This window comes from Flavihumibacter sp., assembly GCF_036676075.1.
GTDB lineage: Bacteria > Bacteroidota > Bacteroidia > Chitinophagales > Chitinophagaceae > Flavihumibacter.
The window spans coordinates 1,267,868-1,325,538 of record NZ_JAKFDQ010000007.1 but is presented as its reverse complement, the minus strand read 5'-3'; the positions used below and the strand labels follow the sequence as shown (position 1 = coordinate 1,325,538).

Sequence of the window (57,671 nt, the reverse complement as noted above, 5' to 3'; positions counted from 1 at the left end):
TTTCTCTTTGTACAATACAAGTGCCGTTCATGTGTGAACCATGCTAAAACAGCCCGTTTTACACAGGAACCACACATACTTCACACATGGTTTAGACTTAGGCCGGGCACCCCCCACCTTAATTTTTCCAACTTATCTTTAAGTTATGGAAAGTCAGAACTTACCCGAACGCTGGCTACGCGGACCGGTTGAAAATATCATCCCATTACTTCAACCTGTAGCCCATGCACTTCTTCAGGCGCAGGATGAGATCAATGCCATGACCGCCGGCCTGCCGGATGATATACTTTGGAAAACGCCGGGAGGAAAAGCTTCAATAGCTTTTCACCTGAAACATATAGCAGGTGTGCATGACCGTTTGCTTACCTATGCAGGAGGAAACCAGCTCTCAGACCAACAGATGCAGTTCCTGAAATCAGAAGGAAAGTCTGACCCCTCCATCACCTTGTCAACGCTACTTTCAGATTTGAACAAACAGTTTGACACAACCCTCAAAGCCCTTGCAAACTTCAGCACCGAGTCGCTCACCGAACCAAGGGGCGTAGGCAGAAAACAATCCCCCTCCACGGTAATAGGACTTCTCTTTCATATTGCCGAACACACCATGCGCCACACCGGCCAGCTCCTCGTAACCATCGCCGTTTTAAAGTAGTTCCCTTCCATCCCTCCATCCCTCCATCTCTCCATTTTCTTTTGTACCTTAATTCCCCGTAACCCAATCTATTCACTATTGCCCATTGCCTATCACCTTCCCCATTGAACCAACTCTCACTATACCCCCTTTCCGAATCTGCCATCACCCTGCAGTATGGTGAAGAAATTGCCATTAACCGGCACCGTGAGTTGCTGCAACTTATGCAACATATCAAGGACGATCCATTCCCCGGATTCAGGGAAGTTTCTATAGCCTTTCACACGCTTACCATTTTCTTTGATCCCTATACTGTTTTTGAAAATGTAAAGCAGTCACCTATAAATTATATCAGTGAGTGGCTTCATAAAAAAGCCTCCTGGCTGGGAAATGATATACCTGATGCTAAAACATCTGCCACCATCACTGTCGCCAGTCGGGAGCAGCTAATTCCGGTTTGCTATGAAATGCCCTTTGCCTTTGATCTCGACACGCTTGCTGCCTATCATGGCATCGATCCCGAAACGGTAATCAGCATGCATACCAACCAGACCTTCTATGTTTTCATGGTAGGTTTCACCCCCGGATTTCCTTATATGGGCATCCTGCCTCCCGCGCTCGATACCCCAAGGAAAGCAACACCATCGCTAATGGTGCCGGCCGGATCTGTAGGTATCGCCGGGCAACAAACCGGTATTTATCCATTCACTTCCCCCGGTGGCTGGAATATCATCGGAAGAACACCTATCAAACTTTTTGATATCAATGATAATGATCCCTGTCTGCTGAAAGCAGGCGACCGCGTTCGTTTCAGCAGGATCGACAGGAGCACTTTCAACTACCTGAACCAATATGAGGATAGTTAAGTCTGGCATTGCCACCTTGCAGGACCTGGGCCGATTCGGCTACCGGAATTTCGGCGTCAGCCATGGCGGAGTCATGGACAGTAGCGCTGCAAGGCTTACCAATATGTTGGTTGCCAATCCTGTTGACGCAACCCTGGTGGAGGTTCTGGCAGGCGCCTTCAGCATGAGTAGTACCAAAAGCCAGCTCATTGCCCTGGGGGGAAGGGGTTTCAACGCCTTCGCAGGTGAGCAGCCTCTCCCTTTCTGGCAGCCACTTATGCTGCCCGCGGGTGAAACGCTCCGGCTTATTCCTGCTGGCGGCGGCATCGCTTATATAGCCATCCATGGGGGCATCAGGACAATCCCGGTTCTTGGAAGCAGGAATACCAACCTCGTTGCCGGCTTTGGTGGAATAGAAGGCCGCCCACTCCGCCCGGGTGATATGTTGCCGGTTGCTGTGATGAAAACAGAAGTAGGCGAAAAGATCATCCGCCAGCTTTCTGAACCCGCACAGCATTCACATCTTCGCTTATCGGGTAACGTTATACCTGATTATTCCATCAATACCATCCGTTTCTTTACCGGGCACCATTATTCCTCTTTCACCCCTGCTGCCCGTATACTGTTGGAGTCTGATAGTTTTGAATTAACGGGGATGAGTAACCGCATGGGTTACCGGTTCAACGGGGCCGCTCTTCAGAATATGTTCCACACAGAACTGATCTCTGCCGCGGTGGTTCCGGGAACCATGCAGGTGAGTCCCGACGGACAATTACTGATCCTCATGGCCGACGCTCAAACCACTGGTGGCTATCCCTGCATCGTTCAGGTTATCGGTGCTGATATACCACTCCTTGCTCAGCATGGAGCAGGGAGCCGCCTGCAGTTCAAATGCATCTCCCTCAACGAAGCTGAACGAATTCTTCTTGAAAGGGAAGCAAATTTTCGCACCCTTCAGAAAGACTATGAAATGCATTTCGCATGAGTAACACTTCTATTGATATCAATTGCGACCTCGGCGAGGGAACAGGTAATGAGGCCGCCATCCTTCCCTTTATCAGTTCCGTCAATATTGCCTGTGGTTTCCATGCCGGCAATGCCATAACGATGCTGGAAGTTGTGAGGCTGGCAAAAAAACACGGCGTTGCCATCGGCGCCCATCCCTCCTGGGATGATCGTGAACATTTTGGTCGCCGCAATATGCAGCTCCCGGCAAGAGAGCTCTATGCCATACTGCTTTACCAGCTTGGTGCACTCGCCGCTATCTGCCATTCAGAATCTATTCCGCTTCACCACGTAAAACCACATGGCGCTCTTTATAACCAGGCTGCAACAGACGCGGAGCTCTCAAAAGTAATAACAACCGCCATCCGTGATTTCAATCCCTCCCTTATTCTTTATGGCCTCTCGGGAAGCGTACTGAATGCTACCGCCGAAAAAGCCGGGCTTCGGGTTGCTGCAGAAGTTTTTGCCGACCGCACTTATACTAAGGAAGGATTGCTAACGCCGCGTACCATGCACAATGCCATGATCACAGAAACCGCCAAAGCCACTGCCCAGGCACTCCAGCTAGTGACACAACAGGAAGTGACAACAATCGACCATACCCTCATCCACCTCAAAGCCGATACCATCTGCATTCACGGTGACGGCGCCCATGCGCCCGAATTCGCACGTGCTCTCCACCAGGCGATGGAATCAGCATCAATAAGCATCCAACCGCCCGCATGATGAACAGCCGGAAAAGATCAGGCGTCTTCTGGGGCGCGGCAATGCTGATGGCTACTTCGGCTATTGGTCCGGGTTTCCTCACACAAACAACTGTTTTTACCCAACAGCTTCTCAGCAGTTTCGGATTCGTGATACTGGTATCGATAGTTCTTGATATTGGCGTACAACTCAATGTTTGGCGCATCATCACTATGGCCAATAAACCCGCACAGGAAATTGCTGAGTCGGTTATTCCCGGCATGGGAAAGCTTTTGACAGCTTTGATTATTTTCGGTGGCCTCGCATTCAATGTTGGTAATATCGCCGGTACAGGACTGGGGCTTGAGGTAATAACAGGAATGGATACCCGCATTGGAGCTGTACTCAGTGCTGTCATTTCTATTCTTCTGCTCACCAGTACCAATGCATCCCGCATCATGGACCGCTTTGTGCAGGTGATCGGATTCCTTATGATAGCCCTCACGCTTTATGTTGCCCTTGTTGCTGCACCTCCCTATGCCCAGGCGCTTCACCATAGCTTTCTACCAGAAACTACCAGCTTCACCGCTATCATCACTATAGTGGGTGGAACCGTAGGTGGATATATCTGCTTTGCCGGCGCTCACCGTCTACTGGAAGAAAATATCCCCGAAGAGAATAAAGTAGCAGCAGTAAGCAGCGCCGCAACAAGAGGTATACTTGCAGCATCTGCCATGCGGATCATCCTCTTCCTGGCTGCTTTAGGCGTAGTGTCAAAAGGAATTATCCTTGACGCCTCCAACCCCGCAGCAGATGTTTTCAGGCAGGCTGCTGGTAATACGGGATATCGGCTATTCGGTATCGTTATGTGGAGTGCTGCAATAACTTCCGTGATCGGCTCTGCCTATACTTCCATCTCCTTCCTTAAAACATGGAGCCCTTGGCTACAAAAAAATCATCGTACCCTGGTAGCCATTTTTATCACCGCCAGTACAATCATCTTCCTGCTGGCAGGAAAGCCCGTTAAGGTGCTGGTGATAGCAGGTACCATCAACGGATTCATTCTCCCCGTTTCATTACTCATACTGCTCATAGCAGCCCATAAATATAAAAATGCCAACGGCTACCAACACCCGAAATGGCTTACCATCATTGGAGTGCTGATTGCGTTGGCATTATCGGCCATGGCCCTCAGGGTTATCTTTGAATGAAGACCGGCACAAAAATTATTACAACAGTGTTGCTTCCGAACTGATAGCTGTATTCAACAGCTTGGAAATGGGACAGTTCTCTTCAGCATTCTTCACCGCCGCATCAAACTGCTCTTTGCTCATTCCAGGTACTTTACCCTGAACTGTCAGATGTGATTTTGTTACTGCGCCATTCTCAAAAGTGATCTCACATTTTGTTTCAAGCTTCTGCGGCGTAAATCCCGCTTCGCCAATTACAAAGCTGAGCTTCATGGTAAAACAGCCCGAGTGTGCTGCTGCTACCAACTCTTCCGGATTAGTGCCTATTCCACTTTCAAAACGTGAACTGAATGAATATTGTGTTTCACTCAAAACACCACTTTGCGTTGTGAGATGACCATCACCTTCTTTTCCTGTGCCGTTCCAAACGGCAGTTGCATTACGAATCATAGTATTGATTTAATTGATAAAAATTTTTCGGGCGGGGCATTAAAGATAATCCATCCTCACGACTTAGTCCACATCACACCCCGCTGCTTCAGGTAGTCAAGCACAAAATCAAAACAGGTCTCCTGCTTACCCACCAGCTCGGGCGGAAATACGCCCTTCTCAACAAATAATCCTCCGGCTACCAGCTCCACCGCCGCTGTACAGGTATATCCCGTGGTTCTGCTCATAGAAGAGGTTTTGGTAGCAGCATCATAACGGTCCAGCATATTATACTCAACCCTTTCCAGCTTACCGCCTTTCATTCCCTCAACAATCACCCGCATAATGGTGAACTCTTCTTCTTCCTCGCCAAGTTTCCACTCCCTGAAAAGGATCTTCGACGAAAAATCTATCGGTCGCAAACTCACACCGTTGATATCAATGGGCGATTCATCAAAGAATCCGCCCTGTTGCAGTGCAATAATAAGCTCTACATGGCCGGGATAGCGAAGCGTCTGTTCTTTCAGGTTGGGAATATGCGGCATCGTGAACAGCAGGCTTCTCAAACCATCTGTATTGAATGCTTCCAGTGTTCCTATCTCTCCGAAATCCATATAGCTCCTTTCCGACAGCGCCGGTCTCACCACTATATGGCCGTTCTCTTTTAACCTCGCAGGCCTTGTATACTCTTCAATAACATCAATTGGCGAAAAGGGTGCCTTGTACTCAAATGGCTTACGCCTGGTTTTTGGCAGTCCGCCCACATAACACTCAAACCGATCTATCTCTATCATTTCATTGTACCTGCCAATGATAAAATTACTCATGCCGGGTGCCACGCCACAATCGGTGATGGCTGTTACACCCCTTTTCTTTGCAAGAAGGTCGAGCTGCAAGGCATCCTCGGGGAAAAAGGAAATATCTACAACATTCTTACCACACTCTATCACCGCCTCCAGCGCCCGGTAGCCCATGAACCCCGGCACTGCCAGCACTACCAGTTCAAAAGGTGAAAGCCAATCGCTATAACCGCTAAATGCAGAGAGATCAGCAATAGCTGTTTTGATATCCTTGTTCCTTTCCTGCAACCGGTGCAGATTTACAGGAGAGAGGTCAAAAGAGGTCACATCGTGACGGGCAGAAAGGTCGAGGGCAATGGTCCTTCCAACCATCCCGGCCCCAAGTACAGCGATCTTCATGGAAACAATTTCCGGCAATCTAAATTTTCTGTTGCATTTTTAAGAATGATCCTTTCCATTTGGCAACAATTTATTGACGGACTCCAGCAAACAGGCTGGCTCGAATTCATCGCAGTGATCGCCGGCATCGCCAGTGTTTGGTTCAGCAGGAAGGAAAACATCCTTGTTTACCCGGTTGGCCTCATCAACACCATCATCTATATATATCTGAGCATCAAAGGCCAGCTTTATGGGGAAGCCAGCGTGAATCTCTATTACACAATCATGAGCTTCTATGGCTGGGTCCTCTGGGCCAAAAGAAATGAACAGAAGGAACATGTTTTACATATAACCTTCTCTTCAAAAAAAGAACTGCTTCAACAAGGCCTCTTCTTCGCAGTTTTCTATGCCGGCATATTCCTGGCACTGAGCTGGCTCAAGAAAGCATTTGCACCTGAAGCCATTCCATGGGCCGATGCACTTGCCAGCGCAAGCGCCTATACAGGCATGTGGCTTATGGCACGCAAAAAAGTGGAGAGCTGGCATTGGTGGATCGTTACCAATATCGCCTCTATCCCACTTTACTTTGTCAAAGGATATGTTTTCACCAGCTTCCAGTTTTTGGTATTGCTGATTCTCGCAGTAGCGGGATTGATCTCATGGCGAAAGAAAGCACAACAGGTGGCATGATCATTTATGATCAATCATCATCCGTTTAAAATTGAATTTCTATGACAATAGTTCTTAGAGATTTTCTCAATTTTACCCAACACGTCTATCTCATGTTCATTTTTCCGAAATGATTAAAAAAATCGTGATCATAGGGCCGGAGTCAACCGGTAAAAGCTCACTCTGCAAAGCCCTTGCGGACCATTTTGCGGAAAGCTACCTTACGGACTGGTGCCCTGAATATGCCCGTGAATATCTGATGGAGAATGGCATGGACTATTCCTATGATGATTTGCTCACCATCGCCAAAGGCCAGCTGGCACTGGAAGACGAGCATACCCGGGCGTTACAGACTGCATTGGATGATTCTGGTGATACCAGCAAAGAGGCGATTCTTTTTGTTGATACAGACATGATGGTGATGAAGGTTTGGTCCGAATTTGTTTTTGGGAAATGTCACTCCTTTATCCTCGACCAGATCGCGGAACGTCAGTATGATGGTTATCTGCTCGCGAATACTGACCTGCCCTGGACCCGCGATGCACTTCGTGAATACCCTAGTGAGGAAACGCGTCAGAAGCTTTTTTACATGTACCTCGATATGATGGTGAACCAAAACACTCCCTGGGATATAGTTGGCGGAATCAACCACGATCGTATCGCCAATGGTATTGCTGCAGTGAATCGCATTCTTATTTGAGTTTGCACCCTACTTTTGCTGCACATCATCTTCAACATGCTACAAGATATACGGCATTCCATCAGGCAGCATCCAAAAACATGGTTCTATACTTCATGGATCCTGCTCAACCTGCTTCAATCCTATGGCACCGAACTGCTGGATGATGAGGCCTATTACTGGGTTTTCTCCCGTTATCCTGATTGGGGATATTTTGATCACCCTCCCATGATCGCCATCCTTATCAGGGCCGGTTATGCGCTTTTCCCTAACGAGCTGGGGGTTCGTTTATTCATGGCACTCATGAATACCGCCACCCTTTTCCTCATACAACAAATGCTGCTGAAGAACCAGCAGAAACTTTTCTATACCATCGCCTTCTCAATGGGCGTGCTCCAAATTGGCGGAATACTCGCCGTTCCGGATATACCCCTCACTTTTTTCACGGCGCTGTTCTTCTGGCAGTACCGGCGCTTTCTATCAGTGGCATCACTTATCAATGCACTGCTTCTTGGATTGATCATGGCGCTGATGCTTTATAGCAAATACCATGGCGTCCTTATTATATTCTTTACTTTCCTGAGTAACCCAAAACTCTTTCTGCAGTGGAAGGCCTGGGTGGCTGCCGCGGTTGGGGCACTGCTTTTCTCCCCTCACCTGTGGTGGCAATACCTGCATGATTTCCCCTCGGTGATGTACCACCTCAAAGAAAGAAATGCACCCGAATACAGGTTCGCCTTCAGCCTCGATTATCTGACCGGACAAGTTCTTCTTGCTGGGCCCCTTATCGGATGGCTTCTGCTTTATGCAGCCGGGCAATTTCGTTCTAAAGACCTGTTCGCAAGGGCACTACAATTCAGTCTCTGGGGTATCTATGGATTTTTTCTGCTCAGTACTTTAAAAGGCCGCGTGGAAGCTAACTGGACCGTTCCGGCACTTGTTCCACTCCTCATCATCTCCCATGCCTGGCTTACTGATTCGGCTAAACATGCACGTTGGGTTTATAAACTTATGCCTCCGGCTCTTGCCCTGGTTATATTGGTAAGGCTCTATATGATTACAGATATAGAACCACTTACGACTGTATTCAAAGATGAGATGCATGGTAATCCTTCCTGGGCCACCACCATAAAAGAAAAATCAGGTGAACTCCCCGTGGTATTTCTGAACAGCTACCAGCGACCCAGCAAATACTGGTTCTACACAGGCGATACCAGCTTCGGATTAAATACAACGCGCTACAGGCGTAACAATTATAATTTCTGGCCTATCGAAAAAGAATGGCAGGGAAAAACTGTCTATACTGTGGACCGGCTGCTGGAAAGACTTCCTGATGCTACTCCTATTGAAACAAGAAAGGGTCTCACTTACGGAAAAGCCATCCCCTCCTTTCAAAGCAATTCCTGGTTACGCTTCCAGGCTATTTCAGATGATCTAAGTATAACAGATGGCAAACTCACCCCATTCAATTTTTCTATATTCCCCACCAGTAGTGCCGATTCACTGCTTACCGGAACAAGGCCTCTGGAAGTTGTGCTTGACATATTTGGAAAGGATAGTATGATTGCCCGTCTCCCGCTCCGGTTCACCCATAAGGAAGGAAAATGGTCAGGCAATAGCAATGATTCCGTTTCACTTGCACCGGGTTTTTATCGCGCCAAGATCGGCGTTGGCACCGTGCTGCCGCTATTGTATAGCCAGAACAGCGCTTCGGTTAAGCTCAAAGTTGAATGATCAGTCTATTACTGATTTAATGCCGGGGTCAGTAGACAAATTGCTCATATTGCGCATGATTGCCAATCCGCGCGCAGTAACATAAGGAGTAGCGGGCTTCACACAAAATTTCTTGGGATTAGGAAGACAGGCTGCTATCCTCGAAGCCTCTGAGCGATTTAATGATTCCGCTGATTTCTTATAATAGGATTGCGCTGCTGCTTCAATGCCAAACACACCGGGACCCATCTCGATCACATTGAGATACACTTCCAGGATTCTTCGCTTGCCCCATATTTTTTCTATCATGAAAGTAAAATAGGTTTCCATTGCCTTCCTTATCCAGCTTCTTCCCTGCCAGAGAAAAACATTCTTGGCAGTCTGCTGGCTGATGGTGCTGCCGCCGCGGATCTTGTTGGGACGGCGTTCATTATGGTCGAGGGCCTTTTCGATCTGCTTCCAGTCGAACCCCGCGTGCACCGGGAACTTCTGATCTTCAGAAGCGATCACTGCCAGCTTTGCATGTCTCGATATTTCATTGTAATCAACATAATCACGCTTCAATCCATACCCGCCAAACCAGTTGCCGATCTGGGTGATCGTCAGTGGCGGGTCGATCCATTTGAGCACGATGATATAGAAGAATTGCCAGATGAAGAGGAAGAGCAATAATCTTTTTATAAATCGCCAGCTGCGTGGTATTAAGCCTTTTGTTTTCACGTAGGATCCTGATGTTTAGAAGTGCGCAAGATAAAAAAACCAGCAGTAAATGAAAGCGCCTATTTGTCGGTCATTTTTACATACACGATCTTATACTGTTTGCCCTTTCTCTGTTTGCTTTTATAAAGCCGGTTAAGTATGAACCCTCCGGCAAAAACACCTACTGCGGTTCCGAGTGAACGCAGGTTGGCAGGGTCATCAATAGGTTCATCCAGATAGGCTCCATTAATTATATTCAACAAAGCATAACCTCCTGCCCCGATCATAAAGATGCTGCCATTACGAACATAGCGGAAGCTTTCTTTCTTCATGGGAAATATGCTGAAGATCTCCTGGTAATGTAATTTATGGATATAATAACCCGCAGTATCAACACGGGTTGTTCCCAATGAGGTCATATAGGTTTGCACCTGCCACTGCCTTACAAATACAGAATCATTTCTCACGCTCTCAATGAAGCCGCTGATACGCTGTCCGTTCACATGTTGAAAATCTATCTTGCTTCCCTTGAAATATGATCCCACATGACGGCCATTGGGTCTTTTCAGTGATATAAAATCTTCCATCTTTCCCAGGCTTCCCTCCTTAACCGGTTCCTGTGAAAACAACACGAGGGTGCAGCTCATCATCACCCATGCAATCAATAATTTTCTGTTCATTGTTTTGTTTTAACCGATCTGTTTATCCTACTTTGTCAGAAAGAAAAGCTACGCCCCAGAGAAGTGCTACACCAAAGCCAACCAGTATCAGTCCCGATATTTTATTCACCAGCGAAAGATTGTGCAGGGTGAGCTTTTTGCGAAGCTTTCCCGCCATCAGTACTTTAAATATATCAGCCACTATATTAACACCCATGCAGGTAAAAAATATCACCAGCCTTTGCGCCCAGGTATGCGTCACCGCAAAAGCAGTGGCATTGATCAGCCAGAACAATATCACACTGGGGTTGAGGGTATTGATCAGGAACCCCGAGGTAAATATCCTGGCAATATCGCGCTTGCGGAATCGTTGTTCTATGCCCGCTGCCTCCGTGGCCAACTTCACACGCTTGAGAAAAACATAAAATAATCCCATCCCTATCAGGAAGAAGCTACCGATATAACCTATCATCTGTTTATACTCGAGCAGCGCCTTTACCCACTCAGAAAATGCATTGCTGATAAATACCAGTAATATATCACTCACCCATACGCCCGCAACAAAACTGATGCCCCCCTCTTTCCCATTATTAAGGCTTTGTTTTATAATGGTAAAAATGACGGGGCCCACAGACAAGGCAAGTATACAGCCCAGTGCAAGTCCTTTGATAAATGCTTCTGTCATATCCCTTCGTAGCCGTAAAAATAAACCATACCAACCAACCACCGAACTTTATGCTGATACAGCAACAGCATAATTTGTAAATTCATCCCATGATCAGGGAAACTATAGAAGAAGTTATTACCAAACCAACTAAACGGTATCTGCGAAGGCTCGGCCTCAATACCTTATTTGGAACCACCCGAACCAAAGAGATCCTGCATGTTAATCCCACCATCATCCCCCACCGCGAAGAAGCCCGCGAAGTAAGGGCCTATGTGTATGATTTTGACGCCACGCATTTTGAAGAACACGAGTTCAATGCTGTTGAACCCTGTTATCGTTTTCGTCACAGTAATAGAATCAGTTGGATCAATGTTGACGGGCTTCGCAAAGCAGACGTTGAATCGGTTTGTCTCCATTATGAAATTCACCCGCTTCTCATTGAAGATATTCTAAGCATCAACCAGCGTCCCAAAATGGATGAGGTGGAAGGTGTTCTGTTCTGCCTTTTGAATATGCTTTATTTTAATGATAAGGCTGGCACAGTGGAACAGGAGCAGATCAGTATTGTACTGGGAAAGGATTTTGTTATCTCTTTCCAGGAAGATGCCTCACGCGATGTATTCAATCCGCTTCGTGAAAAATTAAAACTTGCCAGCTCAAAAATCCGCCAGCGTTCTGCCGATTACCTCTGTTACAGTATGCTCGACCTGATCGTGGATAATTATTTCTCGGTGATGGAAAAACTGGGCGACCGCATTGAAGAGCTCGAAGAGCAGGTGATCCATAATAGCAATAGCAGATCATTGGCAAGGATCAGTTCACTCCGCAAGGAACTGATTGTTCTCAGGCGTAATATCATTCCGGTACGCGATCTCGTAAGTGGTATCATCCGCAGTGAAAGCGATCTGCTTGATGATCGTACTACTAAATACTTCAAAGATGTTTACGATCATATCATGCAGGCCCAGGACCTTGTTGATAACTATCGTGATATCATGGTCACCATGCAGGACCTTCACATTAACAATGTAAACCTGCGCATGAATGAAGTGATGAAAGTAATGGCGATTGTAACCTGTGTGCTGGCGCCAGCCACTGTTATCGGGGGAATTTTCGGAATGAACTTCGACAAGATACCATACCTCCATAACGACTATGGATTCTATATCGCGGTATTGCTCATGCTGCTTATTCCTGTTTACATGCTATGGCTGTTCCGGAAAAGGGGATGGTTCTAAAATAGATTATTTAGATTATTGCGGTTTCTGAGGCAGGTCAAACCGATAAAAAAAATCAGACTCCCTAACCCATCCATTATTTTCATACAGCGCCTGGGCTTCACTGTTCCAGTCACTTGTTTGCAGCATCAGCCATTTTGATTCTGTATTGATACCAACATTCTTTGCTGCCTCCAGCAGTTTTGTAGCAACACCCTTTCCCCGCTGTGATTCAATCACGAACAGATCGTTCAGCAACCATGCCTTACTCATGGATACAGAAGAAAATATAGGATAGAGCTGTGTGAACCCTATCTGCTCGCCCTCTTCCATCGCAACCAGAATTACGGACTCGCCATTTTCAGTACGCGATTGTAAAAAATCAATTGCACCCTCCAGGTTTGCTTCCTGTTTATACCACTGACGGTATTTATCAAACAGGTGCGCAACTGTTGGAATATCATCAATTGTTGCCTGGCGTATAGTGATCATGATATGGTGGTTTTGGAGAGAAAAGCTTTCCAGTCCTGCAGCATATTTCCTTTCAGCACCCGTGGAAATTTATGCTGACCGCCTATCTTTCCCTTTGACTCTAAAAAATCCATGAAGGTCTGCTCGGGCAGCACATCGAGGTATACTTCTTTTAATGCACTGGCGCGCTCCACTGCATAATCATCATTGAGTTCTTTGAGGTGCTGGTCGATCTTATTACGCAATAATGCTGCATCAACATGGTCATCAGAAGCAACATACCAGTGATGGGCGAAAAAACTTCCATGGGGAACGCCTGCCACTGTGAACTCAGGGATAGAAACATTAAGCTCCTCAGTTGCGAGTTGCAATGCCTTACTCATATTGTCAACACTTAGATGTTCGCCAACAAGGCTGAGGAAATGTTTTGTTCTTCCTGTTATCACGATCTCACATCTTTCAACATCCACAAAGCGAACAGTATCACCAATCAGGTAACGCCATGCTCCGGCCGAAGTGCTGAGTAATATCGCATAATCACGACCCTCTTCCACTTCATGGATCATATAAGTTGTTGGATTCTCTACCAGGTTTCCATCAGAATCAAAATTCTTGTCATCAAAAGGAACGAATTCAAAAAAAATATGATCATTGATGGAAAGTTTCATACCCTTTGCATTCTGCCTTTCCTGGTAAGCAATGAATCCTTCAGAAGCCAGATAGGTCTCAATATAAGTGAGTGGCTTTGCAAGCAATTTCTCAAATCCCTTCTTATAGGGTTCAAAAGAAACACCACCATGTACAAAAAAAGAAAGATTGGGCCATATATCATGGATTGTGGCCAGCTTATAACGCTCAACGATCTTCTCCATGCACATCTGGATCCATGCCGGTACACCCACAACAAAACTTATGTCCCAGTTAGGTGCCTGTTCCACGATCTCTTCTATCTTATCATTCCAGTCGCTCATCTTGGCGATCTTCTTTCCCGGCTTATAAAACGGGGTGAACCAGAAGGGCACTTTCTTGGCGGTGATACCACTGAGGTCGCCCGCATAATAACCCTTACCCTGCTGTAGCTCGGTGCTACCTCCCAGCATCAGCCAGCCCTTCCTTAAATTGGCAAAAGGGATATCATCATAATGACGAAGAGAAAATAACTGCTTGATCATAACCATACGGTTACCGCTCAGGAGGTCTTCTGTAACCGGAATATATTTACTCGCACTTTCCGAAGTGCCTGAAGAAAGCGCATAGTATTTGATCTTACCTGGCCAGCAAACATCGCGCTTACCTTCCAGGGTCTTGTTCCACCATTGCTTGTAAATGGCGTTATAATCATGTGTGGGAACGAGCTGCTGGAATCTTTTCCCGATATGCTTACTCATGAGGATCTCGTCAAACCGGTAGTGCTGACCGAATTCGGTTAATTTGGCCTTCTTCAACAATTTCTTCAGCACCTTCAACTGCTGGCGCCTTGGTGAACTGGCCGGAAGATGAAGTGCCTTCGCAATCGTTTTAGGCAGGGTAATCTCAATCAGCGTCATTACTCGTTTTTCGCTCTTTTTGGGTGAATGACAAAAGTACTTAAACCGATGCCAATATTCTCAAATTGGTTATACGGCCGGTTCCATTTTTAATCCAATGGCATGGCCGCTGCTGTTCCTGTCATCACTTCCCACCATACTGCCAGTGCCCAAACAATGAAACCGAACAGGCATCCCTCCTGATAAGCGACGGAGATAATCTAACGCTGCCGACATTGGAAAGCGCATACCCACGCATAGCACCAATCCATAGGCGCCTTGTTGCTGAAGCCCATCCACGGAAGGCCGCTGATCACCGGGAACAGGCAATGCTGCTTTCACAGTACCCTCAGGTAAGCCATCCAACACTTCTTTAATACTGTCCGCATCTCCCACCAGCGTCCACTGCATAGCTTCCTCTCTGATCTTTCTTCCCGCCCCTTTTTTCCAAAGCCCCTTATGAATTCCGGCGCGGGCCATCAGCATCCGCATATTTATCGCCTGCTGCAACATCAGTTGCCATAAGCGTGAATGCCTGCCATAATGCTTCTCAACAAATAGTTGCATCGCACGATAAAAATGCCGGATATAAGAAGGGTCCTTACTACTGCTTTCTCCCTTGAAATGAATAATGCCCGGGTTGGGAAGGTAATAATTTATATATCCACCTTTCAGGATGCGGTAGCTCCAGTCAATGTCTTCTCCATACATGAAGAAGCGCTCATCAAGCGGACCGACCTTTTCAAATACCTCGCGCCGCAACATCATATAAGCCCCGGCAAGCACTTCCACCTCCTGTACTGTTTCAGGAGAAAGATGCCCCTGGTAATAACCCGAAAAAATACTGCTCTGCGGGAAGATAGTTGATAGTCCGCTTAGCCTGAAAAAAGCATTCATGCTGGTGGGAAATCCCCGCTTTGACTCAGGAAGAAAATGACCCCTGCCATCAAACATCCGCATACCGATACACCCCGCATCGGGGTGACTCTCAAAAAAAGCAATACTCGTTCTGAAGGCCTTCTCTGTAACCAGCGTGTCCGGATTCAGGAGCAGCAGGTATTGTCCACGCGCTATCTGCAAGGCCTGGTTATTGGCTTTCGCAAAGCCCTGGTTATTGGCATTACTAATGAAATGGACGTGGGGAAATTTTGCAGGCAGGTATTCCATACTACCATCGGTAGAGGCATTGTCAACCACAATCACTTCCATCTCCACCGCCTCACCTGCAGCTTCTACCGTAGCGAGGCACTGCTCCAGGAAAAAGCAGACATTATAATTAACAATGATGACGGAAAGCTGCATATACGAAATTATTGGAAATTTTATTTCGCCTGAGCTACTTAGCTTTGCCCGATGTTACAGGAAACTCTTATTAAAGCCACCAGGGCTGGCGCGGCTGTTCTGGAAAAATTCTTCAGCAATAAAGATCTTATTATTTCCAATAAAGAGGGCATCAATAACCTCGTAACGGAAGCCGACCATGCTGCCGAAAAAACAATCATTGAAACTATCCGCGAAGCCTTCCCCGATCATTATCTCCTCACAGAAGAGAGTGGTGAACTGCCCAGCGGTTCCAACTATAAATGGATCATCGATCCTATTGACGGTACTGTGAATTTTGCCCATGGCATTCCCATTTGCTGTGTAAGTATAGGGCTGGAAAAAGATGGACAGATGATCATGGGTGCAGTATACAACCCACTGTTCAATGAGTTTTACCTCGCCGAACGCGGTAAAGGCGCCACCCTAAATGGGAAACCTATTCATGTTAGCAGCATGGATGAAGTGATTAAAAGCTGCCTCGTCACCGGCTTTCCTTATACCTATCTCGATTTGCCTAATGGCCCGCTCCAGTGCTTTGAGCGATTCATACGCAAGGGTGTGCCGGTACGCCGACTGGGCTCTGCAGCCATTGACCTCTGCTGGGTGGCAGCCGGAAGATTTGATGGATTCTATGAACATAAACTGCAGGCCTGGGATAGCGCCGCAGGATTCCTGATGGTGGAAGAAGCTGGTGGTAAAGTGACCGATTTTACGGGCAAACACTATTCTCCATATCAGCCTCATCTCCTGGCTACCAATGGAAAGATCCACGACGAAATGCTCGACTGGATAAACGACCGCCTCTAAAAAACAAAACCATGGAACAACGCACAGAAATATCCTCTCTCGGTGAATTCGGACTCATCGATCATCTCACAAAGAATATTGAATTCCAGAATGCCAGCTCCATCCTCGGCGTGGGTGATGACGCCGCCGTGATCGACCACTATGGCAAGCAAACCGTCATAACCACCGATATGCTGGTGGAAGGGGTGCATTTCGATCTCATGTACACACCCCTCAAACACCTCGGCTATAAAAGTATCGTGGTGAACCTGAGTGATATCTACGCCATGAACGCCCATCCCACACAGGTGACCATGAGTATCGCCGTTAGCAATAAGTTCAGCGTGGAGGCACTCGACGAATTCTATGATGGAGTTTATGCAGCCTGTGAAAAATATGGGGTAGACCTTGTTGGTGGTGATACCTGCACATCAAGAGGCGGATTTGTTATCAGCGTTACCGCCCTTGGTGAAGTTGTTCCAGAACAGTTTGTGAAGAGATCCACCGCTCAGAAAGGCGACCTGATCTGCGTTTCAGGCTTCCTGGGAGGTTCCTTCCTGGGGCTCACCTTGCTGGAACGCGAAAAAAAGATCTGGCTCGAAAACCCACAGATCCAACCCGACCTCGAAAATGAAGATTATATCGTGGGGCGCCTCCTGAAACCCGAGGCTCGTCGTGATATCATTGCCTTCTTCACCGACAAAGAGATCAAACCAACTGCCATGATGGATATCAGCGATGGGCTGAGCTCCGACATTCTCCATATCTGCACACAAAGCGGACTCGGTTGTATGCTCTATGAAGAAAAGATCCCCATCCATGAAGACGCGCGGCAGGCGGCTTTTAAATTTGGCCTTGATCCCACGGCCTGTGCACTCAGTGGTGGTGAAGACTATGAACTGCTATTCACCCTCCCGCAATCTGAATATGATAAGTTGGTGCTGAATGAACAGATCAGCGTTATCGGATACATGACCGAAGCAGAAGCCGGCTCGCATATTTTAACAAAAGGCGGTAACAAGTTTAAGATAACAGCGCAGGGATGGAATGCATTTAAAGAACAGTAGCTATTATCTTTATAACATGTTGATGAGAAGGATCGGCCTGGCGGAAGTTTTTTCCTGCTTGATTTTATTGACCTTATGTTGCGCCGGATGCGGAACCTTGCGACCTGCGTTTTCACCAGAACAGAAGTACCCGGTGGAAGCGCTTGAACGCGATTATACCCTCTTCCGAAACATCCTCAATGAATCTCATCCCAGTGTGAGCTGGCATACGCCCGCCGACAGTATGGAATATTATTTCAACTGGGGGAAAAGCCAGCTGAAAGACTCAATGACGGAACCACAATTCAGAGCAGTGCTCACTTATGTGATCGCAAAAATTCGCTGCGGACATACAAGCACCCGTTACTCCCGTCAATACCTTAAATGGCTCGATACCGCACGCCTTCCCCTTTTTCCTATTTCCATCAAAATTCTCGACGATACGGTATTGCTTAATAATACCCTGCAGCGCAGTAATGTCAAATTACCTCGTGGCACCATCCTCACCGAATTTGACGGACAGCCTTTCCTGCAAATTGTAGACAGCTTGCAGCAGCACCTCTCCATTGATGGTTATAATAAAAGTTACCTCGACCAGACGCTCAGTAACCGCGGCGCTTTTGGGGGATGGCTCAGACTGGTCCAGGGCTGGAAAAAAGAATACAGCATGGGCTATATTGACAGCTTGGGTCAGCAACAGTATACCAGCATCCGGCTAGTGGAGCCACCTAAAAAGGATACTACCAAAAAGCCTGTGCTGCCTGCCATCAAAGAAAAGCTTAAGAAACGCGAACGCCGTGAGGAAAGACTCTATTATGCCCGATCCATGCAGATCGATACCGGTCTGTCCACAGGTTATATGACCGTTAACACTTTTAATGGCCGGCATAAATTCAAACCTTTCTTCAAAGAGAGTTTCAGGGAACTCAACCGTCGGAATATCCGGCACCTTGTAGTTGATATTCGTAGCAATGGTGGTGGAAATGTGAACCACTCCAACTTCCTTACACGAATGCTTATCAATAAACCATTCCGGGTAGGAGATTCACTCTATGCAATCAACAAAAGAAGTAAATACGGTAACCATATCCGTTATAATGCCATCACCGGTATATTCATGAGTGTCATCACCAGGAAAAGAGCAGATGGCAAATATCATTTCGGCTATTTTGAACGCCATGTTTTTAAGCCAAGAAAAAAGGATCATTTTAACGGCAACGTATATGTGTTAACTGGTCCTAATTCTTTTTCAGCTGCTGCATTGTTTGCCGGATCATTGAAGGGACAGTCTAATGTAAAGCTGATCGGTGAAGAAACGGGGGGTGGTGCCTACGGAAATACAGCATGGTTTATTCCGGATGTAACTCTTCCGGAAACTGGCATCCGCTTCCGTTTACCCAGGTTCCGGCTGGTGATTAATAAAGATGCGGTTAATAGTGGCGGGGGAGTAATGCCTGATATTCTTGTTAAGCCAACACGCGAAACTATTCTGCAGAACCGCGATCCAAAAGTGGAGCGTGTGAGGCAAATGATTCTTCAATCCTCTCTCAGCAAAGCACTACAATATAAATAATGCATCAGCGCGGTAACCCGGCGCGATCCTTCCCCATTCTTTATCCATTCCCAATACTTTTGCCGGATACAGCGATGCCATCCTCAATGCTTCCGAGGCATCAATGCCAACCTTCTCAATACAATAATTTACAGCACTGGTCATAGTGAGCGCAGAACCCGACAATGTTCCATCTGGCATAACATACCTGTTGCCATCAAGACGATGACGATAATGCCCTTCCGGATTTTCGGTTACAGCATCCGTTATGATGAATAACCTGTCGCCCATAATTTTCTTTGCAAGCCTGATCGCTACAGGATCTACATGATATCCGTCAGTAACAATACTACTCATCACCCGCGAATGATCAAGGATGGCGCCCACCAATCCGGGTGCGCGGTGCTGGAGGGCGGACATGGCATTGAACAAATGGGTGCAGGTGCTTACCCCTTTCTCAAATGCAGCCATCGCTTCTCCATAGCTGGCATTACTGTGACCGGCAGAAATAATGATCTCTGCTTCCTTTAAAATTTCCAGGCCCTCATCAGAAAATAATTCAGGTGCAATGGTCATAAACCTAATGATGCCTCTTCCATATTCTGTAATGGTTCGGATATTGCTCACCGTGGGTTCCTGCATTTTATTTATATCATGTGCACCACATTTTGCCGGGTTCAGGAAGGGTCCTTCCAAATGCAATCCAGCCACCCCCACTCCACCGCGGCTCCAATATTCACGAACGGCATCAATGGCTGCAAATACAATCTCATTACTGTTGGTGGCAACAGTTGGTAATATGAGTTTGGCGCCGCCGGCTCTTGAATAATCTACAGTTGCCTGCAACGATTCCACAGAGGGGTGCTCACCGAACAACATGCCGTTACCACCATAAAGCTGCAGGTCTATGAATGCGGGTACCAGGCTATTGCCCTGCAGATCTTTTTCCGCAGCAGCCTCTCCGTGCCCGGCAACTGAAACTATCCGGTCATAATGGGTGGTGATGACCAGTTCATTATGCCAGCTATCGCCGGTGAAAATATTGCCATTAAAATATCGGATGCTATGGAGACTCATGGTTGTTCTTCGTTTTGAATGATGAATGCATCCGCATCCTGCAGGAAAGGAAGTTTAGTCCGGGTTTCATCAAGCTGCTGGCGCGAAAGCGTAATTGTATGGATATGCTCCTCATGTGATTTCTGATACAGTACTTCACCCATGGGGTCAACCACCATACTGTCGCCGCTGTGGTAGATGCCATTGCCATCTTCGCCCACCCTGTTCAGTCCCACTACGTAACATTGGTTCTCAATGGCTCGGGCTGTCAGCAATGTCTTCCACGCGTGACTTCGTCGCTCAGGCCAGTTGGCCACATTGATCATAAGATCATACTCCACCACCCCCTGACCATTTCCTTCCTCTACCAACTGATCCCCTTTTAATCGTGGCATATGGGTGCTGTTCATTTGCTGCCGGGCCCAAACCGGGAACCGCAGATCATAGCAGACCTGCAGGTTGATCTTCCATCCCTTTACGGAAGCTATAAGTCTCCGGTTGCCCTGACTGAAGTGCTTATCCTCCCCGGCAAAAGCAAAACGATGTCGTTTATCATAATAGCCATATTGCCCATTCGGCAACATCCACACCAGCCGGTTATAATAATGACCATCCTCCTCAATGATCAGGCTGCCGGTAAGGATGATCTTTTTGCCGGCCGCTACCTTCTTCATCCAGCCAACGGTTTTACCTTCCATGGATTCTGCCAACTCCCTGGGTTTCATCGAAAAACCTGTTGAAAACATCTCCGGCAATACCACTACCTCCATTTTCTCATTCACTCCATATATCTTCTCCTCAAACCTCGCAAGGTTAGCTGCCTTATCTTCCCAGGCAAGATCGGCCTGGATAGTCGTTATCGTTAGCGTGGACATACCCGAAATTAATTTATTGCCCTTATTTGCCCTGCAGACTTTTCATCACCCGGCTCACCATCTCCCATTCATATCCTTTGTACAACAAATAGTCCTGTGTTTTCTTAATCCTCGACATATGCTCTTCTTCCACAAGGTTCTCCCATTTTGATACGGAAAGCTTTTCAAGCGCGGAGGCATAATCATCTTCACTGATCTCCTTCAAGGCCTTCTTTATACAATAATCACTTACCTGTCGAAGCTTGAGCTCGCTCTTGATACGGTTCCTTCCCCATGATTTCATCCTGAACTTACCCCCGGCAAACTGAATAGCAAAGCGCTCCTCATTGAGATAATCTTCTTCAATAAGTTTTACGAGGAGCGCCTCCACATCATCTTTCCGAAGTCCGAAGCCATAAAGTTTCTCCTTAACTTCCTGGTGACTTCGCTCCTGGTATGCGCAGTAATGCCGCGCCTTCTGCAGCGCTTCTTCAGGAGTCAGCGTTTTCTTAAATGCCATCATACAAAATTGCGGCTTATTATCTTGTGGAAAACACCCTATTTTGTTGGTGGAATCTGCATTCAGCAATTTCCCTCATTTTCCTTAGTTTCGTCCCTATTAAATCAGAACCCGTTTTATGAAGTTCATCGTTTCCTCATCGGCCTTATTGAAGCAGCTGCAACAGATCAGTGGTGTTATCAACGCCAATACAGTTTTGCCTATCCTGGAAGATTTTCTTTTTGAGATCGATAAGAACAAAATGACGGTGGTTGCCACCGACCTCGAAACCGTTATGCGGGTTCAGATGGACATAGAAGCGAAGGAGAGCGGACGTGTTTGTATTCCCGCAAAGATCCTGATCGATTCGCTGAAGAATATTGCTGACCAGCCACTGACCTTTACTATCGACAAGAATTTCGGCATCGAGATCACCAGCGACAATGGAAAGTATAAGGTGATGGGCGAAAACCCTGATAACTTCCCGAAGGAGCCTGCAGCTGATGATACTACTTCCTTTGAAATGATCAGTAGTGCATTGGTTACCGGCATAAATAAATCACTTTTTGCCGTTAGCAGTGATGACCTGCGCCCTGCCATGACTGGTGTTTATTTTGAACTCGATAAAAACTTCCTTCAGTTTGTTGCCACCGATGCGCATCGCCTGGTTCGTTATAAGCGCACCGATGTGAAGTGCCCCAAGAGCGATTCTTTTATCGTTCCTAAGAAGCCACTCAACATCCTGAAAAGTGCATTGCCTGATAATGATGACACCATCACCCTCAGTTATAATAGCAACCATCTCTTCGTTACACATGGTAACACGCAGATGAGCTGCCGCCTCATAGACGCTCGCTTCCCTGATTATAAGGTGGTGATCCCGGCCGACAATCCTTATAAAATGGTTGTGACCAAAGCCGACTTCCAGGGTGCCCTTCGCCGCGTTAGTGTTTTCAGTAACAAGAGCACCAACCAGGTAGTACTCAACATTACCGGTAGCGAACTGCAGCTGGCAGCACAGGATATCGACTTCAGCTTCGAGGGTAATGAGCGCATGAAATGCCAGTATGATGGGGAAGATCTTCAGATAGCTTTCAATGCACGTTTCCTGATTGAAATGCTGAATGCGGCCGATAGTGAAGAAGTTCGCATGGAACTTTCCACCCCTACCAAGGCGGGTATCATTAAACCAATGGAAGGGGATGAGAACGAAGAACTCCTGATGCTCGTTATGCCGCTGATGCTGAACGCATGATTCTCCATTAAAAATGGAATTCCAGCAAGTCAGATCTTACGACAATTATATTGCAGCCAACCTGCAACTGAACCTGCTGAAAGAGCAGGGCATCTCCTGTTACCTGAAAGACGAGATGACGATTACCATCGATCCGTTGTTGAGTCCGGCCATCGGTGGCATGAAATTGATGGTGGCCTCTCCTGAGGCCGACCGCGCCCTTCAGTTATTGGATGCTGCCGATGAAAACTACCTGCATAATGTGGCTTGTCCCTCCTGCGGACAAACCGCGCTGGAAAAAATAACCCACGTGGTGAACCCTGTAGGATTTTGGGCTCAGTTGAAAAACAAGCTTATCAATGGCTCCGTTGTTTCCCTCTCTACACGCTACCAGTGCAAGGCCTGTGGCGCTTCCTGGTCGTCTATCCCGGCATGATTGCGGTCAAGATTACCGGGCTTTAACAACTGGTTTCCGATTCCTTTCCTAAATTACTCTGCTATCTGACTATATGGAAAGATTCATGGCATACTGGGGTTCCATCTCAACAGCCGACCGCGTGATCATACTGATGGGCGGAATGATCTTCTTCTGGTTGCTGGAAGGTTACTATCCACTGAAACGTTTCCGTTTCAACCGCTGGAAACATGCAGGCGTAAACCTTGTCTTCCTGGGAACAACCCTTATACTCAACCTGATCTTCGGGATCTTCACCATCAAAATCTGCGACCTGGTGGTGGCGAAACAGTTTGGCCTCCTTCATTGGATGCAATTACCTCTATGGTCAGAAATATTGATCGGATTGATGATGATGGACCTCTTCGGCCAATACCTTCCGCACTGGCTCATGCACAAGGTCAAGTTCATGTGGAAATTTCATATGGTACATCATAGTGATACAAAAGTGGATGTTACAACCGGTACACGCCATCACCCCGGTGAATGGGTCTTCCGCGAAGCATCCACCATTATCGGAATTCTAGTTCTGGGAACACCGGTAGGCTTGTATTTTCTTTATCGCGCATGTGCCGCCCTCTTCACACACTTCAACCACGCCAATATCCGCATACCGCTGTGGATCGATAAACCCATCAGCTGGATCTTCGTTTCACCTAACATGCATAAGGCACACCACCATTACCAGCGCCCTCTCACTGACACCAACTATAGTAATATATTCTCCTTGTGGGACAGGCTATTCGGAACTTTCGCCTATGTTGATCCCCGTGAGTTGAAATATGGTCTCGATGTTCTGGAAGATAGTTCCGATGAAGATCTCGGCTTCCAGATTAAGATCCCGTTTAACAAGCATATAAAGACCGATTATTAAGCGCGGGCAATCTCTATCTTTGTTTATTTCAAAATCAATAAGATGGGCAAAACCATTGCAATGATCCCTGCGCGTTACGCCGCTACCCGCTTTCCGGGTAAGCTGATGAAAATGCTGGGTGATAAAACCGTGATCCGCCGCGCCTATGAAAATACATTGGCAACAGGGCTTTTTGATGAGGTTTCGGTTGTTACTGACAGTGATATTATTTACGATGAGATAAGTAGTATCGGCGGTATGGTTCGCCGAAGTACCAAAGAACATGAAAGTGGCAGCGACCGCATTGCCGAGATCATTGTTGATATGGACGTTGATATCATCCTGAATGTACAGGGTGATATGCCTTTCGTGAAGAAAGAACCACTCGCAAAATTGCTTGATGTTTTCAGGGATCCGGCTGTGCAGGTGGGCTCCTTAATGCAGGAACTCCATGAAGAAGCATCCATAAATAACCCGAATGTGGTGAAGGTGGTGGTGGATAGAAATATGAATTCCCTCCTTTTCAGCAGAAGCCCCATACCCTATCCCCGCAGTGTTGACATACCCATCACCTGGTATGAACATGTTGGCGTTTATGCTTACCGGAAACAGGCGCTGCTGAATTTTACACAATGGCCGATGACGCCGCTTGAAGCCGCCGAAAAAATTGAATGCCTGCGTTACCTCGAATATGGTATTCCCCTTAAAATGGTTGTAACCGACTACATGGGCGTCAACATCGACACCCCCGAAGACATGGAGAAAGCGCTACTACTCGTCTGACATCCGTCCTGACAGGCGTCAGACGGGTTTTTTGAAAACAGGTACCGTACTGCAGGGTTCTCCATACATGATAGTCTTCGCCACCGGGCGCAACAGGCGTGTGATCTCCAGGTAAGCAAACTCGCCAATAGGCGTTTCGCCGCATCCCTTTACTACAACACGTTTGTCTGCAAATTCGGTTGCATCAATAGCGCGAAGATTTCTCAGGAAAAGTTCTTTGTGAAATTCGGCTGCCGTCCCAAGAAAAATATCTTTCGCATAGGCCCCGGCCGCGGCCGCAATCAGCATATAAGCCCAAACAGGAATAATTGCGTCTGCACTGCAGGTAACAGCAAGGTATTTGTCCTTGAACTGGGCCCAGTCATATTGTTTCATAGCCTCGCGAAAATCCTTCTCCTTCAGGATCAATCCCATGAAAAGATGATCCTTCATATCAAACACCACGATCTCCTGCCTTGGATAATAGTTCTCCAGGTCAAGACTGATCAAACCGCTTTCAGCCACTTTATTCACGATCACTTCACTCATACTTCTTGTTTTATTATTCTACATCGCGAAGTTACGACAAAACAAAAAAGCGGGCCCATTAGGCCCGCTTCTGATATAAGGCGTCTGATATATGTCAGGACATACGTCAGACGGTTTTATTTGATTAAAGGAATTTAGAACGCTGGTCTTTTACCTTAGCCGATTTACGAAGTGCCTCAACAGCGCGGAAACCGGATGCCTGACCCATTTGCTGCATCATCGCCTTGCGCTGCTCATCAGCATTCAGTCCGCCATCTGATACGGCACTGATATTCTCTGTTTTGATAACATAAACAGCAGCATTACCCGCAATGGGTGCAGAAGCCTTCGCCTGGTTTGCTTTATTGAAAGCTGCACCAATAACTTTTGGCTCTTGTCCCACATTAGGAATAAAAGGGGATGAAAAACGAACACTATCCGAACGCATCACCATCTGCTGTGTAGCGGTAGCCACTGCATCCAGACTTGCAACAGATCCGATCTTTTTGGTAATAACATCTGCTTTTTTCTTATTGCGCAGAATGAACTCAACCTGTGGCCTTGCCTTGGCAACACTCATCAAACCTTCTTCATTGATCTCGGTAACCATGGCAACAACGTACTTGTCATCAATATTGAAAGGCTCTGATACCTCACCCACACCCGCCTCATTTACCCAACGTACGAGCTGACGGCTCGATCCAAGTCCGGCTACCATCATATCATTTGGCTTGATATCAGTTGCAGACATTTTAGTGAGTTTGCTTTTTGCCACAGACTCTTCAAAGGCTTTGGCGGTGCGGCTCTCACCCGCAAACTGGTTGGCTGCACCTGATGCAGTGTTCTCGGTTTCAACACTTGGTAAAATAGAGCGGCTGAGGTAAGCAACTTTATAAGCCGGTTCAAAATTCTTTTGGTTGAGTATCTCTATATAATGGTAACCGAATTCTGTCTTCACCACTTTCTTATCGCCGGTATTACCATAAAAAATTGCTTCTGCAAATTCCCTTGCAAGTGTTCCGAATTGCTGAGAACTAAAATCATATTCACCACCCTTTTCCCTGCTTCCCTGGTCATCACTCAGCTGGGCTGCAAGAGCAGCAAAACTCGAACCTGAGCGTATTGCCCCTTGAATACTATCGATCTTAACCTTTGCAATACTGTCTGAAAGTCCGGCCTGTGTACTCACAAGTATATGGCGAACTTTCACACTGTCGGGCATATTGCGCTTTGCTATCATTTTTGCCAGTACTACATTACCACCATCTATATATGGACCATAAACAGATCCTTCTGAAAGGGAACGGATAGTATCAGCATTAGGAACCTGCATCTTGGAGCGAAGAACATAGCCGTCATAAATAGGTATCTCGCTATTATTCCTTACCAGGAAAGCGGCAGGATCAGTAGCTGTTTCAAATTCGCCCCTCAGGTTGGCAAGTGTAGTAAATACAGCTGCTGAATCAGCAGTGGTAGGAGCCGCACTGAAACTTACATAACTTATGCTGCGACTTGCTTCCTGTTTGAATTCTTCTTTATGATCATTCAGATAGGCGCTGATATCCGAATCTGAAACTTTTACTTCTGCCGCACTATCACTAATAGTGGTATATGGTATTGCAACATAACTGATGGCAGCCATCTGGCTATTGTCGGCGATCATTTTTTCACTCATCCATTTTGGAACATAATACGTGTTGCCAATCAGTGATGCATATTTTTCGCGAAGGCGGGCATCTACCAGTGCAGGCAGATACTGGTTGCTGAAATTCTCAGCCATTGGGTTGTCCTTCTGCGAACGCAGGTTGGCGATAGCTGCCTTTGCGGCATTAGCATCATAAATACCCTGCTCATTGGTGAACTGCTGACGAAGGTCCTGCGGAGGATTAGCACCGAAGAGCATATCATCAAGTTCTTTTGGAGTAACCTTAAGACCCAGCTTCTTATATTCAGTTGAAAGAACATTTTCTTCGATCATCTGGTTCCAAACCTGCTCCTGGATATTCTGCCGCATCATTTCATTAAGGGGATATCCGCTTTGCTGGTATTGTGTCTCCACCTGGCTAATCCGCTTCTGGAATGCTACATAATCAACATCTTTCCCATTAACTGTTCCTATAGTGGTGCTGTTACCACCAAAGAATCCGCGGCCGCTGCCGCCAACAAAAGCGTCCATAAGCAGGAATCCTAATAAACTCAGCGCAATTACAATAAATACCAGCCACGCTGCCTTGTCCCTGATAGTCTGAATGATCGACATGGTTCTTCTTAATTAGTATATTATATAGTTATCCAAAAATGAGGAGCGAAAATAAGGAAATTCGCCATATGAACAAATTGTGGAAAAGCGGCTGAAATTCGCTGCATATCTGCATTTCAGGGAAAGAGTGCTAAGCTCGCGGTAGTTCCACGGCTTATACACATACCAATATAAAAACATAAACTGCCGGCACACTCATTCACAGGCATTGCTTTTGCATCAGCATAATTTCTGTGAAACCTGTTTTCACAACGCTTTGTTAATACACCTGTTTTTTGGTGGATAAAGCCACTTATTCTATTCTGATGAGGGGGAGAATATGCTAACAATTACCTACCAACCTTATGACCCTGCCAACTCGTCTTTACAACAGCCCATTTATACCCGCTTCATTAACAGGAGGGGGTCGAAAATTTTGTACAGTTTGTTTTTCATCCACAGCTGTTGACAAACACATAAAGTTCAATGGCATGGCGGAGTTTTATTGTTGGATTTTTGTGGATTACTGTGGATAAGCTATTACTTTTGGTATAACCAAGTGATTATTATTTTCTTATCCCCATATCCACAGCCCTAATAGTAATAGGTTTATTTTATAAATAATTTATTATAGTATTTATTATGTCAGTTATCAACATTGAAAATGCTAAAACAAATATTGGCCAGGTAGGATTTCTTGATGTTGAAATTGATCCCACCATGGATCTTTTCCACGAGATTGAGCGATTGAAAAAAGAAAAAAATGCAATCGTGCTTGCTCACTACTACCAGGAACCGGATATCCAGGATGTTGCCGATTATATCGGCGATAGTCTTGGTTTGGCACAGCAGGCGGAAAAAACAACTGCCGATATGATCGTGTTTGCAGGTGTTCACTTCATGGCCGAAACAGCGAAGATCCTCAACCCGACAAAAAAAGTTGTTCTGCCTGATCTCAAGGCGGGATGCTCACTGGCCGATTCAGCCCCCGCCGATCTCTTCCGCGCTTTCAAAGAAAAACATCCGGATCATGTGGTGATCTCATACATCAACTGTACCGCCGATATCAAGGCGCTTAGTGATATCATCTGCACCAGCAGCAATGCGCAGAAGATTATTGAGAGTTTACCCGCCGACCAGAAGATCATCTTTGCTCCCGATAAAAACCTCGGTGCATGGCTGATCAAACAAACGGGGAGGGATATGCTTCTCTGGAACGGTGCCTGCATGGTGCATGAAATATTCAGCCTCGAAAAGATCACCCGACTCAAAATAAGGCATCCGGAAGCAAAACTGATTGCTCACCCGGAGTGTGAAGACCCTTTGTTGCGCATTGCGGACTTCATAGGGAGCACAACGCAGCTCCTGAAGTACACACAGCAGGATGATGCCCGATCGTACATTGTTGCCACGGAAACGGGCATTTTACACCAGATGCAGAAATCAAGTCCTGATAAAACTTTTATTCCCGCTCCCCCTGACAATAGTTGCGCCTGCAATGATTGTCCCTACATGAAGCTCAATACCCTCGAAAAACTCTATCTCTGCATGGAATATGAAGTTCCTGAGATACTCATGGATGAATCTCTCCGCCTGGCTGCAAAGAAGCCGATAGATCGGATGCTGGAGATCAGCAGGGCGGCTGGACTTATATAAATTCTTTTCGGTTAGCCCGCGGCGTTAAGAGCCCGGGAACCATGTTAAGCTTTTTTATAAATTATTTTTTGTAGGTTTGCAATTCTTAACATCGCTCCCGCTGTATCGCGAAACTCCTCCTTCGCATCTTTTGGTTCGTATGTAAGGCGGGTAAAGTAACATCCCAACTGTTAGCCTTACCGATTTATTAATTAAAATATTTTTGTCTTGAATTTTTCGCAATTAGCGGTCATAGAGCCCGTTTTAAAGGCTTTGACCGATGCTGGTTATACCCAGCCAACCCCTATCCAGGAGAAAGCTATCCCCGTAGTATTGAAACGTAAGGATCTCCTCGCCTGTGCCCAAACCGGCACCGGTAAAACAGCAGGTTTCGCAATACCCGTTCTGCAGCTTCTGCTCGAGGACAAACAATCAGGAAAGAATTTTCGCGGCATCCAGGTGCTGGTACTAACACCAACACGTGAACTCGCCATCCAGGTGGAAGAAAGTTTCCGCAATTATGGAAAATACCTGGGTTTTAGCAGCATGACCGTTTTCGGTGGTGTTTCACAGGTTCCACAGGTAGAAGCACTCCGCCGGGGTGTGGATATCCTTATTGCAACGCCAGGTCGTTTACTCGACCTCATGACCCAACGGATAATTTCACTTGAGCATCTCCGTTACTTCATTCTTGATGAGGCCGATCGTATGCTTGATATGGGCTTTATTCATGATGTTCGTAAAGTGATAAAAGTTATTCCACGCCAAAGGCAAACCCTTTTCTTTTCGGCTACCATGCCAAAAGAGATCAGGCAGCTGGCAGATACTATTCTTACCGCTCCAGAAAGCATTGCAGTAGACCCGGTTTCATCAACGGCCGACCTCATCATGCAGAAAGTTTTCCATGTTGAAAAAGATGATAAACGTGACCTTCTTATCAAGGTGATAGAAACAGAAAAGATCCCGTCAGTACTGGTTTTCACCCGTACAAAGTATGGAGCCGATAAAGTTGCCAAACACCTTTTAAGGTCTGGTATCTCAGCTGCGGCTATCCATGGTGATAAATCACAGGGTGCTCGCCAACAGGCACTTAATAATTTCAAGGAAGGCAGGATCCGTGCACTGGTTGCTACGGATATTGCTGCCCGTGGAATTGATATTGATTCACTTGCCTATGTTATCAATTTTGAAGTACCTAATATACCAGAATCCTATGTTCATCGCATAGGCCGTACCGGTAGAGCAGGTGCAAGTGGAACTGCCTATTCTTTCTGCGACAGGGAAGAAAAAGCGTATATACGTGATATTGAGAAACTAATAGGTAAAAAGATACCCGTTCAACAGGCCGATCGTTCGCGCGTGATGGCATAAACTGTAGAACCAAGTAAAGCGGGCAGATCGAAAGACAGGATCCAGGAGATAATATCAAGTGATCCGGACTTTCTTTCTGTTCGTTTTTTTTATCTTCCCATATAGACCATCAGGATCTGTACATCACTCGGATTGATACCGCTGATACGGCTGGCTTGGCCAAGTGTACGTGGACGGATCTTCTTAAGTTTTTCCCTTGCTTCATTACTTATGGCAGCTACCCGGGTATAATCAAATGCATCAGGAATTTCCAATGATTCCATCTGGTTCATTCTTTCTACCAGTTCCTTTTCCTTTCCGATATATACATCATATTTCAGTTGTACTTCTGCCTGTTCCAATGCATCAGTACGCTGGCCTTCCATAGCAACAGCCAGGCGGGGAATGGATTTTATCATTTCAGCCAACCCGATATTAGGACGGAGTAGTAATTGGGATGCCCGCTGTTTTTGGGTGAGTACAGCCGACTGGTTCAGTTCGAGAAAAGCATTTGCTTCTTCAGGTTCTACGGCAAATTCCTGCAAAATCTTTTTAACGGCTTCCGTACCCTCTCTCTTGGCAATAACTCCATCCATTCTTTCCTGCGAGGCCAGACCCAAACGGTAACTCATTTCTGTGAGGCGTAGGTCGGCATTGTCCTGCCTTAATAATGTACGGAACTCAGCCCTGCTCGTAAACATGCGGTAGGGTTCTTCTGTGCCCTTGCTGATCAGGTCATCTACCAGTACACCAATATATGCATCACTTCTTTTCAGAATGAAAGGAGCTTCTTCCCTCGATTTCAGGTGTGCATTCATTCCGGCTACCAGTCCCTGGCAGGCCGCTTCTTCATATCCGGTGGTACCGTTTATTTGTCCCGCAAAAAACAGGTTTGAAATCCTTTTAGTCTCCAGTGTATAAGTAAGTTGTGTTGGGGGGAAGAAATCATATTCAATGGCATAACCCGGGCGGAACATACGGGCGTTCTCAAATCCGGGTATAGAAGTGAGTGCCTTGTATTGTACATCTTCCGGGAGGGAGGTGGAAAATCCATTAACATAGATCTCAACCGTATTCCAGCCTTCCGGCTCTACAAAGATCTGGTGCCTTTCACGATCGGCAAAACGATTGATCTTGTCTTCAATACTTGGACAATATCTTGGACCTACCCCTTCTATCCTTCCTGTGAACATGGGACTCCTGTCAAATCCCGTCTTCAGGAGTTCATGGGTTTTGTTATTGGTATAGGTAATATGGCAGCTTCGTTGCTGTGATGGCTTAATAGTATCAACATCCAGGTAAGAAAAGCCGACAATTGTATCATCTCCTGGCTGTTCTTCCATTCGGGAATAGTCAAGGCTCCTGCCATCAATCCGGGGAGGAGTACCTGTTTTGAGCCGGTCTGCTTCAAAGCCCAGCTCCACCAGTTGTTCTGTTATGCCGGTAGATGCTTTCTCAGCAACCCTGCCACCACCGAATGTTTTCTCCCCGATATGGATCACACCATTTAAGAAGGTCCCACTGGTAACAACCACTGCACGGGATGAAATTTCGTGTCCCAATCCGGTTATTACTCCCTGAGCCCTGCCATCTCGAATAATAAGTCCCTTCACCATATCCTGGTAAAAATCAACATTACGGGTCTGTTCCAGCATCTCCCTCCAGGTAGAAGCAAATAACATCCGGTCGTTCTGGGAGCGGGGACTCCACATTGCTGGTCCCTTAGACCGATTCAGCATTCTGAACTGGATCATGCTCTTATCGCTGACAATTCCTGAATAACCCCCTATTGCATCGATTTCCCGAACAATCTGCCCCTTTGCAATACCACCCATGGCCGGATTACAGCTCATTTGGGCAATGGTTTGCATATTCATGGTTACCAATAATACCTTACTACCCATATTTGCCGCTGCCGCTGCCGCTTCACAGCCAGCATGGCCAGCACCCACCACTATAACATCGTAAACTGGAAACATCCAAAAGATTTAAGCTGCAAAGGTAGGGAATGGTCAGCGTTACCCCTATTGATTAAAAATAACCACTTCCACTAAATCTTACCTCTCCCCTCTTACCTGCTTCTGGGGGTTCCACGTGAAACATTTCACTTTACTTCCTGAACTAAGGACCAAATTTCACCTCTTACATCTTCCCTCTTGCTGTTTCGTTTCACGTGGAACATCCATATAATCTCTCAAACACTCCTCCTCCTTCATCCTCATCAAAGCCGCGTCTTTGGCTGATTTATCCTTGTACCCACAGAGATGGAGCGCTCCGTGAAAGATAACCCTGTGTAATTCGCGTTGGAAGGATTCCTTATGGGATTGTGCATTTTCCTTAACCCGGTCGATGCTAATATAGATCTCTGCTGTAGTAGGATCCCCGGGTGCTGAGAGGTCAAAACTGATGATATCGGTATAATAGTCGTGTTTAAGATGGATGCGATTTATTTCCAGCAGGTATTCGTCACTGCAAAAAATATAACTAATTGATTCCAACGGTTGTTTCTCTTTACGGAAGAGTTGTTGGATGAAGGCCTTGCAGTTAAGGCGCCGGGTAAAGCGGAAATCGTTTACCAGGTAATGAAACTGAATAATATCGGTAGATTTGTCCATTCTTTCCAAAAATCGTAAAACATTTCCAATGGCAGAGCATAGTTTTGAAGCAGTTATGATGAAACGATTGTCTGATATAGGAGTTGGTCGCACGGTGATCATCAAGAGCTTTGAGAATAATGATATATTCCTGAAACTTATGGAGATGGGCTGTGTACCAGGGGAAAGGGTAAGGGTTGAACAAAAGGCTCCATTGGGTGACCCTATCGCTATTACGGTATCGGGTTATAACCTGAGCCTGCGGCTCGATGAAGCCCGGAATATATTTGTAGAAGAGGTGGCCTGACCTCTTTTTTTGTGCCTTTCACGGAGCCTTGTTATATTGTTGTATGAAAATTGGTCTCTATTTCGGCTCCTTTAATCCCATCCACACCGGTCACTGTATCATTGCCAATCATATGGCAACCAATACCGACCTGCAGCAGGTATGGCTCGTGGTGTCGCCACAGAATCCCTTTAAACCATCGGCTGGATTGCTTAATGAATACCACCGCTTACACCTTGTCCAGAAGGCAATTGATGGCGTGGAGTGCCTGAAAGCTTCTGATATTGAATTCCACCTTCCCCGCCCCTCCTACACCATTGATACCCTGACCTACCTGGCAGAAAAATTCCCCCAACACGAATTTGCCGTGGTAATGGGAAGTGATGGACTTCAAAATTTGCACAAATGGAAAAATGCCAATACCCTTATGGCGGAAGTAGAATTCTATGTATATCCCCGCCCCGGATTTATCATTAATACTGACCTTCCCGCCCGAATACACCAGGTTCAGGCACCCATGCTCGATATCTCAGCAACGGTAATAAGGCAGCAGATAAAGAACCGTAAGGATATCCGCTTCCTGGTACCTGAACCAGTGAGAGAAGAAATTGAAAAGAATGGATACTACAGATAAGTGATTGCAAATCAACCGTAAATGCGAATAAAGATGAGTAAACGAGTTAAAACAGGCTGCTATTCCCCTGCGCTTAGGGTAATTATTCTTCATTTGATTCTGCTTGGGATCGTTGTTCCGAATGGCGCTGCCGCACAGGTAGATCGGAAATTGCAGAAATCGATTGAATCACTGGTAGATGGCTTCAAGGGCACTGTTGGTATCTATGTAAAACATCTTCCATCAGGAAGAACCGCCCAAATAAATGCCGACAGCCTTTTCCCCACCGCAAGCATGGTCAAGATCCCGATCATGATCGGCATAATGGATAAGATCCACAAAAATGAGCTGCAATACCACCAACCCCTTATTTATAATGACTCCCTCCTCTACGCAGGAGAAGATATCCTTGGCTCCTTCAAATCAGGCGAAACGATACAACTTGCCAAAGTCCTGATGCTAATGATGACAACCAGTGATAACACCGCAAGCCTCTGGCTTCAATCACTGGCAGGCACCGGAACCCGTATCAACCAACTCTTAGACTCAATGGGCTATACCGCTACAAGGGTCAACTCCCGCACCGAAGGTCGGCGGGGGCACTGGGAGCAATATGGGTGGGGACAAACCAGCCCCCGGGAAATGGTCGGGCTCCTGGAACAGGTTTATCGCCGCAAAATGATCAACGATACCCTTTCAGAACGAATGCTCAGGCTTATGGGAAGAAATTACTGGGATGAAGAAGCTATTTCCATGATTCCACCCGAAATCTTTGTTGCGTCAAAAAATGGCGCAGTTGATGCCTCCCGCAGCATAACCATGCTGGTAATGGCTCCGCATGGTCCTTACATCTTTTCTGTCATTACAAAAAACCAACTCGATACCAGCTGGAAATCAGACAACGAGGGCTGGGTGATGGAACGTAAACTTTCCTCCCTGCTCTGGAATCATTTCGAGCCACGTTCAAAATGGAAACCACTTATGGACGTAAAAGGTAATCCCACCGAAGTGAGGAATGATTGATGCAGGCTTAGAAATATATTATGTATGCGTAGGCAAGGATATACCGCGAAGGTTTTTGTACAACTCCATGGCATAGGAATCGGTCATCCCCGAAATGAAATCAATAACCGATAAAGCTTTTTCATATCCACTGCCATCCGGAGCAACATACTGTTGAGGCAATAATCGGAGTAACTTCTTCTCGCGGTGAGTGGCGCTCTCATGCAGCACAGCCGGGATAAAAGATTCAAGCAGCGCACTCATCACTTCATAACCCGCCAGTTCGATTTTCACCACGGTCTCATGGTTATAGATCTTCTTCACAGTAACCTGGTTAATATCGTCCAAAGCCTTTGCTGCAGCGGGTTCTATCGCATCGATCAAAGATCGGTTATAGGTTCCTGTGAGTATCTCATTGCGGTTCGCAATGAAACTATCAACGCAACTTAACGCAAGGAAATTGATGCATTTAGCACGCAGATAGGCCAGCTGCTCACGTGGATCATTTTCCAGTTCCAATAATGTTTTACGGATCCGGTCCATCTGGTTGGATGCTGCCGTTTCCAGCAAGGCTACAAACAGTGAAATGGCAGTATTGCTGTCAATTATACCAAGACGATGTGCATCTTCCCAATCGATCACCCGGTAACAGATATCATCCGCCGCCTCCACCAGGTACACAAAGGGATGCCTCTTAAATGCCAGAGGATCAATGGATTGCGTATGCATTCCCACTGCCACAGCCACCTCCTCAAAAGCCTTGCGGTCGGCCTGGAAAAAGCCATACTTTTTCATGTGTAACTGCTCTTTGTTGCTCGCCAACGATTCGCAGGGATATTTAGCAATGGCCGCAAGGGTACTATAGGTGAGCTGGTAGCCTCCTTTCTGCCGGTTGGCATAATGGTGTGTCAATATGCGGAAAGCGTTGGCATTGCCCTCAAAATGCGTAAGGTCGCTCCATTCCGCTTCACTGAAATGCTGGTGAAGCGGTTTGTCATCTAACAAAGTTCCGCCATGCTGAATAAAATAAGAAGAGATGGCGGCCTCGCCCGAATGCCCGAAAGATGGGTTGCCAATATCATGTGCCAGGCAGGCTGCTGCAATTACACTGGAAAGGTCAGCTTCATAGAAATGCTTTGCCGCCAAATCTAAATTTGCACCCTCAGCAGCCAGCAAACCCTCTCCAACCAGCTTACCCAATGAACGACCAACACTGGCAACTTCAAGTGAATGCGTAAGGCGGTTATGCACCAGAACAGGCCCGGGTAATGGAAACACCTGGGTCTTATCCTGCAAACGCCGGAAAGCAGCGGAAAAGATCAGCCTGTCAAAATCACGTTCATATGGTGTGCGGGGTTGCGCTGATATATATCCCTGGCCGAACCGACCATGCGAAAAGCAATTATTCCAGTGCATCATTTCACAAAGGTATAGTTGCTGACAGCTTTTTAAATCAATAAGTTTGACCTGCATTATGAAAGAAGAAAGATTCTCCCCACCACTCCATATTTATCGCGCATCCGCAGGCTCCGGCAAAACATTCCTGCTTGCATCCGAATACCTCTGCCTGCTATTTGAAAGGCCGGAAAAATACCGCGAGATCCTCGCCGTCACCTTCACCAACAAGGCAACCGAAGAAATGAAACACCGCATCCTCGGTGAATTGAGAAAGATCGCCCTCGGTGAAGAAACAGGTTACGCCGCCATTATAAAAGATCGGTTTCCGGCTTTTAAATCGGGTCAGCAACTTTCCTTGCAAGCCGACCGGATCTACCGGACTATCCTGCACGATTATGCGAAATTCTCCGTTAGTACCATCGATAGTTTTGTACAACAAGTGATTCGGTCTTTCGCCTATGAAATTGGACTGGATGCAGGATTCGAATTGCAGTTGAACCAGGACCTCGTGAAAGAGGAACTTGCCGATCGCCTCTTCGAATTACTGGAAACCAACGAAGACCTGTTGCAATGGGTGCAGCAGATCGCAATTGACAGAATTGAAAATGGGGAAAGCTGGGATTTCCGTTCTACCCTGCTCGACTTTGCCAGTGAGATCTTCAAAGAGAGATTTCATCACTTTGAAGCCAATATGCAGCAACTCGAACAGCCTTCCAAAGCTTTCGAAACACTGAAGAAAAAACTTCAGGCGAATATCAAAGAAATGGAATCGCCCATGAAAGAATTGGCAGCCAAAGCAAATGCTATTCTAAAGGAAAGCGGTCTGCAGCAAGATGATTTTCCATATGGGAAAAACGGGTTCATCAATTATTTCAATCGCATAGAGAATAAAAAAGATTTCAATCCGGGTGCCCGCTGCCTGGAGGCGGTAGATAATATTTCGAAGTGGACGACCAAATCAAAAACGCCTGCCTCTGTTCTTTCACGGGTGGAAGCTATTTATCCCGAACTCAATGATTTGTTAACGAAATGTATTCAACACTACCAGCAACACAATGTTGAATACCGTACTGCCCTTTCAGTATTGCGTCAATTGAATAATCTTAGCCTGCTACAGGTGCTCGCAGCGCAGCTTGCAGACTATCGGAGAGATAATAACCTCCTGCTGATTTCTGATACACAGCAATTGCTTCGCGAACTGGTTCGTGATAATGATGCCCCATTTATTTACGAAAAAATTGGTAACCGCTACCAGCATTTCCTCCTCGATGAATTCCAGGATACCAGTACATTTCAGTGGGATAATTTCAGGCCACTGGTGGAACAGTCTGTATCAACAGGTCACTTCAACCTTGTAGTGGGCGACGTGAAACAATCGATCTATCGGTGGCGCAGCGGCGACTGGCGGTTATTGCAGGAACAGGTGAAAAAAGATATCGGCGCCGCTAATGTGAAGGATGCCAGCCTGAAAGAAAATTATCGAAGCCGGGAGAATATTATTCATGTCAATAATTTCATTTTTCATATAGCCCCATTATTACTGCAGGAAAATTTCAATGTTGAAATGGCAGTCGTACAGGATAGCGCCATACTTGCCCGCCTGCATGCCAACGGATACTTCAACATTATTGCAGAGGCATATGCAGATGCATCACAGCAAATTCCTTCGCCTTCAAAGCCTGGTGGCAATGTAGAGATCAGGTTCTTCCAGAAAGAAGACAGCCGGTCGCCCAATTCATGGAAGCCCACTGCCGATGAATGGCTTTGCACACATATTGACACACTTATCTCTGACAAAGGAATAAGGCCAGAACAGATAACCATCCTTACCCGAAATAATAATGATGCGCGGCGACTGATAGATTTGTTACTGGTATACCAGCAATCAGCGGATGCACGTGCCCGTTATGGCCTCGTTTCTGCTGACGCGCTTCTGGTGAACGCATCCCCCGCCATCCAGTTATTGGTGGCCGCCCTTCGTTTCCTGGTCAATGAAAAGGATGAACTGGCCCGCGCCGAACTGGTGCAGGCCAATGCAATAAGGCTTGGACTTGACATCAGTAATACCGACTGGTACAGGAAAGATTTTAACCACGCGCTTCAGCAACTACCGGAAGCTTTCCGTCACAGGAAAAGATATCTTTTGCAAACAGCACTCTATGAGTGCGTGGAAGAACTGATCACCATTTTTAATATTGATCACTGGACAAGCGAACAGGCCTATATTCTTGCATTTCGGGATATGGTAAATAATGTTAGTGCAAGGGGCAAACCCGATATCCGGGAATTCCTTCAATGGTGGCAGGAAGAAGGTGCGCAAAAAGCATTGCCATTGTCGGCCGCGGCAAATGCTATCCAGGTGATGACGATCCATAAATCAAAAGGTCTCGCTTTTGATGTGGTTATCATTCCTTATGCTGATTGGAAACTCACCAATGATAAAGGTATGCTCTGGTCAGAATGGGGACCCGATGAATCGGGCATTGAATGGGTGCCGGTTCTTTTAAAAAAAGACCTCGATCAAACCCGGTTCGCCTATGATTATTTCGAAGAACAGCTGATGGCGAGAATGGATGCATTGAATATGTTGTATGTGGCGCTTACCCGTACCCGTCAGGCCATGTATATTCTGGCTCCGGCACCGTCAGTAAAAAAAGACAATGAAGGCGGAATGAAAACTATTGCTGACCTGCTTTGGCAGTGCCTTCATCCCACTGAATATGCCCTGCCTGATACCCTTACAGATTACGCCAAACAATTCACAGTATCAGAACTGATCGTGGAAGGTATCGTAGAGCCTGTTGAGAAAAAAGATATCTCAACCGAAAGCATTCGCATTGATCCGGTAACCATACATGCCTCTTTGCTACAGGATCTTCGCGAGCCGGCAACACAGGAACTACTTCTTCATTCAGCAGTAACAGAACAACAACAGATCGGCCAACTTGCCCACCTCGCATTAGCAAGAGTGAAGACGCTGGATGAATTAGATATTACGCTGGAAAAAATGCAACTGGAAGGCGAACTAACCACAGAGTTACTACCTGCCGTAAAAGAGAGGGTGGCGATGGCACTGGAAAATGAACAACTCGCCCATTGGTTCGGCTCTGGCTATCAGGCGCTTAATGAAAAAGCCATCCTCCTTAAGGGAGGCGCAGTAAGAAGGCCCGATAAAGTTCTGGTAGGTGCCAATGAAACCATTCTGCTTGATTTTAAATTCACGCAGGAGGCATCTCCTTCGCATGGAAGACAACTGCAGCAATACCACGACCTCCTTGTGGAAATGGGCTATCCCTCCGTTCGATCCTTTATTTACTATGGGTATAACCGTTCCCTGGTACCCCTTGCGCAACTGGCAGTAGAGCAGGGTCAACTATTCGGTTAATGATAAATGTTAGTAACATGTTTCTCCAGGAAGTAGCAACTGATCTATATAATAAATTCGGAAAAGACCTGAGTCGGCTTGCGCTGGTCTTTCCTAACAAGCGTCCCTCGGTTTATTTCCGGCGTCACCTGGGTAACCTCATCGACGGACCAATATGGAGCCCCGACCTCATGACCATTCACGAATTTATCCAGCTTTCTACCCGGCAACTTACGGCCGACAGATTATTACAGTCTTTCCTGTTGTATGAAGCGTATACCACCGTTATGCTGGAAAGCGGCGATACGAATATTTCTACCTATGAAAAATTCTTCTCCCTTGGCGAAATACTACTGAATGATTATACCGAGCTGGAGTCTAATGTGATCAACCATAAAGATCTCTATACAACCATGGCGGATCTTGCTGCCATCGACCAGGGATTTGATTACCTCACCGAAGAACAGAAAGAATACCTGCAAAGATTCTGGAAGAACTTTTCCATGGAAAAACTTAGCCGCCAGAAAGAAAAGTTCTTACAGCTCTGGCAGCAGTTACCCGCCATCTTTGAAAAATTCAGTAACCTTCTTAAAGAAAGAAATCTCACCACCACCGGAAACATCTATCGCAACCTGGTAAAAGATTCATACGATAATAAAGAGTTCCCGGGCAATTATGAGAAACTTGTATTTATAGGATTCAATGCACTCAACCGTGCCGAGCTTCAACTTTTCAAAAAGTGGAAGGACGAGGGCCTCGCGCTTTTTTATTTCGATGCAGATGTCCATTATACAGAGGATCCTTTGCAGGAAGCGGGACTATTTCTTCGCCGAAACCTGCAGTTGTTTGGTAACGAATTACCAACAGCAAATGGCATCAATAATTCAGCCCGACCCATCCATATTATTGCAGCAGAAGGCAATGCTGCACAGGTAAGGGTATTGCCTCAACTGCTTGAGGCAATACCTGACATAAAGGAAAATCCGGAAAGAGTTGCCGTTTTTCTAGGTGATGAAAAACAATTATTACCAGTACTTCATGCACTTCCCGCCTCTGTTCCATTTATCAATATCACTATGGGATATGGGCTGGCACAATCGCCCGTTTTTTCATTGGTGCACACCATTGTCCGTGTACAGGAATCCCTCGCCCAGAACAATGGCAAAAGGGTTTATTACCAACCCTTGTTACAGTTGCTTCAGCACCCCTATCTCTATGAAGTAACGGATGCCATAAACCTGGCAGCGGAAATCAATAGCAGGAGCCTTGTTTCCATTCCCCGTGAAAAATGGATGCATATAGAAGAGAAGCGGCTTAAGCATATTCTGCAGGCGGTGGAAAACCCGATTGATATAATTGCGTTGATCAAACTGGTACTCGAAATACAGGCAAGGGAAACCACCACCACAGTAATGGCGGCACTAGAAGCCCAGCTGCTGACAGCAACATATCTGCAACTCAACCGACTCCACGATCTGCTCCTACAATTCACCCATCCGCTTAGCCTGTCCTTTATTGGTGAAACCCTGATGAATATACTGCGTGCGCAATCAGTACCACTAGAAGGCGAACCGCTCAAAGGATTGCAGGTAATGGGATTGCTGGAAAGCCGTGGACTTGATTTCGACCATATCATAATGTTGAATGTGAATGAAGGTTCACTTCCAAAGAAAGCCGTGGCGCCAACATTTATTCCGGATAGTATAAGGCGAGCATATGGGCTCAGCGTAATGGAGAAACAGGATGCCATTTTTGCCTACGTATTTTACAGACTGCTTCAGAGAAGCAAGTCGGTCCGATGCCTTTACAACAATACAATTGACGATAAGGGCACGGGAGAGCAGAGCCGCTTTCTCACACAACTGGAATATGAAACGAAAATCCCCATTATCAGATCTGTTGTTCAGCTTGATATAGCTCCGCGGGCAAAAGACCCCATCACTATACAAAAAGATGCAGCCATTTTGCAGAGCCTGCGTAAGTATACAGCAACGGCACTGAGCCCTTCTGCTATAAATACCTATCTCGAATGCCGGCTTCGGTTCTATTTCCAGAACCTGGTAGGAATCCGTGAGCCCGAAGATTTCCAGGATGAAATTGATGCACGTATGCTAGGAAATATCCTGCATAGGGCCATTGAATTTTTATATATCCGTTTACAGGAGTCCAAAGCTGGCGATAAATGGGTGCAGACACCAGATATTGATACAATGCTTCAATGGGTGCCCTGGGCCATTGGAAGAGGTTTCGGTGAATGCCTCGCCGGCGATGCAGATTTTGAAGTGGAATATTCTGGAAGTTATAAAGTGATACATGAAGTTGTACGCATCTATGTGCAGGAAGTATTGGCTAACGACAAACTATATACGCCATTCCAGATCTGGAACCTGGAACAAAGGTTCGACACCACCATCCCAATGCTAATAAATGGGGAAACCTGGAAAATAAAACTGGGAGGCATCATTGATCGGGTGGATATCAAAAATGGCATCTACCGTATCATTGATTACAAAACAGGAAAGGATTCCAAGGACTTTAAAGGCGTATCCTCTTTCTTTGACCGCGAAGGCAGGGACAGAAACAAAGCCGCCTTGCAAACTTTTCTTTACACATATGTTTTGAAGCAACAGTTCGATTCTGATATACCGGTAGTAGCGGGCCTTTATGATGTAAGGAATATGCGAAAGGATGCTGGAAAATTTGACTGGCGTTTTCGCGATACCAGTGCAGATAATGAACCCCTCGATCACCTGGCTGTGTCCACCATGGTTGCTGATACAATGGACGGATTAGTTCCCGTGATCGAAGAAATATTCAGTGCAGAAATTCCATTTGACCAAACCAACAAAATTGAAAAATGCCAGTACTGTTCCTATGCAACGCTTTGTGGCAGGTAATAAAACACCATCATGCTAACATATAATTGAATATTTTTAATCCTATGGTCTTACTGAGGCATATCCCCTTTCTCAAAGCAGTGCTGCTGCATAGCCTTACCGCTTTCGGCGGACCACAAGGCCATTTCGGGATGATGCTTAAAACCTTTGTGAGCCAGCGAAAGGATGTTACCAAAGAAGAGCTGATGGAATACAACGCCTTTTGCCAGATGCTCCCCGGCGCCTCCTCCACACAGGTTCTGACACTGGTGGGATATAAAAGAGGGGGCGTACCCCTCGCAGTGCTAACCTTACTGGTATGGATCTTACCAGCCTCCGTATTAATGGGGGCCCTTTCTTTTCTGGTTCGCTATTTTGATGAAGCCACAATGAAGCATGATATATTCAAGTATATCGCTCCCATGACCATTGGCTTTCTCGCATATGCCTCAGCGATAGCATTCAAACTTTCAGTAAAAAACACCATCACACAGATCATAATGGTGATGAGCGCCATTCTTAGTTTTGTATTCTTTAAAGTGCCGGTCATTATTCCCTTACTTATTGTAGTTGGGGGATTTGTTACCAATCTCAGCGACCGCCGGATTCCGCAGGTAGGCGAAAAACCCCGCAAGATCAAATGGGGGAATATCTGGCTCTTCGCCTTTATTTTCCTGGCAGCAGGGGTACTCAGTGAACAGGCCCGTAAACACGACTGGCCCAACAGGCGCCCCATCAACCTCTTTGAGAACACTTACCGTTTCGGAAGCCTGGTATTTGGTGGAGGCCAGGTGCTGGTGGCAATGATGTATGAACAGTTTGTAGTGAGACCACAAAACGAAAAACTTCTTCAACGCAATCCTAATGTAGTTAAGATAGAACGGGCCGACTTTTATACCGGCGCCGGATTGGTTAGAGCCATGCCTGGCCCCGTCTTTTCTATTGCCTCCTTTATGGGTGGCATGGCCATGAGCGACAGGGGAACACGCTGGCAGATAACAGGCTGTGTAATTGGTACAATTGCCATCTTCCTCCCCAGCGCCCTGCTGGTACTCTTCTTCTTTCCCGTATGGAACAACCTTAAAAAATACGCTATATTCTTCCGGGCACTGGAAGGTATCAATGCAACAGTTGTCGGATTCCTGATCGCCTCCACCCTTTATATGTTCAAAGACATTACACTTACCGAATGGGCCGACCACGGCTGGATCAATATCCTCGTAATAGCCGGTACCTGGCTTGCACTTTCTTTCTCCCGCATACCCTCCCCCGTTATAGTAATATTTTGCGTGGCACTTGGCGCCATTCTATAACAAAAAAATGCCCCTCTTAAACAAGAGGGGCCACACCCAAAAAACCAACCTTTCGGTTTGAGAAAACTAAGACTATTTTGGTCCCCCATCGCTGATCCACTTTTTCAGGATGCCAGCAAAACGTTCTGCATCTGCATTATCTGGTTGTACTGCAAGAATCTTTTCAAACCATCCCAACGCTGCAGGATAATCCTTTTTCACATTCGCCTCATAAGCCCCCAGGTAACCATAGGCCTGCAATAAAAGACTCTTGTTCTTTTCCACATCCTTTTCAGCGATCTCTATCACCTTCAGGTAATCCTGTACGGCCAAGCCCTGCTCCATGGTGGTATCGATCTGTGCCCTGCTCTTTGCACGCCAGTAAAATCCATACACCTGGTCTGGATACTTCGCTGTATACAATCCAAAGACACTGTCTGCTGCATTGTATTCTGCTGCAGCATAATGTGCCAGTCCCCAGTTATAGATATCCAGGTTATTCGGATCTTCTTTTGTTTCAAAGATCTTTCCCAGCCAGCGTGCTTCCCCACTCCTGTTCTCTTTCTCCTTGTACCAGTTGGCGAGCTGCTGCATATATTCCAGCTTGTATTCAGTAACAGTGTCCATCGCAATGGCACGCTCCCAACTCTGAAGGGCTAGTGAATCATTGCCTGTTTTTGTCAGCAACTTTGCCTGCAGATCATAATCCTTCGCAACAAGATTGCTGTCAACTTCTTTATTGAAATAGGTCTGCAGATATTCCAGGGCCTTTGTAGAATCTCCACTGGCATCATAACTATAGGCAAGCAATTTATAAAGGCGTGGTTTTGTTTTTTCTCCCTCTTGTTGAAGGATAGCATTGGCGCCACTGATAGCTTCCGGATATTTTGACGACGCAAACATAAGGTCGGTGGTCATATACTGATGCTCAACGGTCTTGTCTGTATTCGCAACATAAAGATCAAGGTATTCTTTTGCCTTGTTCACATCACGGAAATAGTAGTAATAATACAGTTCATAGTAGGCGGCTGCATATTTTGGATCAGCCTCAATGGCCTGGTTAAAATATTTCAGGAACATCTCTGTATTCTGCTGGGTCAGATAGATCTTGCCAAGTTTAAAAGCCGCCTCCGCATATTTATCATTTTTGATCAGTGCTTCCATATAAGCCTTGGCCGATTCACTTCCCTGCCCAAGTTTGCGATATGCATCACCTTTTATTGACAATACTTCTGCATCTATCTTTTTTTCTTTTATCTCATTCAGAACCTGCAATGCGTAGGCAGCATCACCTTTCTCATTCTCCACCTGTGCCTTCGCTACAGCTTTGATAACGGCCTCATCCTTACGCTTGCTTTCTTTAAGCGCAGCATCAAATTGTGCCCTTGCCTCTGTAAGCTTATCCTGGTTCAGCAGCAGACTTCCATAGGCCACCCTGTTGAGTGGATGTGCCGCTGCAAGGCTTTCAGCATTAGGCTCCAGCAAAGACTTTGCTTTTTCAATATCATCATTCTCCAGGTACACCTCGGTAAGCCAGTAGTAGGCTTGCTTTTCGTCATCCTTTTGCTGGATCACCTGTTGAAGCACCTGCTCCGCACTCTGGTATCGATCGTAGTACAGCAATTGTTTTGCTTCTTCAATTGATTGTCCCATTGCTGTGATGGACAATGTTGTTAATCCGAAAAAAAGTAGTTTTCTCATGTATATTCTATTTTGTTTTATACCGCCATCACCGGGATTCGTGATGCGGAAAATAAAAAGCGTGAAAAAATGTTGTTTAATAGTCCGGGTAGCTCTGCCTCCTTGCCTGGTTGAACTACAATAAGATCGGCCTTAACCTGCTCTGCATAATGCAATGTAGTACCAGCTATATTGTCTCCATTCACCGGATGGCATTCTACTGACAGGTTGGTATTATCTCGCAAAAGCTGGTAGGCCTTCATGAGATAATGATTCTCCTCATGGCTTGCTTCCTTATCTTCCTGCAACGCCACCAGATGTATGCGCGCATCCTGGTATTTTGCCAGGTAGGAAGCGAACATGATCTTACGGAGTGGTAACGCATTGGTTACCGGTAACACGATATTATGTATAAAGCGAAGGCTTTCAGGGTCGGGCATATTTAATACAGGACATTGTACCCTTCTTGCCAGCCTGTCAATATTTATTCTTGAAAGCAGTTTGCTCCAGGGATATGGCCGGTGATGCGTCAGCACAACAAGATCAATATGATGACGAAGCGCATACTCGCGGATCTGCTTCTCTTCATTTCCCTGTACACAATGTGTAAAGAGATAACGACCTTTTTTTACCTGGCTTATAAAATTGGTCTGCCATTGCATCAGGGTATTGGAAGACTCTGCCAAATGATGACCGCGTGTGGCAATGATATGTTGTGAATCAGCCAGTACAGGTAATATCGATGGCTTCACAATATGCAGCAGGTGAACATCACAATCCATCTCGTTGGCAATGGGAATGATATTCTCGATCACACTCCGGGAAGTATCCGAAAAATCAATGACTACAAGTATTTGTTTTAAAAGTTTTTCCATTATAATTTTTTAAACCGCGTATCCCAGCATTTCTGAGAATGCAGGTTCAGAAATCTCCCTGTCAGCAACATAGCTGAGGAGCTCATTTGTTGAGCAGAACGCTATACCCATACCCGCCTGTTCAATCATGCACCTGTCTGCCTCACTGTCACCCACAGCAATACAATTTTCAAGCGCAATGTCATAACGCTTCGCGAGGTAACGCAATGCGTTTGTTTTACATATCGGATGCGTACAGATACTTTCATCCGAATGATAGAAATAGGATGGGATACGCACCTCGCCGGTAGCCACCCCTTCAAAATATTCAAGCTGGTTAGAGAGCGAGAAATCTGCGCCTATAATATTCTTCACATAGTCGGTGGCTATATGGTAACTATCGCTGACAATTCCTACCAGGTAACCTCTTGCTTTCAACTCTTCCACCACTTTAATAATATCTGTTACAATGGGAATTGATGAAGCTGTTTGTAAAAGGTCCGCCATGCTGATACCATCCATTAACAATGAAGCGCGTTTAGTGAATGCCGATGCATCTGTTTCTTTTACACGCAAATTATCAAGCTGTTTCCTGAAGCCAAACCTATCGGCACAGGTTTCCAGAAAAGAACCGCGAAGGATGGTATTATCCATATCGAATACAACCATTTTGCGGAGATTGCCCACCTCATCAACTACTACCGATTTCATTTCTGAGGAGATAAGGTTAACTAGTTCAAGCTGGTTGAGATTTACCATCTGCTTATTATGACGGAGTGCCTTTACGATGATGGCTCGTGTCACCTCCCGGCTCATCTTGCCGAGCGCCTGCCATGGTTTGCTCTTGTTTTCAATATGACCGATACACACTTCTGTTATGCGCGCCTGCATCAGGAACATATCTATCAGTATACCAATATCAACTCCATAGTCACTGAAAAACTCAATACGCTGAAAATGTTTTTTCCTGCCGGCGATCATACCACTGAGCGGCTGACTGAAATGAGCCAGCCCCGGGTAAAAAATGCTGAGCAGGGGCTTGGCCACCAACTCCGTAACCCGACCTGCATTGCGAGAGAATGTTGCTTTCACAAAATCTGCCCGGTCTTTAATAATGGGTTCCGTGAGCAGCGGGAGGGTCATATCTGGATAAGGGTCGATATCACCATCCAAAAAAACCAGGATATCATTGGTAGCAGCCTGGATACCCTCCTTCATGGAAGTTCCCTTACCGCGCACCAGGCTGTTAATAACTACAGCCCCGGCTGCTTTGGCTTTGGCTACCGTATCATCTATTGAATTATCATCCACAACAATTACTTCAGAAACGGCAGGTTGCCGAAGGCAGAATGATACCACATTGGCAATCGTTGCTGCTTCATTTAATACCGGGATGATAACTGTAACCATAGATGCACTCTTTAGAATATCAAATATGGTTCAGGGTCATTAAGACCCGATTAAAGCCCCATTAAAACAGCATTAAAAGAATGGAAAATCAGGTAAAACTGCTTGCAGCAGGCAATACTACGCGGAAAACAGTGCCCTCACTGCGGGAAGATCGCACCTCAATATTTCCTTTATGAATGCCAATGATTCTGCGGGCAAGCGCCAGGCCCAGCCCAAATCCTTTTTGCATACCAGAATTGGGCGATCTGTAAAATGGCAGGAAAATATTTTCTATTTCTTCCTCTTCTATTACATCTCCCTGGTTGATAACTTCCACTACCAGTTCGTTTATCCCGAATAGCAGGTTAACCTTACTGGTATGGTCCGCAGAATATTTACATCCATTTTCTACTATATTCTTTAAAGCGCTGAAAAGCAGGTCGGCATTGCCAAACACAAGCCCGCTTTTTTCATCATCAGGGAATTCGTCAAAATGCAGATGCACTACATATTCCTGGGAGATCTTCTGAACGGCACTGGTAACTTTCAGTAGCACTTCATCGATCCTCACCTCATGTAATTCAATGCTTCCCTCCTGCCCCGTTTTAGCGATCTCCAAAAGACTCTTTGTTAGTTGTCGCATCTGTTGAACATCTTCCTGGATAGATTCAAGCACATCATGATATTCCTGTTCTGTACGCTTCTTCTGCAGTGTAACTTCCAGTTGGGAAGAGATCGAGGTAAGCGGGGTAGATAATTCATGTGATGCGTTAGAAATAAATCGTCGCTGTATGGTAAAGGACTCCTGCAAGCGGTTCAGCAAATCATTAAAGGTCTTAGCCAGTTGGAACAACTCATCCTGGCCGCTGCCGGCATAAATACGGTGTGATAGATTGTGGGAAGAAATATTCGTAACCTCATCAATAATATTGGAGATAGGTTTTACAAGCTGCCTCGAAAAAACATAACCCACCAGCATGCTCAATGCCATCCCACCAAATAAACTCGCAAAAAGGATCTTCTGCAGCTGGTTCAGCCACAACATCCCATCGCTGTCAAAAGCCGCTACCACAATTATATATCGCTGCCTGTTATCCTTATGAACCTGTGCAAACGCATCGCGGTGGCCGATCGTAAAAGAAAGTTCTTTTTTTTCTCTTATCTCATTGAGCCTCGCCTGAGGCAGGTAAAAATCATCTGTGGCATCTGTATTGAAAACATATAGCCGCTTATAATCTTCAGAAAAAATATGGATCGACTTGGAGCTAAAGAATCTTGCATTGCTCCTGTCAATTCGCTGGAGAAGGCTCTGGCTCGAATCACCCAAAATGGAAAACAATTGTGATGCATTGTGCGCCCGCCCCGAAAGCCGCTGCTTAAATACCGCCTTGCGTTGAATGGATGATAGATAATAAACCGTATAGGCCGTCAATAGTAACAAAGCTGTTACAAGAACGGTGAAGAGTAGTGTTATTTTTGTGCGGATTGTCAAGTCAGCTGTTTTCTTTCAGCACATAACCCATGCCTACCTGTGTGTGGATCAGCTTCTGATCATAGTCGCGATCAATTTTTTTGCGAAGGAAATTTACATACACATCAATTACATTGGTTCCGGTATCAAAATCAATATCCCACACATTCAATGCTATATCCGCTCTTGATACCACCCTGTTCTTGTTTTTGATCATATACTCCAGCAACTGGAACTCTTTCGCTGTTAGTTGTATCAGGTTGCCGGCTCTTGAAACTTCCTTGCTGTCCATATTGATCACCAGGTCGTTTACACGTATAGTGTTGCCAACCGGCGCCTGGTGCTGGCTTCTTTTGAGCAGTGCCCTTATCCTTACCACCAGTTCAGCAAAGTCAAATGGTTTTACAATATAATCATCTGCGCCGGTATTGAAACCTTCGATCTTGTCTTCGGTACTGCTGAGTGCAGTTAACATGAGAACCGGAACCTGCTGGTTCACGGCACGGATATGTCGGAGTAATTCATATCCATTTTTTCCGGGAAGATTGATGTCTGCTATTACCAATTCATAACAACGGGTATCAAATAATTTCTGACCAATATTGCCATCATAGGCAACATCAACCTGGTACTGTTGTTCTTCCAGTCCTTTCTTAAGGGTCTCGGCAATTTTCTTCTCATCTTCAACAAGAAGAATACTGATATCATGCATGCTTTCCGGGTGCTGGTTCAATGGTGAAATTAAGCCTAATCTCCCGTCGGAAGGAGTTCATTGAATTAGAAAACGATTAAAAAGAACTTAGTTTTTTATTTGGGTATTGATTTCTACATTATTGGTCTGTAATCGCGCTTTCAACCAGTTTTCCAGTTGAGCGCTTTCCCCATTTGTTAGCCTTTTATTGAGCGCTACCAATACAAGTGTAGTACTGTCTGTTTTTCCATCAACCCGTCTCAGAAGTGTTGGTTCAACTGCTATTGCGGTTATTTGGGGTAATAAGGCATTTGCTTCTTTAACGATGGCCGCTTGTGCAAGGTCTTGTTCCCTGTACTTCATAAGCTCTTTTTCCAGTAGCGCCACCTTCTCTAAGTTCTTCTCCTGCTCAGTGGCAGTGCTCTTGTTTATTGTAATGGCGTTTCGGAGCATATCGATCCGGAGACTGTCTGTTATGCCCGTTTGCCTAACCTCCAGTGAAGCGCCCTGCAACTGGTATGCGGCAAGCTTTTCTTTTTTTAATCCGATCACACTATCAGGTACAAAAGATCCCACATAAACAAGGTTGATCTTTTTCAGGGATGGATCTACTTTATGTCGCAATAGTTGCGCATTATCAAAAACCATTTCTCTTTCAATAAATCGTAGCGCATTTTTTTGAAAGATATTTTTCTGCACCACTCGGTAGGCGAAATAAATACTCGGAATAAGCGTGAGCATTGTAACCACCATTATAGAATTACGGACCCTGATTCGTTCTTTTTGGTTGATATAGCGAACCGCGGGAAACTTAAGGAAGCGAACAATTAAAAGTGTCGATAAGCCAATAAAAACACTGTTTATTACGAAGAGATAAAAGGCTCCAATGAAAAAAGTCCATTGGCCATTCGCAATTCCATAGCCCGCCGTGCATAAGGGTGGCATTAGTGCAGTGGCAATGGCTACACCCGGAATTACATTGCTTTTTTCTTTTCTCGTGCCCGCTACTACTCCTGCCAATCCGCCGAACAGTGCAATCAATACATCATACACCGTAGGCTGGGTACGTGCCAGAAGTTCTGATTGTGCATCGCTGATGGGACTAACAAGGAAATAGATCGTTGACGTTGCAATACTGATCACTGCTGCCACAGAAAGGTTTCTGATGGCACGTTTCACCAGCTGGAAATCATTGATGGCAATGCCAAGGCCAAAGCCCATAATTGGTCCCATGAGGGGAGAGATCAACATGGCCCCAATAATAACAGCAGTGGAATTAACATTGAGTCCGATGGATGCTATGAATATGGCAAAGATCAGGATCCAGAGATTGGTACCCTTTATATCTACACCCTTCCTGAATGAATCAATAATATCCTGCGCATTGGCAGCATCGCTATGGAGATTGAAGCGGTCCCAGATAAACCAACGCAATGCTCTTGTTAACCTGTTCATTAAAATGATTATTGATGATCAGACTCTGACTCATATATATCAGCCTGGTTTGCCAGGGCCTCACGATATTTTTCAAATATCCTTGTTTTTGATAAGAAGCCCAGGAACTGCCGTTCTTTGTTGAGTACCGGCAGATACCAGCTTTGCGTAATATCCATTTTTTCCATCACCTTTTTCATTGACTCCTCTTCCTGTATGGTGGCGGCCGCCTTCTTGACTATAGATTTTATTGCGATCTGCTGGTGATTTACCGGCTCAAATATTTTTTTCTTGATATCATTGAGTTCAATGATGCCCACATAGCGGTTGTCCTTATCCGTTACAGCAAAGATGTTGCGGTCACTTTTGTTTATAATAACAATCAGGTCGGCCAGGTTACTGTCAATACCAATACTGTCATATTTATCCTGAATGAAAGAGCCTGCCGTGAACTGGTTAAGGATATTGTCTTCTTTGCGATGGGTAAAGATCTGTCCCTCCATCGCCAATTGCCTTGTTTCCATGGAATATGGTTCAAAGTGTTTTACGATAAAAAAGGAAATGGCAGATACGATCATAAGAGGAATGAATAACTCATATCCATTGGTGATCTCTGCAATCAAAAAGATAGCAGTGAGCGGACAATACATCACACCGCTCAAAACACCGGCCATGCCTACCAGGCTGAAATTACCTTCCGGCAATTGTAGCCATTTGGTATTGTTGGCCATCCTCGAGAGAAAGAACCCGAGATAAGCTCCAACAAAAAGGGATGGCGCAAAATTTCCGCCATTTCCACCTGCCCCAAGGGTGATGCCCGCAGCCACCGGTTTTAATAAAATGATGGCGCCAACAAATGCGAGTAATGTCCAGTCATTCAGATACTCTCTGGCGAAAAATTTTTCTGCAATCTGCATTGCCTGGTCATTGGCAAGCATTGATACCGTTGCATAGCCTTCACCAAAAAGTGGGGGGAAAAGAAACAGGATAGCAGCGAGGAATATTCCTGCCACTATTGCACGCGTATAAGAGTTGCGCGTCATATGATGAACTCCCTTCTCCGCCTTCTTGAATAGTCTTGAATAATAGAGGGAGATAAACCCTGCCGCAAAGCCCAGTAAAATGTAAAAGGGAACATTATTATAGTCAAAGGCCTCACGCAGGCGAAAATTAAAAAGGAAAGATTCCTGGAGAATGATGCGGCTGCATAAGGCACCGGTAACGGAGGCAATCATCAGCGGAATAAAATAACTCACAATGGTTTCCGTCAGCAGAATTTCAATGGCGAATATAACACCCGCGATGGGGGCATTAAATACAGCAGCTATTCCTGCTGCTGCGCCACATGCCAACAACAGTGATCGCTCGCGGTACTCCATTCCATGGATACGTGCCGTATTTGATCCGATTGCCGAACCGGTGGCCACAATGGGCGCCTCAAGTCCCGCCGACCCACCCAGGCCCACTGTAATGGAACTCGTGATGATATGCTTGTAGGTATCTGATAAAGGAATGAAAGCGCTTTTGCGGGCAATGGCACGTAACACCATTCCAACCCCTCTTTCGATATAGCCATTGAAGAACCTGTTGGTTATAAAAACGGTGATCAGTAGTCCAATGATAGGAAAAACAAGATATATATAGTCGTGCTGAACCGGCCGGTTGATCCACGCCTGCAGAAAATGAACAATTGTTTTAAGCAATACCGCCCCCATTCCCGCAATCAGTCCAGTGATCACTGCAGCATACATCATAAACTGTAACCTGTTGGTTTTCTGACGGAGCCTGTTCAGGAATTGCTGGTATATGAGGACGATCTTTTTCAATTGAACAGTTTTCGTTAAAGATTCCGCAATCTCTCTGCGGCTTTTTCAAGTGTAGATTCCTTTTTCGCAAAACAGAATCTCAGTAATTTCTGGCTAACCCGTTGCTGGTAGAATGCCGAAACAGGAATGGTGGCCACCCCATATTGTTCGGTCAGCCTGATCGCAAAGGCAGCATCCTCTTCGTCAGTGATCTGTTCATAAGAAGCCAGTATAAAATAACTGCCGTAAGAAGGCAGGAAACGGAACCGGGTATCTTTCATGCATTCCAGAAAATGATCGCGCTTCTGCTGGAGGAAACCGCCAAGTTCCAGGTAGGCATCACGATGTTGAAGGTATTCGGCTATTCCTACCTGTGAGGGTGTATGGCAGCTGAAGCAATTGAACTGGTGTATCTTCCTGAACTCGCGGGTGAGTGCTGCCGGCGCAACACAATATCCCAGCTTCCACCCCGTACAATGGTATGTTTTTCCAAAGGAGAAACATACAAAACTTCTTTCCCTCAACTCAGGATACCGCAACATAGAGAGATGGCTCCTGCCGTCAAAAATCAGGTGCTCATATACTTCATCACTGATTATGAATAGATCCTTTTTGTGAATAAGTTTTTGCAGTTCAGTGATATCATTTTCTTTAAGTACTGCACCACTGGGGTTATGCGGCGAGTTGATTATGATGGCTTTGGTGCTGGCACTGACTGCTGCATTCACGGCCTCCCAGTTAATGGAGAAGTCAACAGGATTCAGCGACACAAGTATAGGCTTCGCACCATTCACCACGATATTGGGAATATAACTATCGTAGGCAGGCTCCAGTACGATCACTTCATCACCAGGAGAAAGAATGGCAGTGAGTGCCGAATAGATCGCATAAGTGCCACCCGGAGTAATGGTGATCTCCTGGTCAGGATCCACCTCTGCCCCATAGAGGAATTGAATCTTTTCTGCAATTGCTTCCCGTAATGGCATCCATCCCGGCATCGGCGCATACTGGTTATAGTTACTCTGCATGGCCCTGCTCACGGCATCAACCAACTGCTGATTCATAGGGAAATCAGGAAAGCCCTGCCCAAGATTTATAGCATCATGTTTTGCAGCCAGCGCACTCATCGTGGTAAAGATGGTGGTGCCTACATCCGGAAGTTTTGAATTTAACGCAAGCATGCGCCAAAGATAACCTTCGGCAGTTACATGCGGGTCAATTTGGCTTGCTCCCGATAGTCGGAAGGACTCACACTTGTTTGGTGACGGAAAAACTTTGCGAAATTACTGTTGTCCTTGAAGTGCAGGTAATAGGCGATCTCTGCAATGGTCATATCAGTGTTCTTCAGGAGCGATTGCGCCTCAAGGATCAATCGTTCCCTTACAAGCTGCGCGGCGGTTTTGCCGGTCTGCTGTTTCAGCAGGTTGCTCAGGTAAGTTGGATGAAGATGCATCTTGGTGGCAACATATTTCAGTGTTAGCGGCTTGTCCATTTCGCCCTTGTTCAACTCCATGAAATAATTGTTCAGCGTCTGCAGGAAATTATTCAGCGTGGTTTCCTTTCCACTAACCGGCAGGTTATTATCAACGCCAAATGCTGCCTTACATTCATATAGGAATAGATTGATATGATGAAACAGCATCTTCATCTTATCCGGGTAATCGCTGTGCAGCAGCGCATACATTTTATCGAACTGAGTCTTCAATATATCAATGGTGCTTTCTTTAGGTGAAACCACCATTCCATTTTCTGTATGGAAAAACCTGAACTCTCTGAAAATATACTCTCCCTGCGGATACTGGAAAATATAATCGGGCGTAAAGAAAAGAATATAACCCTGCCAGTTTTCAATATTCGCATATTGCCTGATATGCCAGGGGGAGGTGAAATAAATAGAGTTCTTTTTCATCTCGTATACTTCATTGGAAATACTGAGATTAAATTTTCCACCTGTTACAAACCCGATCACAAAGGCATTCAGGCGGAAAGGATTTGAAGTACCCTCCTGTATAGTGTTTGGAATATCTTCGAACCGCATCAGTTCAAAATGCGGTGAAATAGGATCAATATTACTTGTACCAAGAAAGGATTCAACCAGATTTTCGTAGTAGGCAATCTGTTTCTGCATCTGATAAGGTTTTGAAAAAAAATTAACTTGTAAGGATAGCGGAGGCTTCTATCTCAATGAGATACTCCGGTGCTATCAGGGCCTTAACCTCAACCATTGTTGTACAGGGCTTAATTACAGAAAAGAATTCGCCATGGGCACGGCCATATTCTTCCCATAAACTGATATCTGTAACGAACATCCGGGTTCTTACAACATCCTTAAGTCCCGCGCCAGCCTGTTCCAAAACCTTAGCGATCTTCTCGATAATGTATTTCGTCTGCGCATAGGCGTCACCCACACCAACAATTTCACTGTGCTCGTTAACGGAAACAGTTCCCGTTACTTCAATGATGTTTCCAATTTTGACTGCCCGGCTGTAACCAACAATTTCTTCCCAGGGCGCCCCGGAGGAGTAGTTATACCTTGTCATTACAATATATTTTTATCTGTTCAACTTTTCCGACGGCTGGGGTGGGTTTCCGGTGCATTACCGGTATAAATACAATATTACTGGTAAAAATAAAATACCCCATGTTAAATCCATGGGGTATCCTAAAAAATTGATGAGTGGCAGCCGTCAGAGGAACTTTTCCCCTTTCTTGCGCTTCACCTCAGCCACATATTCTTTGATCTCCTGCTCCCGGTCTTTCTGACAAATCAGCAATACATCCTTTGTATCCACCACTATATAATCTTCCAGTCCCTGCAGTAATACCAGCTTCTCATCAGGTACATGCACCATATTGTTGCGGGCTTCAATCACCATTACATTATTTCCGGCAACAGCGTTTTCGTTGGAATCTTTATTGATGTTCTCGTAGGCACTGTTCCAGGTACCAAGGTCACTCCATCCAAAGGATGACGGTATCACATAAACATTATTGGCCTTCTCCATGATGCCGAAATCAATTGAAATATTGGTGCACTGCGGGTAGATCGCTTCCAGGGCCTTTTTCTCTTCCGGACCATTGAACTTGTCCTTGTCGGCCGCAAATACTTCATGCATCTCAGGGAGATAGTGTTCAAAAGCAGTCAGGATATTTTTCACCTGCCACACAAAAATGCCCGCATTCCAAAGAAACTCACCACTGGCTACAAATGTTTTCGCCAGCTCCAGGTTCGGCTTTTCTGTGAAGGTCTTCACCTTATAAACGTTATCGGTCACCGCATGCTGCTCAAACTGGATATAACCATAGCCCGTATTTGGCTGGGTTGGCTGTATGCCAAGGGTGATGAAGGCATTGTGCTTGTTCACAAAACTCAGCGCCTCCAGGCAAACTTTCTTGAATGCAATATTATCAAGGATCAGGTGATCGGAGGGCGCTACTATCAACGAGGCCAGTGGATCTTTCTGCATCAGCTTGAAAGAGATATAGGCAATACAGGGAGCAGTATTCTTGCGGGATGGCTCACCTAAAATATTTTCAACCGGCAAATCAGGAAGCTGCTCTGCCACAATTCCGGAATACTCCTCTGAGGTAACTACGAAAATATTCTCCACGGGAATGAAATCGGCAAAGCGGTCATAGGTCCACTGGATCAACGTTTTTCCGGTATTGAGGATATCGAGGAACTGTTTCGGGTAATGGGTACGGCTCATGGGCCAGAAGCGGCTTCCGATGCCGCCAGCCATAATGGCCACATAGTGATGTTTATTCATTAGATAAGCCCTTCTTTTATTAAATCGTGCAAATGTATGATACCAAGGTATTGTTTATTGGTATCTGCTACCACCAGTTGGGTGATATCATGTTTTCTCAACAGGTCGAGTGCATCTATAGCCATCGCGTCACCGCCTATGCTCTTTGGATTTGGCGTCATAATGTTTTCCGCCCTTATAGTCTTCAGGTCCGGATCTTTTTCCAGCATCCGCCTCAGGTCACCGTCGGTCACTACCCCCAAAACTTCGTTGGCGGGCCCCAATACTGCTGTAACACCCAGCCTGCTTCCCGAAATGGAAATGATGACTTCCTTAAGGTTGGCATCGGGTAAAACTGACGGTTTCTGGTTGTTCACATACAAATCGCGTACCCGCAGGTATAGCTTCTTGCCGAGGTTGCCGCCAGGATGGAACTTGGCAAAATCCTGTCCGTTGAAACCCCTCAGCTCCATCAGGCAAACAGCCAGGGCATCGCCCATCACCATCTGCGCCGTGGTAGAACTGGTAGGGGCAAGATTATTGGGACAGGCCTCCTGCGACACGGTTGTGTTCAGCACCATGTTGCTCTGGCGTGCAAGGAAAGAATCCTCCCGACCTACCATCCCGATCAGGATATTGCCGAAATTTCTTATAAGAGGAACCAACACCTTGATCTCGGGACTCTCACCGCTTTTACTGATCACCATCACCACATCGGCCTCCTGAACCATGCCAAGGTC

At 46.0% G+C, this 57,671-nt stretch carries 52 protein-coding genes (1 of these 52 cut by a window edge); 24 read left to right on the top strand and 28 right to left on the bottom strand.

Annotated features, from left to right (window positions below; translation table 11 throughout):
- The first annotated feature begins 145 nt into the window (after nt 1-145).
- The 5 genes from V6M43_RS08555 to V6M43_RS08535 all read left to right on the top strand — a co-directional run bounded on the left by V6M43_RS08555 (nt 146) and on the right by V6M43_RS08535 (nt 4,376).
- The gene (locus tag V6M43_RS08555) at nt 146-652 is read left to right on the top strand and encodes a DinB family protein (RefSeq protein ID WP_332734298.1); all 507 of its coding nucleotides are present in this window, start codon (nt 146-148) and stop codon (nt 650-652) included.
- Between the two features lie 104 nt (nt 653-756).
- The gene (pxpB, locus tag V6M43_RS08550) at nt 757-1,497 is read left to right on the top strand and encodes a 5-oxoprolinase subunit PxpB (protein WP_332734296.1); all 741 of its coding nucleotides are present in this window, start codon (nt 757-759) and stop codon (nt 1,495-1,497) included.
- The gene (locus V6M43_RS08545) at nt 1,484-2,461 is read left to right on the top strand and encodes a biotin-dependent carboxyltransferase family protein (protein WP_332734295.1); all 978 of its coding nucleotides are present in this window, start codon (nt 1,484-1,486) and stop codon (nt 2,459-2,461) included. The genes pxpB and V6M43_RS08545 overlap by 14 nt, the downstream gene beginning before the upstream one ends.
- Nucleotides 2,458-3,207 (top strand): 5-oxoprolinase subunit PxpA, encoded by a 750-nt coding sequence (locus V6M43_RS08540; RefSeq protein WP_332734293.1) that lies wholly within the window; start codon nt 2,458-2,460, stop codon nt 3,205-3,207. The genes V6M43_RS08545 and V6M43_RS08540 overlap by 4 nt, the downstream gene beginning before the upstream one ends.
- Nucleotides 3,207-4,376 (top strand): NRAMP family divalent metal transporter, encoded by a 1,170-nt coding sequence (locus V6M43_RS08535; RefSeq protein WP_332734291.1) that lies wholly within the window; start codon nt 3,207-3,209, stop codon nt 4,374-4,376. Before V6M43_RS08540 ends, V6M43_RS08535 begins: the two co-directional genes overlap by 1 nt.
- An 18-nt stretch (nt 4,377-4,394) precedes the next feature.
- On the opposite strand, the gene V6M43_RS08530 is transcribed toward V6M43_RS08535, so the two are convergent.
- Together V6M43_RS08530 and V6M43_RS08525 are read right to left on the bottom strand one after the other, a co-directional pair.
- Nucleotides 4,395-4,805: an OsmC family protein gene (locus tag V6M43_RS08530; RefSeq protein WP_039130308.1), complete on the bottom strand. Its 411-nt coding sequence runs from the start codon at nt 4,803-4,805 to the stop codon at nt 4,395-4,397.
- A gap of 56 nt (nt 4,806-4,861) precedes the next feature.
- Nucleotides 4,862-5,983 (bottom strand): saccharopine dehydrogenase family protein, encoded by a 1,122-nt coding sequence (locus V6M43_RS08525; RefSeq protein WP_332734289.1) that lies wholly within the window; start codon nt 5,981-5,983, stop codon nt 4,862-4,864.
- Between the two features lie 45 nt (nt 5,984-6,028).
- Here V6M43_RS08525 and pnuC point away from each other — a divergent pair, with 45 nt between their 5' ends.
- The 3 genes from pnuC (at nt 6,029) to V6M43_RS08510 (ending at nt 9,044) form a co-directional block, all read left to right on the top strand.
- Complete coding sequence (gene pnuC, locus V6M43_RS08520; protein WP_332734287.1) at nt 6,029-6,652, top strand: nicotinamide riboside transporter PnuC; 624 nt, start codon at nt 6,029-6,031, stop codon at nt 6,650-6,652.
- 109 nt (nt 6,653-6,761) lie between these two features.
- A complete protein-coding gene (locus V6M43_RS08515) occupies nt 6,762-7,331 on the top strand; it encodes an AAA family ATPase (RefSeq protein ID WP_332734285.1) in 570 nt (189 codons plus the stop codon).
- A 36-nt stretch (nt 7,332-7,367) separates the two neighbouring features.
- On the top strand, nt 7,368-9,044 hold the full coding sequence (locus V6M43_RS08510; RefSeq protein ID WP_332734283.1) for an ArnT family glycosyltransferase: 1,677 nt from the start codon (nt 7,368-7,370) through the stop codon (nt 9,042-9,044).
- On the opposite strand, the gene mtgA is transcribed toward V6M43_RS08510, so the two are convergent.
- From mtgA to V6M43_RS08495, 3 genes are read right to left on the bottom strand one after another with little or no spacing between them, the layout of a single operon-like run.
- Nucleotides 9,045-9,743, bottom strand: coding sequence for a monofunctional biosynthetic peptidoglycan transglycosylase (mtgA, locus tag V6M43_RS08505; RefSeq protein ID WP_332734281.1), 699 nt, complete (start codon nt 9,741-9,743; stop codon nt 9,045-9,047).
- Nucleotides 9,744-9,802: 59 nt separating this feature from the next.
- On the bottom strand, nt 9,803-10,402 hold the full coding sequence (locus V6M43_RS08500) for a hypothetical protein (protein ID WP_332734279.1): 600 nt from the start codon (nt 10,400-10,402) through the stop codon (nt 9,803-9,805).
- A 22-nt stretch (nt 10,403-10,424) separates the two neighbouring features.
- Nucleotides 10,425-11,066, bottom strand: a complete 642-nt coding sequence (locus tag V6M43_RS08495) for a LysE family translocator (protein WP_039130295.1) — start codon at nt 11,064-11,066, stop codon at nt 10,425-10,427.
- Between the two features lie 89 nt (nt 11,067-11,155).
- On the opposite strand from V6M43_RS08495, the gene corA reads away from it, so the two are divergent.
- A complete protein-coding gene (corA, locus tag V6M43_RS08490; RefSeq protein ID WP_332734276.1) occupies nt 11,156-12,286 on the top strand; it encodes a magnesium/cobalt transporter CorA in 1,131 nt (376 codons plus the stop codon).
- A 15-nt stretch (nt 12,287-12,301) separates the two neighbouring features.
- On the opposite strand, the gene V6M43_RS08485 is transcribed toward corA, so the two are convergent.
- The 3 genes from V6M43_RS08485 to V6M43_RS08475 all read right to left on the bottom strand — a co-directional run bounded on the left by V6M43_RS08485 (nt 12,302) and on the right by V6M43_RS08475 (nt 15,564).
- Complete coding sequence (locus V6M43_RS08485; RefSeq protein ID WP_332734274.1) at nt 12,302-12,757, bottom strand: GNAT family N-acetyltransferase; 456 nt, start codon at nt 12,755-12,757, stop codon at nt 12,302-12,304.
- On the bottom strand, nt 12,754-14,283 hold the full coding sequence (locus V6M43_RS08480; RefSeq protein ID WP_332734273.1) for a GH3 family domain-containing protein: 1,530 nt from the start codon (nt 14,281-14,283) through the stop codon (nt 12,754-12,756). The genes V6M43_RS08485 and V6M43_RS08480 overlap by 4 nt, the downstream gene beginning before the upstream one ends.
- Nucleotides 14,284-14,352: 69 nt before the next feature.
- Nucleotides 14,353-15,564, bottom strand: a complete 1,212-nt coding sequence (locus tag V6M43_RS08475; RefSeq protein ID WP_332734271.1) for a glycosyltransferase family 2 protein — start codon at nt 15,562-15,564, stop codon at nt 14,353-14,355.
- A gap of 51 nt (nt 15,565-15,615) precedes the next feature.
- On the opposite strand from V6M43_RS08475, the gene V6M43_RS08470 reads away from it, so the two are divergent.
- From V6M43_RS08470 to V6M43_RS08460, 3 genes are read left to right on the top strand one after another with little or no spacing between them, the layout of a single operon-like run.
- A complete protein-coding gene (locus V6M43_RS08470) occupies nt 15,616-16,392 on the top strand; it encodes an inositol monophosphatase family protein (RefSeq protein ID WP_332734269.1) in 777 nt (258 codons plus the stop codon).
- An 11-nt stretch (nt 16,393-16,403) separates the two neighbouring features.
- Nucleotides 16,404-17,438, top strand: coding sequence for a thiamine-phosphate kinase (gene thiL / locus V6M43_RS08465; RefSeq protein WP_332734267.1), 1,035 nt, complete (start codon nt 16,404-16,406; stop codon nt 17,436-17,438).
- Nucleotides 17,439-17,460: 22 nt separating this feature from the next.
- Nucleotides 17,461-18,990: a S41 family peptidase gene (locus V6M43_RS08460; protein ID WP_332734265.1), complete on the top strand. Its 1,530-nt coding sequence runs from the start codon at nt 17,461-17,463 to the stop codon at nt 18,988-18,990.
- Here V6M43_RS08460 and nagA read toward each other — a convergent pair.
- From nagA to V6M43_RS08445, 3 genes are read right to left on the bottom strand one after another with little or no spacing between them, the layout of a single operon-like run.
- Nucleotides 18,976-20,046: an N-acetylglucosamine-6-phosphate deacetylase gene (gene nagA / locus V6M43_RS08455; protein WP_332734263.1), complete on the bottom strand. Its 1,071-nt coding sequence runs from the start codon at nt 20,044-20,046 to the stop codon at nt 18,976-18,978. The two genes, V6M43_RS08460 and nagA, sit on opposite strands and share 15 nt — an antisense overlap.
- Complete coding sequence (locus V6M43_RS08450; RefSeq protein WP_332734261.1) at nt 20,043-20,900, bottom strand: nitrilase family protein; 858 nt, start codon at nt 20,898-20,900, stop codon at nt 20,043-20,045. Before V6M43_RS08450 ends, nagA begins: the two co-directional genes overlap by 4 nt.
- Nucleotides 20,901-20,922: 22 nt before the next feature.
- On the bottom strand, nt 20,923-21,399 hold the full coding sequence (locus V6M43_RS08445; protein ID WP_332734259.1) for a regulatory protein RecX: 477 nt from the start codon (nt 21,397-21,399) through the stop codon (nt 20,923-20,925).
- 118 nt (nt 21,400-21,517) lie between these two features.
- On the opposite strand from V6M43_RS08445, the gene dnaN reads away from it, so the two are divergent.
- The 4 genes from dnaN to kdsB all read left to right on the top strand — a co-directional run bounded on the left by dnaN (nt 21,518) and on the right by kdsB (nt 24,702).
- Nucleotides 21,518-22,633 carry a DNA polymerase III subunit beta gene (gene dnaN / locus V6M43_RS08440; RefSeq protein ID WP_332734257.1) on the top strand — a complete coding sequence of 372 codons (1,116 nt, stop codon included), beginning with the start codon at nt 21,518-21,520 and terminating at the stop codon, nt 22,631-22,633.
- A gap of 13 nt (nt 22,634-22,646) precedes the next feature.
- Nucleotides 22,647-23,048 carry a putative signal transducing protein gene (locus V6M43_RS08435; RefSeq protein WP_332734255.1) on the top strand — a complete coding sequence of 134 codons (402 nt, stop codon included), beginning with the start codon at nt 22,647-22,649 and terminating at the stop codon, nt 23,046-23,048.
- A gap of 73 nt (nt 23,049-23,121) precedes the next feature.
- Nucleotides 23,122-23,940 (top strand): sterol desaturase family protein, encoded by an 819-nt coding sequence (locus tag V6M43_RS08430; RefSeq protein ID WP_332734253.1) that lies wholly within the window; start codon nt 23,122-23,124, stop codon nt 23,938-23,940.
- Between the two features lie 42 nt (nt 23,941-23,982).
- Nucleotides 23,983-24,702: a 3-deoxy-manno-octulosonate cytidylyltransferase gene (gene kdsB / locus V6M43_RS08425; RefSeq protein WP_332734251.1), complete on the top strand. Its 720-nt coding sequence runs from the start codon at nt 23,983-23,985 to the stop codon at nt 24,700-24,702.
- A gap of 18 nt (nt 24,703-24,720) precedes the next feature.
- Here the strand turns inward: kdsB and V6M43_RS08420 are convergent, their stop codons facing one another.
- The gene (locus V6M43_RS08420) at nt 24,721-25,230 is read right to left on the bottom strand and encodes a DUF2480 family protein (protein ID WP_332734249.1); all 510 of its coding nucleotides are present in this window, start codon (nt 25,228-25,230) and stop codon (nt 24,721-24,723) included.
- Nucleotides 25,231-25,354: 124 nt separating this feature from the next.
- Nucleotides 25,355-27,469, bottom strand: coding sequence for a peptidylprolyl isomerase (locus tag V6M43_RS08415; protein ID WP_332734247.1), 2,115 nt, complete (start codon nt 27,467-27,469; stop codon nt 25,355-25,357).
- A gap of 621 nt (nt 27,470-28,090) precedes the next feature.
- On the opposite strand from V6M43_RS08415, the gene nadA reads away from it, so the two are divergent.
- Nucleotides 28,091-29,104, top strand: coding sequence for a quinolinate synthase NadA (gene nadA, locus V6M43_RS08410; protein ID WP_332734245.1), 1,014 nt, complete (start codon nt 28,091-28,093; stop codon nt 29,102-29,104).
- Nucleotides 29,105-29,311: 207 nt separating this feature from the next.
- Entirely contained in the window at nt 29,312-30,454 is a 1,143-nt protein-coding gene (locus V6M43_RS08405) for a DEAD/DEAH box helicase (RefSeq protein ID WP_332734243.1), read from the top strand.
- A gap of 89 nt (nt 30,455-30,543) precedes the next feature.
- Here the strand turns inward: V6M43_RS08405 and mnmG are convergent, their stop codons facing one another.
- Both mnmG and ybeY read right to left on the bottom strand, forming a co-directional pair.
- On the bottom strand, nt 30,544-32,412 hold the full coding sequence (mnmG, locus tag V6M43_RS08400; protein ID WP_332734241.1) for a tRNA uridine-5-carboxymethylaminomethyl(34) synthesis enzyme MnmG: 1,869 nt from the start codon (nt 32,410-32,412) through the stop codon (nt 30,544-30,546).
- A gap of 156 nt (nt 32,413-32,568) precedes the next feature.
- Nucleotides 32,569-33,048, bottom strand: coding sequence for an rRNA maturation RNase YbeY (gene ybeY / locus V6M43_RS08395; RefSeq protein ID WP_332734239.1), 480 nt, complete (start codon nt 33,046-33,048; stop codon nt 32,569-32,571).
- Nucleotides 33,049-33,076: 28 nt separating this feature from the next.
- Between ybeY and V6M43_RS08390 the strand changes: the two genes are divergently transcribed.
- The 3 genes from V6M43_RS08390 to V6M43_RS08380 are packed head-to-tail and all read left to right on the top strand — an operon-like array spanning nt 33,077 to nt 34,949.
- Nucleotides 33,077-33,334, top strand: coding sequence for a FeoA family protein (locus tag V6M43_RS08390; RefSeq protein ID WP_253271525.1), 258 nt, complete (start codon nt 33,077-33,079; stop codon nt 33,332-33,334).
- A 43-nt stretch (nt 33,335-33,377) separates the two neighbouring features.
- The gene (gene nadD / locus V6M43_RS08385) at nt 33,378-33,947 is read left to right on the top strand and encodes a nicotinate (nicotinamide) nucleotide adenylyltransferase (RefSeq protein WP_332734234.1); all 570 of its coding nucleotides are present in this window, start codon (nt 33,378-33,380) and stop codon (nt 33,945-33,947) included.
- 33 nt (nt 33,948-33,980) lie between these two features.
- Nucleotides 33,981-34,949 carry a serine hydrolase gene (locus tag V6M43_RS08380; protein WP_332734232.1) on the top strand — a complete coding sequence of 323 codons (969 nt, stop codon included), beginning with the start codon at nt 33,981-33,983 and terminating at the stop codon, nt 34,947-34,949.
- Nucleotides 34,950-34,967: 18 nt separating this feature from the next.
- Here the strand turns inward: V6M43_RS08380 and dgt are convergent, their stop codons facing one another.
- Complete coding sequence (dgt, locus tag V6M43_RS08375) at nt 34,968-36,347, bottom strand: dGTP triphosphohydrolase (RefSeq protein ID WP_332734230.1); 1,380 nt, start codon at nt 36,345-36,347, stop codon at nt 34,968-34,970.
- A 55-nt stretch (nt 36,348-36,402) separates the two neighbouring features.
- On the opposite strand from dgt, the gene V6M43_RS08370 reads away from it, so the two are divergent.
- The 3 genes from V6M43_RS08370 to V6M43_RS08360 are packed head-to-tail and all read left to right on the top strand — an operon-like array spanning nt 36,403 to nt 43,879.
- A complete protein-coding gene (locus tag V6M43_RS08370; protein ID WP_332734228.1) occupies nt 36,403-39,711 on the top strand; it encodes a UvrD-helicase domain-containing protein in 3,309 nt (1,102 codons plus the stop codon).
- Nucleotides 39,712-39,728: 17 nt separating this feature from the next.
- Nucleotides 39,729-42,587, top strand: coding sequence for a PD-(D/E)XK nuclease family protein (locus tag V6M43_RS08365; RefSeq protein ID WP_332734226.1), 2,859 nt, complete (start codon nt 39,729-39,731; stop codon nt 42,585-42,587).
- A 44-nt stretch (nt 42,588-42,631) separates the two neighbouring features.
- A complete protein-coding gene (locus tag V6M43_RS08360) occupies nt 42,632-43,879 on the top strand; it encodes a chromate transporter (protein ID WP_332734224.1) in 1,248 nt (415 codons plus the stop codon).
- Between the two features lie 72 nt (nt 43,880-43,951).
- Here the strand turns inward: V6M43_RS08360 and V6M43_RS08355 are convergent, their stop codons facing one another.
- The 12 genes from V6M43_RS08355 to V6M43_RS08300 form a co-directional block, all read right to left on the bottom strand.
- Entirely contained in the window at nt 43,952-45,559 is a 1,608-nt protein-coding gene (locus V6M43_RS08355; protein WP_332734222.1) for a tetratricopeptide repeat protein, read from the bottom strand.
- 17 nt (nt 45,560-45,576) lie between these two features.
- Nucleotides 45,577-46,413, bottom strand: a complete 837-nt coding sequence (locus V6M43_RS08350; protein WP_332734220.1) for a universal stress protein — start codon at nt 46,411-46,413, stop codon at nt 45,577-45,579.
- A 9-nt stretch (nt 46,414-46,422) separates the two neighbouring features.
- A complete protein-coding gene (locus tag V6M43_RS08345) occupies nt 46,423-47,802 on the bottom strand; it encodes an HAD-IB family phosphatase (protein WP_332734218.1) in 1,380 nt (459 codons plus the stop codon).
- An 88-nt stretch (nt 47,803-47,890) separates the two neighbouring features.
- Nucleotides 47,891-49,273: a HAMP domain-containing sensor histidine kinase gene (locus V6M43_RS08340; protein WP_332734216.1), complete on the bottom strand. Its 1,383-nt coding sequence runs from the start codon at nt 49,271-49,273 to the stop codon at nt 47,891-47,893.
- Between the two features lies 1 nt (nt 49,274).
- A complete protein-coding gene (locus tag V6M43_RS08335; RefSeq protein WP_332734215.1) occupies nt 49,275-49,985 on the bottom strand; it encodes a response regulator transcription factor in 711 nt (236 codons plus the stop codon).
- Nucleotides 49,986-50,051: 66 nt separating this feature from the next.
- Entirely contained in the window at nt 50,052-51,398 is a 1,347-nt protein-coding gene (locus V6M43_RS08330; protein ID WP_332734213.1) for a TIGR00341 family protein, read from the bottom strand.
- 8 nt (nt 51,399-51,406) lie between these two features.
- Nucleotides 51,407-53,203, bottom strand: a complete 1,797-nt coding sequence (locus V6M43_RS08325) for a chloride channel protein (protein ID WP_332734211.1) — start codon at nt 53,201-53,203, stop codon at nt 51,407-51,409.
- Between the two features lie 14 nt (nt 53,204-53,217).
- Nucleotides 53,218-54,363, bottom strand: a complete 1,146-nt coding sequence (locus V6M43_RS08320) for a methionine aminotransferase (RefSeq protein WP_332734209.1) — start codon at nt 54,361-54,363, stop codon at nt 53,218-53,220.
- 23 nt (nt 54,364-54,386) lie between these two features.
- A complete protein-coding gene (locus tag V6M43_RS08315) occupies nt 54,387-55,310 on the bottom strand; it encodes a helix-turn-helix domain-containing protein (RefSeq protein WP_332734207.1) in 924 nt (307 codons plus the stop codon).
- Nucleotides 55,311-55,332: 22 nt separating this feature from the next.
- Nucleotides 55,333-55,722, bottom strand: coding sequence for a RidA family protein (locus tag V6M43_RS08310; protein WP_332734205.1), 390 nt, complete (start codon nt 55,720-55,722; stop codon nt 55,333-55,335).
- A 147-nt stretch (nt 55,723-55,869) separates the two neighbouring features.
- Nucleotides 55,870-56,952 carry a mannose-1-phosphate guanylyltransferase gene (locus tag V6M43_RS08305; RefSeq protein ID WP_332734203.1) on the bottom strand — a complete coding sequence of 361 codons (1,083 nt, stop codon included), beginning with the start codon at nt 56,950-56,952 and terminating at the stop codon, nt 55,870-55,872.
- Nucleotides 56,952-57,671, bottom strand: partial view of a KpsF/GutQ family sugar-phosphate isomerase gene (locus V6M43_RS08300; RefSeq protein WP_332734201.1) — the 3' portion only. Its footprint extends 249 nt past the window's final position; the window shows 720 of its 969 coding nt (coding positions 250-969); its start codon lies beyond the right edge, outside the window; its stop codon occupies nt 56,952-56,954. Before V6M43_RS08300 ends, V6M43_RS08305 begins: the two co-directional genes overlap by 1 nt.

What these genes read in the sequence shown, in the direction of transcription:
- V6M43_RS08555 (WP_332734298.1), top strand. Translation starts at nt 146, where the DNA reads ATGGAAAGTCAGAACTTACCCGAACGCTGGCTACGCGGACCGGTTGAA.
- V6M43_RS08545 (WP_332734295.1), top strand. Translation starts at nt 1,484, where the DNA reads ATGAGGATAGTTAAGTCTGGCATTGCCACCTTGCAGGACCTGGGCCGA.
- V6M43_RS08540 (WP_332734293.1), top strand. Translation starts at nt 2,458, where the DNA reads ATGAGTAACACTTCTATTGATATCAATTGCGACCTCGGCGAGGGAACA.
- V6M43_RS08535 (WP_332734291.1), top strand. Translation starts at nt 3,207, where the DNA reads ATGAACAGCCGGAAAAGATCAGGCGTCTTCTGGGGCGCGGCAATGCTG.
- V6M43_RS08530 (WP_039130308.1), bottom strand. Translation starts at nt 4,805, where the DNA reads ATGATTCGTAATGCAACTGCCGTTTGGAACGGCACAGGAAAAGAAGGT.
- V6M43_RS08525 (WP_332734289.1), bottom strand. Translation starts at nt 5,983, where the DNA reads ATGAAGATCGCTGTACTTGGGGCCGGGATGGTTGGAAGGACCATTGCC.
- pnuC (WP_332734287.1), top strand. Translation starts at nt 6,029, where the DNA reads ATGATCCTTTCCATTTGGCAACAATTTATTGACGGACTCCAGCAAACA.
- V6M43_RS08515 (WP_332734285.1), top strand. Translation starts at nt 6,762, where the DNA reads ATGATTAAAAAAATCGTGATCATAGGGCCGGAGTCAACCGGTAAAAGC.
- V6M43_RS08510 (WP_332734283.1), top strand. Translation starts at nt 7,368, where the DNA reads ATGCTACAAGATATACGGCATTCCATCAGGCAGCATCCAAAAACATGG.
- V6M43_RS08500 (WP_332734279.1), bottom strand. Translation starts at nt 10,402, where the DNA reads ATGAACAGAAAATTATTGATTGCATGGGTGATGATGAGCTGCACCCTC.
- V6M43_RS08495 (WP_039130295.1), bottom strand. Translation starts at nt 11,066, where the DNA reads ATGACAGAAGCATTTATCAAAGGACTTGCACTGGGCTGTATACTTGCC.
- corA (WP_332734276.1), top strand. Translation starts at nt 11,156, where the DNA reads ATGATCAGGGAAACTATAGAAGAAGTTATTACCAAACCAACTAAACGG.
- V6M43_RS08485 (WP_332734274.1), bottom strand. Translation starts at nt 12,757, where the DNA reads ATGATCACTATACGCCAGGCAACAATTGATGATATTCCAACAGTTGCG.
- V6M43_RS08480 (WP_332734273.1), bottom strand. Translation starts at nt 14,283, where the DNA reads ATGACGCTGATTGAGATTACCCTGCCTAAAACGATTGCGAAGGCACTT.
- V6M43_RS08475 (WP_332734271.1), bottom strand. Translation starts at nt 15,564, where the DNA reads ATGCAGCTTTCCGTCATCATTGTTAATTATAATGTCTGCTTTTTCCTG.
- V6M43_RS08470 (WP_332734269.1), top strand. Translation starts at nt 15,616, where the DNA reads ATGTTACAGGAAACTCTTATTAAAGCCACCAGGGCTGGCGCGGCTGTT.
- thiL (WP_332734267.1), top strand. Translation starts at nt 16,404, where the DNA reads ATGGAACAACGCACAGAAATATCCTCTCTCGGTGAATTCGGACTCATC.
- V6M43_RS08460 (WP_332734265.1), top strand. Translation starts at nt 17,461, where the DNA reads ATGAGAAGGATCGGCCTGGCGGAAGTTTTTTCCTGCTTGATTTTATTG.
- nagA (WP_332734263.1), bottom strand. Translation starts at nt 20,046, where the DNA reads ATGAGTCTCCATAGCATCCGATATTTTAATGGCAATATTTTCACCGGC.
- V6M43_RS08450 (WP_332734261.1), bottom strand. Translation starts at nt 20,900, where the DNA reads ATGTCCACGCTAACGATAACGACTATCCAGGCCGATCTTGCCTGGGAA.
- V6M43_RS08445 (WP_332734259.1), bottom strand. Translation starts at nt 21,399, where the DNA reads ATGGCATTTAAGAAAACGCTGACTCCTGAAGAAGCGCTGCAGAAGGCG.
- dnaN (WP_332734257.1), top strand. Translation starts at nt 21,518, where the DNA reads ATGAAGTTCATCGTTTCCTCATCGGCCTTATTGAAGCAGCTGCAACAG.
- V6M43_RS08435 (WP_332734255.1), top strand. Translation starts at nt 22,647, where the DNA reads ATGGAATTCCAGCAAGTCAGATCTTACGACAATTATATTGCAGCCAAC.
- V6M43_RS08430 (WP_332734253.1), top strand. Translation starts at nt 23,122, where the DNA reads ATGGAAAGATTCATGGCATACTGGGGTTCCATCTCAACAGCCGACCGC.
- kdsB (WP_332734251.1), top strand. Translation starts at nt 23,983, where the DNA reads ATGGGCAAAACCATTGCAATGATCCCTGCGCGTTACGCCGCTACCCGC.
- V6M43_RS08420 (WP_332734249.1), bottom strand. Translation starts at nt 25,230, where the DNA reads ATGAGTGAAGTGATCGTGAATAAAGTGGCTGAAAGCGGTTTGATCAGT.
- V6M43_RS08415 (WP_332734247.1), bottom strand. Translation starts at nt 27,469, where the DNA reads ATGTCGATCATTCAGACTATCAGGGACAAGGCAGCGTGGCTGGTATTT.
- nadA (WP_332734245.1), top strand. Translation starts at nt 28,091, where the DNA reads ATGTCAGTTATCAACATTGAAAATGCTAAAACAAATATTGGCCAGGTA.
- mnmG (WP_332734241.1), bottom strand. Translation starts at nt 32,412, where the DNA reads ATGTTTCCAGTTTACGATGTTATAGTGGTGGGTGCTGGCCATGCTGGC.
- ybeY (WP_332734239.1), bottom strand. Translation starts at nt 33,048, where the DNA reads ATGGACAAATCTACCGATATTATTCAGTTTCATTACCTGGTAAACGAT.
- V6M43_RS08390 (WP_253271525.1), top strand. Translation starts at nt 33,077, where the DNA reads ATGGCAGAGCATAGTTTTGAAGCAGTTATGATGAAACGATTGTCTGAT.
- nadD (WP_332734234.1), top strand. Translation starts at nt 33,378, where the DNA reads ATGAAAATTGGTCTCTATTTCGGCTCCTTTAATCCCATCCACACCGGT.
- V6M43_RS08380 (WP_332734232.1), top strand. Translation starts at nt 33,981, where the DNA reads ATGAGTAAACGAGTTAAAACAGGCTGCTATTCCCCTGCGCTTAGGGTA.
- dgt (WP_332734230.1), bottom strand. Translation starts at nt 36,347, where the DNA reads ATGATGCACTGGAATAATTGCTTTTCGCATGGTCGGTTCGGCCAGGGA.
- V6M43_RS08370 (WP_332734228.1), top strand. Translation starts at nt 36,403, where the DNA reads ATGAAAGAAGAAAGATTCTCCCCACCACTCCATATTTATCGCGCATCC.
- V6M43_RS08365 (WP_332734226.1), top strand. Translation starts at nt 39,729, where the DNA reads ATGTTTCTCCAGGAAGTAGCAACTGATCTATATAATAAATTCGGAAAA.
- V6M43_RS08360 (WP_332734224.1), top strand. Translation starts at nt 42,632, where the DNA reads ATGGTCTTACTGAGGCATATCCCCTTTCTCAAAGCAGTGCTGCTGCAT.
- V6M43_RS08355 (WP_332734222.1), bottom strand. Translation starts at nt 45,559, where the DNA reads ATGAGAAAACTACTTTTTTTCGGATTAACAACATTGTCCATCACAGCA.
- V6M43_RS08350 (WP_332734220.1), bottom strand. Translation starts at nt 46,413, where the DNA reads ATGGAAAAACTTTTAAAACAAATACTTGTAGTCATTGATTTTTCGGAT.
- V6M43_RS08345 (WP_332734218.1), bottom strand. Translation starts at nt 47,802, where the DNA reads ATGGTTACAGTTATCATCCCGGTATTAAATGAAGCAGCAACGATTGCC.
- V6M43_RS08330 (WP_332734213.1), bottom strand. Translation starts at nt 51,398, where the DNA reads ATGAACAGGTTAACAAGAGCATTGCGTTGGTTTATCTGGGACCGCTTC.
- V6M43_RS08320 (WP_332734209.1), bottom strand. Translation starts at nt 54,363, where the DNA reads ATGCTTGCGTTAAATTCAAAACTTCCGGATGTAGGCACCACCATCTTT.
- V6M43_RS08315 (WP_332734207.1), bottom strand. Translation starts at nt 55,310, where the DNA reads ATGCAGAAACAGATTGCCTACTACGAAAATCTGGTTGAATCCTTTCTT.
- V6M43_RS08310 (WP_332734205.1), bottom strand. Translation starts at nt 55,722, where the DNA reads ATGACAAGGTATAACTACTCCTCCGGGGCGCCCTGGGAAGAAATTGTT.
- V6M43_RS08305 (WP_332734203.1), bottom strand. Translation starts at nt 56,952, where the DNA reads ATGAATAAACATCACTATGTGGCCATTATGGCTGGCGGCATCGGAAGC.